The 53,191-nt window shown below is 66.4% G+C and carries 63 protein-coding genes (1 of these 63 cut by a window edge); 39 read left to right on the top strand and 24 right to left on the bottom strand.

The features are described 5' to 3' along the window. Positions 1-5 carry the 5' portion of a cupin domain-containing protein gene (locus D6860_RS13990; RefSeq protein ID WP_017468349.1) on the bottom strand. It extends 418 nt beyond the left edge of the window, so only the first 5 of its 423 coding nucleotides appear in the window; it begins with the start codon at positions 3-5; its stop codon lies beyond the left edge, outside the window. A gap of 102 nt (positions 6-107) precedes the next feature. Here D6860_RS13990 and D6860_RS13985 point away from each other — a divergent pair, with 102 nt between their 5' ends. Beyond that, on the top strand, positions 108-1,046 hold the full coding sequence (locus tag D6860_RS13985) for a LysR substrate-binding domain-containing protein (protein ID WP_076622735.1): 939 nt from the start codon (positions 108-110) through the stop codon (positions 1,044-1,046). Positions 1,047-1,062: 16 nt separating this feature from the next. Here the strand turns inward: D6860_RS13985 and D6860_RS13980 are convergent, their stop codons facing one another. Together D6860_RS13980 and D6860_RS13975 are read right to left on the bottom strand one after the other, a co-directional pair. Further along, positions 1,063-2,595 (bottom strand): cryptochrome/photolyase family protein, encoded by a 1,533-nt coding sequence (locus D6860_RS13980; RefSeq protein WP_076622736.1) that lies wholly within the window; start codon positions 2,593-2,595, stop codon positions 1,063-1,065. Further along, entirely contained in the window at positions 2,592-2,744 is a 153-nt protein-coding gene (locus D6860_RS13975) for a DUF2256 domain-containing protein (RefSeq protein WP_017468991.1), read from the bottom strand. Before D6860_RS13975 ends, D6860_RS13980 begins: the two co-directional genes overlap by 4 nt. A 174-nt stretch (positions 2,745-2,918) precedes the next feature. Here D6860_RS13975 and D6860_RS13970 point away from each other — a divergent pair, with 174 nt between their 5' ends. After that, on the top strand, positions 2,919-3,320 hold the full coding sequence (locus D6860_RS13970; protein WP_017468992.1) for a DUF2177 family protein: 402 nt from the start codon (positions 2,919-2,921) through the stop codon (positions 3,318-3,320). Positions 3,321-3,349: 29 nt separating this feature from the next. Here the strand turns inward: D6860_RS13970 and D6860_RS13965 are convergent, their stop codons facing one another. From D6860_RS13965 to D6860_RS13945, 5 genes are read right to left on the bottom strand one after another with little or no spacing between them, the layout of a single operon-like run. Next, on the bottom strand, positions 3,350-4,048 hold the full coding sequence (locus D6860_RS13965; RefSeq protein WP_076622737.1) for a hypothetical protein: 699 nt from the start codon (positions 4,046-4,048) through the stop codon (positions 3,350-3,352). Beyond that, positions 4,045-4,782 carry an SDR family NAD(P)-dependent oxidoreductase gene (locus D6860_RS13960; RefSeq protein WP_093412202.1) on the bottom strand — a complete coding sequence of 246 codons (738 nt, stop codon included), beginning with the start codon at positions 4,780-4,782 and terminating at the stop codon, positions 4,045-4,047. The genes D6860_RS13965 and D6860_RS13960 overlap by 4 nt, the downstream gene beginning before the upstream one ends. Beyond that, positions 4,775-5,947, bottom strand: coding sequence for an SAM-dependent methyltransferase (locus tag D6860_RS13955; protein ID WP_017468084.1), 1,173 nt, complete (start codon positions 5,945-5,947; stop codon positions 4,775-4,777). The genes D6860_RS13960 and D6860_RS13955 overlap by 8 nt, the downstream gene beginning before the upstream one ends. Further along, positions 5,940-6,728: a DUF1365 domain-containing protein gene (locus D6860_RS13950; RefSeq protein ID WP_076622739.1), complete on the bottom strand. Its 789-nt coding sequence runs from the start codon at positions 6,726-6,728 to the stop codon at positions 5,940-5,942. The genes D6860_RS13955 and D6860_RS13950 overlap by 8 nt, the downstream gene beginning before the upstream one ends. Further along, complete coding sequence (locus D6860_RS13945) at positions 6,725-8,041, bottom strand: NAD(P)/FAD-dependent oxidoreductase (RefSeq protein ID WP_076622740.1); 1,317 nt, start codon at positions 8,039-8,041, stop codon at positions 6,725-6,727. Before D6860_RS13945 ends, D6860_RS13950 begins: the two co-directional genes overlap by 4 nt. Before the next feature lie 100 nt (positions 8,042-8,141). Between D6860_RS13945 and D6860_RS13940 the strand changes: the two genes are divergently transcribed. The 12 genes from D6860_RS13940 (at position 8,142) to D6860_RS13885 (ending at position 16,985) form a co-directional block, all read left to right on the top strand. Then, positions 8,142-8,693, top strand: coding sequence for a sigma-70 family RNA polymerase sigma factor (locus tag D6860_RS13940; protein ID WP_076622741.1), 552 nt, complete (start codon positions 8,142-8,144; stop codon positions 8,691-8,693). Next, complete coding sequence (locus D6860_RS13935; RefSeq protein ID WP_076622742.1) at positions 8,690-9,358, top strand: anti-sigma factor; 669 nt, start codon at positions 8,690-8,692, stop codon at positions 9,356-9,358. Before D6860_RS13940 ends, D6860_RS13935 begins: the two co-directional genes overlap by 4 nt. A gap of 105 nt (positions 9,359-9,463) precedes the next feature. Further along, positions 9,464-10,891 (top strand): F0F1 ATP synthase subunit beta, encoded by a 1,428-nt coding sequence (gene atpD / locus D6860_RS13930; protein WP_076622743.1) that lies wholly within the window; start codon positions 9,464-9,466, stop codon positions 10,889-10,891. After that, positions 10,888-11,355 (top strand): F0F1 ATP synthase subunit epsilon, encoded by a 468-nt coding sequence (locus D6860_RS13925; RefSeq protein ID WP_076622744.1) that lies wholly within the window; start codon positions 10,888-10,890, stop codon positions 11,353-11,355. Before atpD ends, D6860_RS13925 begins: the two co-directional genes overlap by 4 nt. Continuing rightward, a complete protein-coding gene (locus D6860_RS13920; RefSeq protein ID WP_076622745.1) occupies positions 11,352-11,660 on the top strand; it encodes an AtpZ/AtpI family protein in 309 nt (102 codons plus the stop codon). Before D6860_RS13925 ends, D6860_RS13920 begins: the two co-directional genes overlap by 4 nt. Next, positions 11,657-11,923: an N-ATPase subunit AtpR gene (locus D6860_RS13915; protein ID WP_206512202.1), complete on the top strand. Its 267-nt coding sequence runs from the start codon at positions 11,657-11,659 to the stop codon at positions 11,921-11,923. Before D6860_RS13920 ends, D6860_RS13915 begins: the two co-directional genes overlap by 4 nt. Then, positions 11,920-12,621: a F0F1 ATP synthase subunit A gene (locus tag D6860_RS13910; RefSeq protein ID WP_206512201.1), complete on the top strand. Its 702-nt coding sequence runs from the start codon at positions 11,920-11,922 to the stop codon at positions 12,619-12,621. Before D6860_RS13915 ends, D6860_RS13910 begins: the two co-directional genes overlap by 4 nt. Beyond that, a complete protein-coding gene (locus D6860_RS13905) occupies positions 12,618-12,866 on the top strand; it encodes a F0F1 ATP synthase subunit C (protein WP_076622748.1) in 249 nt (82 codons plus the stop codon). Before D6860_RS13910 ends, D6860_RS13905 begins: the two co-directional genes overlap by 4 nt. 19 nt (positions 12,867-12,885) lie before the next feature. Continuing rightward, positions 12,886-13,620, top strand: coding sequence for a F0F1 ATP synthase subunit delta (locus tag D6860_RS13900; protein WP_076622749.1), 735 nt, complete (start codon positions 12,886-12,888; stop codon positions 13,618-13,620). After that, entirely contained in the window at positions 13,613-15,154 is a 1,542-nt protein-coding gene (locus D6860_RS13895; protein ID WP_076622750.1) for a F0F1 ATP synthase subunit alpha, read from the top strand. Before D6860_RS13900 ends, D6860_RS13895 begins: the two co-directional genes overlap by 8 nt. Continuing rightward, entirely contained in the window at positions 15,151-16,014 is an 864-nt protein-coding gene (locus tag D6860_RS13890; RefSeq protein WP_076622751.1) for a F0F1 ATP synthase subunit gamma, read from the top strand. The genes D6860_RS13895 and D6860_RS13890 overlap by 4 nt, the downstream gene beginning before the upstream one ends. Then, complete coding sequence (locus D6860_RS13885; RefSeq protein WP_076622752.1) at positions 16,011-16,985, top strand: LOG family protein; 975 nt, start codon at positions 16,011-16,013, stop codon at positions 16,983-16,985. Before D6860_RS13890 ends, D6860_RS13885 begins: the two co-directional genes overlap by 4 nt. 32 nt (positions 16,986-17,017) lie before the next feature. Here D6860_RS13885 and D6860_RS13880 read toward each other — a convergent pair whose 3' ends face one another. The 4 genes from D6860_RS13880 to D6860_RS13865 are packed head-to-tail and all read right to left on the bottom strand — an operon-like array spanning position 17,018 to position 18,938. Then, on the bottom strand, positions 17,018-17,377 hold the full coding sequence (locus D6860_RS13880; protein WP_017467183.1) for a DoxX family protein: 360 nt from the start codon (positions 17,375-17,377) through the stop codon (positions 17,018-17,020). 39 nt (positions 17,378-17,416) lie between these two features. Beyond that, entirely contained in the window at positions 17,417-17,935 is a 519-nt protein-coding gene (locus tag D6860_RS13875; RefSeq protein WP_076622753.1) for a flavin reductase family protein, read from the bottom strand. Continuing rightward, positions 17,932-18,276, bottom strand: a complete 345-nt coding sequence (fdxA, locus tag D6860_RS13870; RefSeq protein WP_017467182.1) for a ferredoxin FdxA — start codon at positions 18,274-18,276, stop codon at positions 17,932-17,934. Before fdxA ends, D6860_RS13875 begins: the two co-directional genes overlap by 4 nt. Positions 18,277-18,335: 59 nt before the next feature. Beyond that, the gene (locus D6860_RS13865) at positions 18,336-18,938 is read right to left on the bottom strand and encodes a superoxide dismutase (protein ID WP_017467181.1); all 603 of its coding nucleotides are present in this window, start codon (positions 18,936-18,938) and stop codon (positions 18,336-18,338) included. 104 nt (positions 18,939-19,042) lie between these two features. Between D6860_RS13865 and D6860_RS13860 the strand changes: the two genes are divergently transcribed. Together D6860_RS13860 and D6860_RS13855 are read left to right on the top strand one after the other, a co-directional pair. Next, a complete protein-coding gene (locus D6860_RS13860; RefSeq protein WP_229743333.1) occupies positions 19,043-19,690 on the top strand; it encodes a helix-turn-helix transcriptional regulator in 648 nt (215 codons plus the stop codon). After that, positions 19,690-20,151 (top strand): group III truncated hemoglobin, encoded by a 462-nt coding sequence (locus D6860_RS13855; protein ID WP_076622755.1) that lies wholly within the window; start codon positions 19,690-19,692, stop codon positions 20,149-20,151. The genes D6860_RS13860 and D6860_RS13855 overlap by 1 nt, the downstream gene beginning before the upstream one ends. 106 nt (positions 20,152-20,257) lie before the next feature. Here the strand turns inward: D6860_RS13855 and D6860_RS13850 are convergent, their stop codons facing one another. Beyond that, positions 20,258-21,346, bottom strand: coding sequence for an alpha/beta hydrolase (locus tag D6860_RS13850; protein ID WP_076622756.1), 1,089 nt, complete (start codon positions 21,344-21,346; stop codon positions 20,258-20,260). 230 nt (positions 21,347-21,576) lie between these two features. Between D6860_RS13850 and D6860_RS13845 the strand changes: the two genes are divergently transcribed. From D6860_RS13845 to D6860_RS13820, 6 genes are all read left to right on the top strand, one after another. Beyond that, a complete protein-coding gene (locus tag D6860_RS13845) occupies positions 21,577-22,761 on the top strand; it encodes an MFS transporter (RefSeq protein WP_017467563.1) in 1,185 nt (394 codons plus the stop codon). Positions 22,762-22,765: 4 nt separating this feature from the next. Continuing rightward, the gene (locus D6860_RS13840; protein WP_076622757.1) at positions 22,766-23,203 is read left to right on the top strand and encodes a cyclophilin-like fold protein; all 438 of its coding nucleotides are present in this window, start codon (positions 22,766-22,768) and stop codon (positions 23,201-23,203) included. 301 nt (positions 23,204-23,504) lie between these two features. Next, positions 23,505-24,410 (top strand): LysR family transcriptional regulator, encoded by a 906-nt coding sequence (locus D6860_RS13835; RefSeq protein ID WP_157895868.1) that lies wholly within the window; start codon positions 23,505-23,507, stop codon positions 24,408-24,410. Between the two features lie 475 nt (positions 24,411-24,885). Further along, positions 24,886-25,323: a c-type cytochrome gene (locus D6860_RS13830; protein WP_076622758.1), complete on the top strand. Its 438-nt coding sequence runs from the start codon at positions 24,886-24,888 to the stop codon at positions 25,321-25,323. Position 25,324: 1 nt separating this feature from the next. Next, complete coding sequence (locus D6860_RS13825) at positions 25,325-26,710, top strand: multicopper oxidase family protein (RefSeq protein ID WP_076622759.1); 1,386 nt, start codon at positions 25,325-25,327, stop codon at positions 26,708-26,710. Positions 26,711-26,820: 110 nt separating this feature from the next. Then, the gene (locus tag D6860_RS13820) at positions 26,821-27,192 is read left to right on the top strand and encodes a c-type cytochrome (RefSeq protein ID WP_017469419.1); all 372 of its coding nucleotides are present in this window, start codon (positions 26,821-26,823) and stop codon (positions 27,190-27,192) included. Between the two features lie 90 nt (positions 27,193-27,282). On the opposite strand, the gene D6860_RS13815 is transcribed toward D6860_RS13820, so the two are convergent. Next, on the bottom strand, positions 27,283-28,047 hold the full coding sequence (locus tag D6860_RS13815; protein ID WP_076622760.1) for a glutaredoxin family protein: 765 nt from the start codon (positions 28,045-28,047) through the stop codon (positions 27,283-27,285). Between the two features lie 157 nt (positions 28,048-28,204). Between D6860_RS13815 and D6860_RS13810 the strand changes: the two genes are divergently transcribed. Beyond that, entirely contained in the window at positions 28,205-28,939 is a 735-nt protein-coding gene (locus D6860_RS13810) for a DUF4396 domain-containing protein (RefSeq protein ID WP_017469635.1), read from the top strand. A 79-nt stretch (positions 28,940-29,018) separates the two neighbouring features. After that, a complete protein-coding gene (locus D6860_RS13805) occupies positions 29,019-29,216 on the top strand; it encodes a heavy-metal-associated domain-containing protein (protein WP_076622761.1) in 198 nt (65 codons plus the stop codon). Positions 29,217-29,279: 63 nt separating this feature from the next. Here D6860_RS13805 and D6860_RS13800 read toward each other — a convergent pair whose 3' ends face one another. After that, positions 29,280-29,594, bottom strand: coding sequence for an SHOCT domain-containing protein (locus D6860_RS13800; RefSeq protein ID WP_076622762.1), 315 nt, complete (start codon positions 29,592-29,594; stop codon positions 29,280-29,282). A gap of 176 nt (positions 29,595-29,770) precedes the next feature. On the opposite strand from D6860_RS13800, the gene D6860_RS13795 reads away from it, so the two are divergent. The 12 genes from D6860_RS13795 to D6860_RS13740 all read left to right on the top strand — a co-directional run bounded on the left by D6860_RS13795 (position 29,771) and on the right by D6860_RS13740 (position 43,014). Continuing rightward, positions 29,771-31,156, top strand: a complete 1,386-nt coding sequence (locus D6860_RS13795) for an MBL fold metallo-hydrolase (RefSeq protein ID WP_017467666.1) — start codon at positions 29,771-29,773, stop codon at positions 31,154-31,156. A 247-nt stretch (positions 31,157-31,403) separates the two neighbouring features. Then, positions 31,404-32,066, top strand: coding sequence for a TetR/AcrR family transcriptional regulator (locus tag D6860_RS13790; protein WP_076622763.1), 663 nt, complete (start codon positions 31,404-31,406; stop codon positions 32,064-32,066). A 151-nt stretch (positions 32,067-32,217) separates the two neighbouring features. Continuing rightward, positions 32,218-33,192, top strand: coding sequence for an NAD-dependent epimerase/dehydratase family protein (locus D6860_RS13785; protein ID WP_083697761.1), 975 nt, complete (start codon positions 32,218-32,220; stop codon positions 33,190-33,192). Between the two features lie 65 nt (positions 33,193-33,257). Beyond that, a complete protein-coding gene (locus D6860_RS13780; protein ID WP_076622764.1) occupies positions 33,258-34,250 on the top strand; it encodes an ABC transporter substrate-binding protein in 993 nt (330 codons plus the stop codon). An 85-nt stretch (positions 34,251-34,335) separates the two neighbouring features. After that, positions 34,336-35,112 carry an ABC transporter permease gene (locus D6860_RS13775; protein WP_076622765.1) on the top strand — a complete coding sequence of 259 codons (777 nt, stop codon included), beginning with the start codon at positions 34,336-34,338 and terminating at the stop codon, positions 35,110-35,112. Continuing rightward, positions 35,112-35,879: an ABC transporter ATP-binding protein gene (locus D6860_RS13770; RefSeq protein ID WP_076622766.1), complete on the top strand. Its 768-nt coding sequence runs from the start codon at positions 35,112-35,114 to the stop codon at positions 35,877-35,879. Before D6860_RS13775 ends, D6860_RS13770 begins: the two co-directional genes overlap by 1 nt. 15 nt (positions 35,880-35,894) lie before the next feature. Continuing rightward, on the top strand, positions 35,895-36,539 hold the full coding sequence (locus D6860_RS13765; RefSeq protein ID WP_017467255.1) for a DUF4286 family protein: 645 nt from the start codon (positions 35,895-35,897) through the stop codon (positions 36,537-36,539). Further along, positions 36,536-37,387 (top strand): fumarylacetoacetate hydrolase family protein, encoded by an 852-nt coding sequence (locus D6860_RS13760; RefSeq protein ID WP_076622767.1) that lies wholly within the window; start codon positions 36,536-36,538, stop codon positions 37,385-37,387. The genes D6860_RS13765 and D6860_RS13760 overlap by 4 nt, the downstream gene beginning before the upstream one ends. Next, a complete protein-coding gene (locus D6860_RS13755) occupies positions 37,384-39,000 on the top strand; it encodes a GMC family oxidoreductase (protein WP_076622768.1) in 1,617 nt (538 codons plus the stop codon). The genes D6860_RS13760 and D6860_RS13755 overlap by 4 nt, the downstream gene beginning before the upstream one ends. 735 nt (positions 39,001-39,735) lie before the next feature. Next, a complete protein-coding gene (nirK, locus tag D6860_RS13750) occupies positions 39,736-40,884 on the top strand; it encodes a copper-containing nitrite reductase (protein WP_076622769.1) in 1,149 nt (382 codons plus the stop codon). Between the two features lie 24 nt (positions 40,885-40,908). After that, positions 40,909-41,790 carry an SUMF1/EgtB/PvdO family nonheme iron enzyme gene (locus D6860_RS13745; RefSeq protein ID WP_229743334.1) on the top strand — a complete coding sequence of 294 codons (882 nt, stop codon included), beginning with the start codon at positions 40,909-40,911 and terminating at the stop codon, positions 41,788-41,790. 84 nt (positions 41,791-41,874) lie between these two features. After that, the gene (locus D6860_RS13740; RefSeq protein WP_017467387.1) at positions 41,875-43,014 is read left to right on the top strand and encodes an HPP family protein; all 1,140 of its coding nucleotides are present in this window, start codon (positions 41,875-41,877) and stop codon (positions 43,012-43,014) included. Between the two features lie 207 nt (positions 43,015-43,221). On the opposite strand, the gene hemN is transcribed toward D6860_RS13740, so the two are convergent. The 8 genes from hemN to D6860_RS13705 are packed head-to-tail and all read right to left on the bottom strand — an operon-like array spanning position 43,222 to position 50,202. Continuing rightward, positions 43,222-44,577, bottom strand: a complete 1,356-nt coding sequence (gene hemN / locus D6860_RS13735) for an oxygen-independent coproporphyrinogen III oxidase (RefSeq protein ID WP_076622770.1) — start codon at positions 44,575-44,577, stop codon at positions 43,222-43,224. 50 nt (positions 44,578-44,627) lie between these two features. Then, the gene (locus tag D6860_RS13730; RefSeq protein WP_017467714.1) at positions 44,628-45,320 is read right to left on the bottom strand and encodes an NnrU family protein; all 693 of its coding nucleotides are present in this window, start codon (positions 45,318-45,320) and stop codon (positions 44,628-44,630) included. Then, on the bottom strand, positions 45,320-45,535 hold the full coding sequence (locus D6860_RS13725) for a hypothetical protein (RefSeq protein ID WP_017467715.1): 216 nt from the start codon (positions 45,533-45,535) through the stop codon (positions 45,320-45,322). The genes D6860_RS13730 and D6860_RS13725 overlap by 1 nt, the downstream gene beginning before the upstream one ends. After that, the gene (locus tag D6860_RS25270) at positions 45,532-45,705 is read right to left on the bottom strand and encodes a hypothetical protein (RefSeq protein WP_017467716.1); all 174 of its coding nucleotides are present in this window, start codon (positions 45,703-45,705) and stop codon (positions 45,532-45,534) included. Before D6860_RS25270 ends, D6860_RS13725 begins: the two co-directional genes overlap by 4 nt. A 1-nt stretch (position 45,706) precedes the next feature. Beyond that, positions 45,707-47,581 carry a nitric oxide reductase activation protein NorD gene (locus tag D6860_RS13720; protein WP_076622771.1) on the bottom strand — a complete coding sequence of 625 codons (1,875 nt, stop codon included), beginning with the start codon at positions 47,579-47,581 and terminating at the stop codon, positions 45,707-45,709. A 4-nt stretch (positions 47,582-47,585) separates the two neighbouring features. Then, complete coding sequence (locus D6860_RS13715; protein WP_017469506.1) at positions 47,586-48,380, bottom strand: CbbQ/NirQ/NorQ/GpvN family protein; 795 nt, start codon at positions 48,378-48,380, stop codon at positions 47,586-47,588. A gap of 4 nt (positions 48,381-48,384) precedes the next feature. Further along, positions 48,385-49,728 carry a cbb3-type cytochrome c oxidase subunit I gene (locus D6860_RS13710; RefSeq protein WP_076622772.1) on the bottom strand — a complete coding sequence of 448 codons (1,344 nt, stop codon included), beginning with the start codon at positions 49,726-49,728 and terminating at the stop codon, positions 48,385-48,387. A gap of 21 nt (positions 49,729-49,749) precedes the next feature. Then, complete coding sequence (locus tag D6860_RS13705) at positions 49,750-50,202, bottom strand: c-type cytochrome (protein WP_076622773.1); 453 nt, start codon at positions 50,200-50,202, stop codon at positions 49,750-49,752. A 125-nt stretch (positions 50,203-50,327) separates the two neighbouring features. Here D6860_RS13705 and D6860_RS13700 point away from each other — a divergent pair, with 125 nt between their 5' ends. Then, the gene (locus D6860_RS13700) at positions 50,328-50,537 is read left to right on the top strand and encodes a DUF1858 domain-containing protein (protein WP_017467643.1); all 210 of its coding nucleotides are present in this window, start codon (positions 50,328-50,330) and stop codon (positions 50,535-50,537) included. A 54-nt stretch (positions 50,538-50,591) separates the two neighbouring features. Here the strand turns inward: D6860_RS13700 and D6860_RS13695 are convergent, their stop codons facing one another. Further along, on the bottom strand, positions 50,592-51,287 hold the full coding sequence (locus tag D6860_RS13695; RefSeq protein ID WP_017467644.1) for a Crp/Fnr family transcriptional regulator: 696 nt from the start codon (positions 51,285-51,287) through the stop codon (positions 50,592-50,594). Between the two features lie 99 nt (positions 51,288-51,386). Here D6860_RS13695 and D6860_RS13690 point away from each other — a divergent pair, with 99 nt between their 5' ends. Further along, positions 51,387-51,815 carry a pseudoazurin gene (locus tag D6860_RS13690; RefSeq protein ID WP_076622774.1) on the top strand — a complete coding sequence of 143 codons (429 nt, stop codon included), beginning with the start codon at positions 51,387-51,389 and terminating at the stop codon, positions 51,813-51,815. Between the two features lie 78 nt (positions 51,816-51,893). Next, positions 51,894-53,105 carry an NnrS family protein gene (locus tag D6860_RS13685; protein WP_076622775.1) on the top strand — a complete coding sequence of 404 codons (1,212 nt, stop codon included), beginning with the start codon at positions 51,894-51,896 and terminating at the stop codon, positions 53,103-53,105. Positions 53,106-53,191 lie beyond the last annotated feature (86 nt).

The raw sequence follows: 53,191 nt of genomic DNA, 5'->3' as shown, positions 1-53,191 counted from the left end.
GTCATCAGAATGCCTCCGGTTTTGAAATTTGGTGAACTCAGCGTAGAGTGAGGTGAAGAGGCCCGACAAACGAAAGGATTTCGCCCCCGGCTGAGCGATTTTCACCCATGGCGCACCGCAAGCTTCCCCCCTTCCCGGCCCTGCGCGCCTTCGAGGCGGCGGCCCGGCTCGGCAGCTTCAAGCAGGCCGCCGAAGAGCTCTGCGTGACGCCTTCGGCGATCAGCCACCAGGTCCGGACGCTCGAGGCCTGGCTCGACCGGGCGCTCTTCCTGCGCGGGGTCCGACAGGTGGAAATGACCGAGCAGGGCCGTAGCTATCTCGCACAGCTGACGCCGATCCTCGACATGCTCGACGCCTCGACCCGGGCTGTGTCCGGCCAGAGCTTCTCGGGCAAGCTGCGGCTGAAGATGACGGAGGGCTTCTCGAAGCGCTGGCTGATCCCGCGGCTGCCGCGCTTCCTCGCCGCCTATCCCGATGTCGACGTGAGCATCGAGACCGGGCTGCCGCCGATTGATTTCCGCAACGGGGCGCTGGACCTGATCGTCCACTGGGGCGATGACCCCGTGCCGGGCGTGATCGTCGAGCCCTTCATGTCCTCGACCCGTGTGCCGGTGTGCAGCGCGGCTTTCCTGCAGGCGAACCCCGACCTGCGCAGCCCCGAGGACCTGCTGCGCAAGACGCTGATCCGCGACGAGGTGGCGGACGGCTGGCGGGAGTGGTTCGCCCTCATCGACCGCGCGCCCGACTGTCCCGCCAGCGGCCCCATCTTCGCCCATTGCGAACTGACGATGAGCGCGGCCGAGAACGACCTCGGGGTGGCGCTGGGATACAAGGCGATGATCACCACCTCGCTCGATGCGGGGGATCTCGTCGCGCCCTTCGCCCTCGAATCGCCGACACGGACGATCTACTCGGTCGCCTACGAGGAAGCCCGCAGCACCGAACCGGTCATCGTGGCCTTCCGCGACTGGCTGTTCGAGACCTCGCTGCGGGAGAGCGACGTGGCGGACACTTTCGATCCCGTGATGCAGCGCGCCGCGCAATGAGCTGGGCGCGCGCCGTTCAGTCCCAGGCCTCGCCGTCGAGGAACGCGCGGGCCGAGCGTGTGATCTCGTCGCGTTCGGCGCCGCTCTTCTTGCGCAGGCTGCCGTAGATCAGCCCCATCCGCTGGTTGTTGCCGAGCTTATCCTCGTTCTCGATCAGGAAGTTCCAGTAGAGGTAGTTGAACGGACAGGCTTCGCGGCCGGTCTTCTGCTTCAGCGAGTAGTCGCAATTCTTGCAGTAGTCCGACATGCGATTGATGTAGGCGCCCGACGCGGCATAGGGCTTGGAGCCCAGCCGCCCGCCGTCGGCGTGCATCACCATGCCGTGCACGTTGGGCAACTCGACCCAGTCGAAGGCATCGGCGTAGACCTCGAGATACCATTTCTCGATCTGGCGCGGCTCCACCCCGGCCAGGAGCGCGAAGTTGCCGGTGACCATCAGCCGCTGGATGTGGTGGGCATAGGCGTTGCGCCGCGTGGCACCGATGCATTCGGCCATGCAGCGCATGTCGGTCTCGGCCCCCCAGTACATCGCGGGCAGGTCGCGCCTGGCATTCAGGTAGTTGCCCTCGACATACCCCGGCATCTCGGTCCAGTAGATGCCGCGCACGAACTCGCGCCAGCCGAGGATCTGGCGGATGAAGCCCTCGACCGCGTTCAGCGGCGCGGCGCCATCCTTCCAGGCCTGCTCGGCCTTGTCGCAGACCTCGTCGGGGGTCAGCAGGCCGATGTTGAGATAGGGCGACACGAGCGCGTGGTAGAGGTAGTCCTCGCCGGTTTTCATCGCGTCCTGGTAGTCACCGAAATTCGGCAGGATGTCGTTGATGAAATGCCGCAGCGCACGCAGCGCCTCTTCGCGGGTGACCGCCCATCCGAAGCCTTCGAGGTCGCCGAAATGGTCACTGAAACGCCCGGCCACGAGGTCGAGCACCGCCTGCGTGGTCTCGTCGGGGCGGAAGCGCATCCGGTGCGGCGGCTCAAGCCCCTTGGGCAGCGACTTGCGGTTGTCCTGATCGAAGTTCCAGGCACCGCCCGCCGGGTCGTCGCCCTCCATCAGCAGGCCGGTGCGGCGGCGCATCTCGCGGTAGAAATACTCCATCCGCCCGGTCTTGTTGTCCTCGACGTAGCCGGCGAACTCGCCGCGGGTGCAGTAGAAACGGTCGTCGGTGAGGATCTCCACCGGCAGGTCGAGGTCGCTTTCCCAGTCGCCCATCATCTCCCAGACGCGCCATTCGCCCGGCTCGGTGGCGACCACGCGCCCGGGCTTGTGGCGCTTCACCGCGCGGGCCAGTTCGCCCGAGAAGCTGTGGGTATTGTCGGGATCGTCGAGCGTCACGTAGTCGACGGTCACGCCCCTATCGCGCAACTCCTCGGCGAAATGACGCATCGCCGAGAGGATCAGCGCGATCTTCTGGGGGTGGTGCGCGACATAGGTGGTCTCGTCGCCGACCTCGACCATCAGGACGACATCATTCTCGGGATCGAGATCGGCCAGCGAGGACAGCCCGCGCGACAGCTGGTCGCCGAGGACGAAGCGCAGCGCAGCGGTCATGTCCGTGCCCTCGCTTCGCTGCGGCAGCGGTCCGAGCAGTATTTCACCGCGTCCCAATCGCGTGCCCACTTCCGGCGCCAGGTGAAGGGCCGTCCGCAGACGGCGCAGGTCTTGACCGGCAGATCTGCCTTGCGGCGCATCTTCGCCATCAGCTCAGCGCCGCGCGCGTGCCGCCGCCCTCGATCGGAACACCTGACATGTCACACTCCCCTTGCACACCCGATGCGCCGGACCACCTGCCGCGCATCGCCTCAACTCGCCGTCATGGTGAAACTTTCGGGCGAAACGCTCCGTTTCTCGGGGAAACGCAGGAGCGACCCCACATGCAACTTCTTACCCTTTACGCCTCGACGCTGTTGATCTTCCTCGTGGTCGACGCCGTCGGCATCTCGACGCTGATCAAGCCGATCTTCGAGCGCCACGTCGGTGACATGCTCGCCGACCCGCTGCGCATGGGACCGGCGGCAGCCTTCTACGCCTTCTACATCGTCGGGCTGCTGTATTTCGTCTCGGTGCCGGCCCTGAACGCCGACAAACCCGGGCAGGCCCTGCTGGCCGGCGCGCTGCTGGGCCTGATGTGCTACGGCACCTACGAGTTCACGAACCTCGCCACGCTGCGCGGCTGGTCGTGGAACCAGGTGGTGGCCGACTCGCTCTGGGGCGCGGCGCTGACCGGCGGCTCGGCCTGGGCGGGCGTGATGATCACCCGCTGGGTCCACGGCTGAAACCTCGGGCTCTGCGCGCGGGCCTGCCGTCATGCGGGCCTGCGCACCAGAGACAGCGCCGTGAGCTTCAGGATCGCGACACCCGACAAGCCCACAACCGCCGCGTTCAGCGGCTCGAGCCCCGCAACGATCACGCCCATGTAGGCCCAGCACAGGCTGAAGAGATAGCTTGGCGCCGCCGGGCAGACCCAGATCACCGCGACTCCGACGAGGCTCAGCACCACGAGGATGGCAAGCGCCGCGATCTGCGGCGACAGCACGCCATATCCGCTGAGCACCGCCCCCATGGCGACCCCGGCGGCGGCCGAGACCCAGCCGGCATACAGTCCGACAGGCCCCCAGGCGGCGATTTCGCGCGGGGCCCGCAGCAGCGCCTCGGTCGCGGCGGCGGCCATGAAGATGATCATCACCGTGGCGATCAGCGGCTCCACGTTGGCGACCGCAATCCAGAGCGTTCCGATGGCCAGGCTTACCGTCAGCGGGAGCCGCATTGCCTGCCATTGCGGGTCGGTGCGTCGGCGCCAGAGCCCCCAGCCCGCGCTTGCGATGAGACCGAGAAAGATCGGCCCCCAGATCGAGAAGGCCCAGCCCACCGGCTGCACCGGCCAGCGCGACTGCACGATGGGGAACTGGGTGGGCGAAAAGCCCGGAAAGCCGCCGCTTGCGGCGGGCGAGAGCGCGAAGGCGAGGCTGAGAAGAAGAACGAGGGGCGCAAGCGCGCGGTTCATTGAACGAGTCTCCGGGTCAGCCGCAGCGACAACCCGTAAGGTAGCATCCGCAGCAATTTCAACGACAGGGTGAGGCGTCGCGGAAAATGCACCTCGAAACGGTTTCCATCAAGACCCTTGATGATGCGCCGGACGGCCTCGTCCGGTTGCAAAACGGCGGGCATCTTGAAGTCGTTCTTCTCGGTTAGCCGGGTGTCGACGAACCCGGGGCTGATCATCCGGACCCTGACCCTCGGCGCGAGCTCGGCGCGCAGCGTCTCGGCAAGGTTGATGACCCCCGCCTTGGAGGCCGAGTAGATCTGCCCTTGCGGCAGGCCGAAATAGCCAGCCACCGAACCGGTCAGCACGAGCTCTCCCCCGTCGCGCAGCAGCGGCTCGGCGGTGCGGGCGAAGTTGAAGCTTCCTGTGAGGTTCACCGTGACGATCTTCGCGGCGAACTCCGGGTCGATGTCCATGACCTTGCCGGGATCGTAGAGCGCCGCGAGGGTGATCGCCCGGTCGAGCAGCCCACCCTCGGCGATGCGGTCGGCGGCGGTCTGCAGGCTCTCGCGGTCCGAGACATCGGCGACAACGACCTCGGCGCCGCCGATCTCGTCGGCCAGCTTGTGCAGTGGCTCCTCGGAGCGCGCCGAAAGCACCAGCCGGGCGCCGCGCTTCGCGTAGCCGCGGGCCAGTGCCGCGCCGATACCGTCAGAGGCACCGACGATCCAGATACGCGGGGCGGGCTCAGGCATGGGCAAGCCGGAACTGGCTGACATCGGTGCGACCGACCTCGAAAGCGGCGATGCAGGCGGCGAGGTAGAAGCGCCAGACCCGGATGAAGCCGTCGTCGAACCCGAGGCTCTTCACCTCGGGCAGCTTCGCGTCGAAGCGGCTCAGCCAGTCACGCAGCGTGCGGGCATAGTCCTGCCCGAACGCGTGCGCATCCTCGACCCGCAGGCCCGCTTCCGCGGCCACCTCGCGGAACGCCGGCGGCGAAGGCAGCATTCCCCCCGGGAAGATGAAGCTGCGGATCATGTCGCCGCCGGCGCGGTAGCGATCGAAGTAGCGGTCGGCGACGGTGATCGTCTGCACCATGGCACGGCCCCGGTCGGCCAGCACGTGCTTGATCTTCTCGAAATAGGTAGGCCAGTAGCGCTCGCCCACCGCCTCGAACATCTCGATCGAGACCACGTGGTCGAACTTGCCGTATTCGTCGCGATAGTCCTGCAGCACGATCTCGGCCTCGCGGCCCAGCCGGTCACGGGCGAACTGCGCCTGCTCGTGCGACAGCGTCAGTCCCTTGGGGGCGAAATCGCCGCGCTGCAGGGCGCGTTCGGCGAACCCGCCCCAGCCGCAGCCGATCTCGAGCAGGTTGCCCGAAGACGCCTCGAGACCGTCGAGAATGCGGTCGTACTTCCGCTGCTGCGCCGGCACGAGCGGATCGGCAGCCTGCGCATCGCCGGGCGCGAAGATCGCCGAGGAATAGGTCATCGTCTCGTCGAGCCACAGCTTGTAGAAGTCGTTGCCGAGGTCGTAATGCGCCGAGATGTTGCGCCGCGAGCCGCGCTTGGTGTTGCGGTTGAACACGTAGAGCGCGCGGACCAGCAGCGACTGCCACGCCCGCCCGTAGAGAAAGGGCTCGAGCGCCTCCTCGTTCTTCAGTCCGAAATTCAGGAAGGCCGGAAGATCACGGGTGTCGCACCAGCCGTCGCGGTAGGCCTCCGTCAGGCCGATGTCACCGCGCGCGGCGGCGGCCGGCACTGTGCGCCAGTCGGTGATAGTGAAATCCGCCGCCGGGCCCGGCTGGCGGCCCTCGAAGTGGCGGACCTTCCCGTCCGGCGTGGTGAGCACGAGACTGCCGTGCTCGATCTTGTCGAGGCAGTTCAGCAATCGGCTTTCGATCTGACGTTCAAACATCGCGGGGCACCCTGTCCTTGGCCTCGGAGTTTCTCCGGGTAAGTTGTTTGGGTTTTGAGATATACCGGACGCCGCGCAGAACAAGCTTGGCCGCCTGCCAGTGGATCAGCGCGATGACCTTCTGCGCCTGGAACGGGTGGCGCAGCTGCGCGCGGCGCAGCGCGGCGGCGCTCATCGCCCGGGCCGGGCCTGCCATCGAGGTCCGCAGCCGCACCTCTCCACCCTCGCCGATCCAGTCGACCCATGCGCCGAAGCGGTCGGGGCCGGGATCGAAGCGGAAGACGTAGGCACCCTCGCGCGGCAGGAAGGGCGAGACGTGAAAGATCTTCTCGCCCGCGATCCGGTCGCTGCGCGCAATCGGTCGGTTGTCGGGATGCCTGCACAGGTAGAAGTGGCGCTCGCCGAAGGTGTTCGAAACCTCTGCCAGCACGGCGCGCAGGCCCTCCGCGTCGCGGGCGAGCCAGAAGCTTACCGGGTTGAAACCGTAGCCCGGCGAACGGGTCATCGTCACTAGCGTGACATCGCAATGCCCAAGCCCGACCGGCTCGAACTCACCGCGGATGAAGGCGCCCAGCGGCGTGCCATCGCGCGCGCCGTGATCGCGCAGGCGGATCGACCAGATCCCGCGCGCGTCCGGGCGCAGCGGCAGTTGGCTGGCATCAAAGGCATCGACCGGCAGCGCGACATAGGTCGCCCGGTAGCGGAACTCTCGCTGCACGTCGCCCGACCGCGCATGCCAGATGCGGCAGTCGATCAGGGCGCCGTCCCAGAGATCGGTCATTCGGCAGCCTCCAGCCATGGTCCCGGGGCGGGCATCGCGGGGCGTTCGTCAGCCCAGGGGTCCGCGCCAAGCGGCCACTCGATCCCCATGGCCTGCGCCACCCGAAGCGCCGAGAGCACGCCGTCCTCGTGGAAGCCGTAGCGCGTCCAGGCGCCTGAGAAATACAGCCCGTCCCTACCCTGAATATGGGGCAGGCTGGCCTGCGCGTCGACGGTCATCGCGTCGAATTGCGGATGGTGCAGGATCGCCTCGTCGTGGATCTCGCGCGGCTCGTGCTCGGGATTGAGGGTCACGATCATCGGCCGGTCGGTGCCGAGCGGCTGCAGCCGGTTCATCCAGTAGGACAGGCTGATCGGCCGCTCGCTGAGCACCTGCCGCCCCTCGGTGACGTAGTTCCACGACGACCAGAGCGCCCGCTTGCGCGGCAGGAAGCCGGGGTCCGAATGCAGCACCATGCGGTTCGCCTCGGTCCGGAAGGTGCCGAGGATGGCCTGCTGTTGCGGGTCGGGCCGGTCGATCAGCGACAGTGCCTGCGGTGCGTGGGTGGCAAAGACGACCCGGTCGAAATGCTCGGGGCCGTCTTTCGTGACCACCTGCAGCCCGGTCGCGTCGCGCCTCACGGTCTGCACCGGACAGCCCAGGCGCAGCCTGGCCTGTGTCGCGCCGAGGATCGCCTCGACGTAGCGCGCCGAGCCGCCCCGGACGGTCAGCCAGTCGGGCTGATCGTCGACGGTCAGAAGCCCGTGGTTGTCGAAGAAGCGCACGAAGCTCGCGGCGGGAAAGTCGAGCATGTCGCGGGTCGGCGTCGACCAGATCGCACCCGAGATCGGCATCAGGAACCGGTCGCGGAACGCCGCGCCAAGCCCCATCTCGTAGAGCAGCTCGCCGATGCTCATGCCGGGGCGCACGGCTTCCGGCGCGCGCCGGAAGAACCTGAGAATGTCGCGGATCATCCGCCAGTGCGACGGGTCCAGAAGCCGGCGCTTCTGCAGGAACATGTCGCGCACCCGTGTCGTGCCGTATTCCAGCGCACCGCCGCCGAAGCTGGCCGAGAAGCTCATGTCGCTCGGCGCCAGCTCGACACCGAGGTGTTCGAGCAGCGGGATGAACAGCGGGTAGGTCTTGCGATTGCAGACGATGAACCCCGTATCGACCGCCACGCCGTCCACCTCGACGGTGCGCGCATGGCCACCCGGACGCGCCTCGGATTCGAAGAGGGTCACGTCCTGGTGCGGCGCCAGCAGCCAAGCCGTCGCCAATCCAGATATGCCGCTTCCGATGACGGCTGTTTTAACACCGGCGGTTGTTGTCACCCTGTCCTCGCTCTGCCATTCTCACGATTGAAGAGACGGAGCGCGCAGGAAAATAGTTTCACGTGACGCACAAAAGTTCTGCGGAGCGGCAAATCCCCTCATGATAGACCCGATCAACGACCTTTCGGACCTGCTGGCCCGTGTTGCGCTGCGCGACCGCGACGCGTTCCGCACGCTCTACGAAAAGGTCTCGCCACGGCTCTTCGCGATCTGCCTCAAGTTGCTCAAGGACCGGCGCGAGGCCGAGGATGCGCTGCAGGAAGTCTTCGTCCGGATCTGGCACAACGCCGACCGCTTCACGCCGGACCGGGGCTCGGCGATGGCCTGGCTCAATGCCGTGACCCGCAACCATGCCATCGACCGGCTGCGTGCCACACGCAGCACGGGCGCGACGGCGGAACTGGACCATGCGGAGCGCCTTGCCGATCCCGGCCCCGACCCCGAGACGGCGGCGATCAGCCGCTCCGAGGGGCGACGGATCGACAACTGCATGGACCGGCTCGTACCCGAGCGGGCCGAGGCCGTGCGCCGCGCCTATATCGAGGGCGAAAGCTACCTCGAGCTCTCGGAACGCTATTCCGTGCCGCTCAACACCATGCGCACGTGGCTGCGCCGCAGCCTGCTGCAACTCCGGAAATGCCTGACGTCATGACCGATCTTACAGAAGACGACATCGCCCTTGCGGGCGAATACGTGCTGGGCACGCTCGCGCATGAGCAGCGCCAGGACGCCGCCCGGCGCCTCGTGACCGATCCAGCCTTCGCGCGCGAGGTCGAGGCCTGGGAAACCCGGCTCGATCCGATGCTCGCCGACCTCGCGCCGTTGTCCCCGCCTGCCGCGCTCTGGAAGCGCATCGACGCCCAGCTCTTCGCCCCGAGCCGCGCTGCCTCGCCGTGGCGCTGGCTCGCGGCGGCCTCGGCCTTTTCCACGGCGATCCTCGCGGCAGTCCTGTGGTTCGGTCAGCCGGTCTCGGGCCCGCCGGGCCCGCTCTGGGTGTCCAACATGGTGTCGGACAGCGGCGAGGTCCGTCTCACCGCGCTCTACGACGCCGGGCGCGGCGAGATGCGGGTCTCGATGGAGGGTGCGCCGCCCCCGGAGGGCCGCGACTTCGAGCTCTGGCTGATCCGCGACGGCGGCGACGCGGTCTCGCTCGGGCTGATGCCGCATGACGGTCAGGCCGCGATGCCGATCGACGAGGGGCTGCGCGATCTCGTGGTGAACGCCACGCTCGCGATCACCGAGGAACCGCGCGGCGGTGCCCCGGCGGGCGTTGCCACCGGCCCGGTCGTGGCCGCCGCGCCGCTGCGCCGGATCTGACCCGTCACCATCCCGTGAGGCCCTGAAAGTTTGACATAGATCGTGTCGGGCCTGCCCGTGCGTCACTAGACTTCCCTCCTGCGCAAACCGCGATGGAGGTCGCAGATGGGCACGGAAGAGGACATCGCCGGCAGGATTGCCGCCGTGCGCGGCGCCGTGGTCGATGTCGACTTTCCCGATGGTCGCCTGCCCGCGATCAACGATGCGCTGCGGATCACGCTGCCGGAGGGACGGCAAGTACTGCTCGAGGTGCAGGCTCAGATCGACCACGGGACCGTCCGCACCATCGCGCTGCAATCGACCGCCGGCCTGCGGCGCGGCTGGCCGGTGGCGCCGCTGGGAGGCCCGCTCGACGTGCCCGTCGGTGAGGCCGTTCTCGGGCGCCTGCTCGACGTGACCGGCACCCCCGGCGACCGTCGCGATCCGCTGCCGGCCGACGTGGCGCGCGCGCCGATCCATCGCGCGCCGCCTCCGCTGCGGGCCCGGGGCGCCCAATCCGGGATCTTCCGCACCGGGATCAAGGTCATCGACCTGCTGACCCCGCTCGCGCAGGGCGGCAAGGCCGCGATGTTCGGCGGGGCCGGTGTCGGCAAGACGGTTCTGGTGATGGAGCTGATCCACGCCATGGTGGCGGGCTACGACGGCATATCGATCTTCTCGGGCGTGGGCGAACGCTCGCGCGAGGGCCACGAGATGCTGCTCGACATGACCAGGGCCGGCGTGCTCGACCGCACGGTGCTGGTCTACGGCCAGATGAACGAGCCTCCGGGCGCGCGCTGGCGGGTGCCGCTCACCGCGCTTACCATCGCCGAGCACTTCCGCGACGCCGAGAAGCGCAACGTGCTGCTGCTGATGGACAACATCTTCCGCTTCGTGCAGGCGGGCGCCGAGGTCTCGGGGCTGCTCGGCCGGCTTCCGAGCCGCGTGGGCTACCAGCCGACGCTCGCCACCGAAGTGGCGCAGCTGCAGGAGCGCATCGCCTCGGTCGGCAGCGCCTCGGTCACCGCGATCGAGGCGGTCTACGTGCCCGCCGACGATTTCACCGACCCCGCCGTCATGGCCATCGCGGGCCACGTCGACTCGATGGTCGTGCTGTCGCGCGCCATGGCCGCCGACGGGATGTATCCGGCCGTCGATCCCATCGCCTCGGCCTCGGTGCTGCTCGATCCGCTGATCCTCGGCGAGGAACACGTCGCCGTGGCCACCGAGGTGCGCCAGGCCATCGAACACTACCGCGAACTGCAGGACGTGATCTCGCTGCTGGGCATGGCGGAACTCGGCGCCGAGGATCGCCGCTTGGTCGAGCGCGCGCGGCGGCTGCAGCGCTTCCTGACCCAGCCCTTCACCGTCACCGAAGCCTTCACCGGCATTCCGGGCCGCTCGGTCGCGCTGCCCGACACGATAGCCGGCTGCCGCGCCATCCTCGACGGCGAGGCCGACGACTGGGACGAAAGCGCGCTCTACATGGTCGGCACCTTCGAGGAGGCCCGGAGCCGACACGAGGCTGCCCGCGCCGGGCAGAACGCGGCATGAGCGGCGCGCTGCATCTCACCCTCACGACGCCGATGGCGCTGCTCGTCGACGACGCCTCGGTGGCCAGCCTGCGGGCCGAGGACGAAAGCGGTGCCTTCGGCATCCTGCCCGGCCATACCGACCTGCTGACCGCGCTTCCGGCCTCGGTGCTGCGCTGGCGCGATGGCGACGGGGCACGCCACTACTGCGCGATCCGGGGCGGGCTGATGACCGTCACCGGCGGGGCCCGCGTCGCCATCGCCTGCCGCGACGGTATTCTCGGGGACGACCTGCCGACGCTCGAGGCCCGCGTCCGCGACCTTCGTGCCGCCGAACTCGAAGCCGAACGCAAGGGCCGGGTCGAGCAGACCCGGCTGCACACGCAGGCGGTGCGGCGGATGATGCGCTACATGCGCGCGGGCCATGCCGTCGCGATGGAGCACCCGCCCGGCGTGCCCGGCGGACCGAAGGGCGAAGCAGGATGACCGACAAGCGCCCCGCCCACGAACCGCCCCACGAGCGGGCCTCCGACGCGGTCGAGGATGCCGCCCGCCGCGCCGCCTCGCGCGAGCGCATGGGCGCGGACGCCCCCGAGCCCTCGCTCGGCACCCGGCTGGGACAGATCGGCATTCTCGGCTGGGCCATCGTGACGCCGATCCTGCTGGGGATCGTCGTGGGGAGGATCGCCGACCGGACGTTCGGCACCGGCGTGTTCTTCACCGCGCCGGCCATCTTCATCGGCGCGGGCATCGGAATGCACGCCGCCTGGAAATGGATGCACAGGCAATGACCATGACGCTTCTTTCCCTGCTCGGCCTTGCGGTCGGCCTTGTCGCCGGAACCCTGCATTTCCTGACGCTCAGGAGGGTGACGGCGCTGTATCTCGGCGGCGGCTCACCGGCGCGGGCCATCGCGCTGCAGCTCGCGCGGCTGGCGCTGCTGACGGCGGTGCTCGCCGGTCTCGCGTGGCTGGGCGCGGCGCCGCTGCTCGCCGGGGCGCTTGGCGTGGTCGCGGCCCGGCACCTCGTGCTGCGCCGCGGAAAGGAGGCATGATGGACAACCCGCTGTTCATGGAGCCGCTGTTCCACCTCGGGCCGGTGCCGATCACCATGCCCGTGGTCGTGACATGGGCCATCATGGCGGCACTCGCCGCGCTGTCCTTCGCCGCGACGCGCAGGCTGAGCCTGAAACCCGGCACCCTGCAGACCGTGCTCGAGCTCTTCGTGACCACCGTCGACGCGCAGGTGCGCGAGACGATGAACCGCGATCCCGCGCCCTTCCGGCCGCTCATCGGCACGATCTTCCTGTTCGTGCTGGTAGCGAACTGGTCCTCGCTCATCCCGGGCGTTGAGCCGCCGACCGCGCATCTCGAGACCGACGCCGCGCTCGCGCTCGTCGTCTTCGCCGCCACCATCGGCTACGGCATCGCCGGGCGTGGGCTGAAGGGCTATCTCGCCACCTTCGCCGAGCCCAGCTGGGTGATGATCCCGCTCAACATCGTCGAACAGATCACCCGCACCTTCTCGCTGGTGGTCCGGCTCTTCGGCAACGTCATGAGCGGCGTCTTCATCATCGGCATCGTGCTGTCGCTGGCCGGGCTCTTCGTGCCCATCCCGCTGATGGCGCTCGACCTGCTCACCGGTGCGGTGCAGGCCTACATCTTCGCGATCCTCGCCACCGTCTTCATCGGCGCTGCCGCCGGCGAAGCGTCCGAGCGCGATCCCCATACCTCCAAGGAGACACGGACATGAACGAAGCCCTCATCGAAACGGTCTCGATCCTCGCCGCCGCCATCGGCGTGAGTTTCGGGGCCATGGGGCCGGCCCTCGCCGAGGGCCGCGCCGTCGCCGCCGCGATGGACGCCATCGCCCGACAGCCCGAAGCCGCGGGCACCCTCAGCCGCACCCTGTTCGTGGGGCTCGCGATGATCGAGACCACCGCAATCTACACGCTGGTGATCGCGCTGCTGGTGCTCTTCGCCAACCCCTTCGTCTGACCGGCGGAAGGAGGTCGCGATGACCATCGACTGGTGGACCCTCGGGCTGCAGACCGTGAACGTGCTGATCCTGCTGTGGATGCTCGCGCGGTTCCTGTTCCGGCCGGTCGCGGGGATCATCGCCGAACGGCAAGCGGCCGCCCATGCCGCCCTCGACGAGGCGGACGCCGCGCGCCGCGAGGCCGCCACCGCCCGCGAGGCTGCGCAGGTCGAAGAGCAGACGCTGCGTGAGAGGCGCACCGCTCTGCTCGACAAGGCGCGCGAGGACGCCGGACGGGAAAAGACCCGGCTGGTCGAGGCCGCCCGCGCCGAGATCGACCAGATGCGCCGGGAGGCCCGCGCAGACCTTGCCCGCCAGCGCGAGGACCAGCGACAGCAGGTGGCGCAGGAGGCCGGGTCGCTCGCCATCGACATCGCGCAGCGGCTTCTCACGCGGCTGCCCGAGGACGCGCGCGTCGCGGGCTTTGTCGACGGACTTGCGGACGAGATCGGCACCCTGCCCGACGCCACCCGCGCGGCGATGCGCAACGACGGCCCGCTGCGCCTCCGCACGGCCCGCGCGCTGGACGAGGCCGAGACCGATGCGATCCGGGCGCGGCTCTCGGAGGTGCTCGGCGGCCCGGTGACGCTGGAGGTCTCGACGAGACCGGGGCTGCTTGCCGGGCTCGAACTGGAAGCCCCCTCGGCGCTCGTGCGCAACCACCTGAGGGCCGATCTCGACCGCATCGAAGCGGAGCTGACACGCCATGACTGAGACGCTTCTTCCAGACGACTGGCTCGACCGGAGCCGCGCGGCGGTGTCGCGCACACCGCTCGCCCCCGAGGCCCGCGCGCAAGGCCGCGTGACCTCGCTGGCAGACGGCATCGCCCGTGTCGCCGGGTTGCCCGAGGCGCCGCTCGGCGCGCTGTTGCAATTCGAGACCGGGGCACGCGGGTTCGCCCACAGCCTCGGCGCCGATGCCATCGACGCCGTGATGCTGGACGACGCCACACCGGTCGAGGTCGGCCATCGCGTCACCGACACCGGCGACGTGCTGCGCGTGCCCGTGGGTGAGGCCCTGCTCGGGCGCGTCGTCGATCCGCTCGGGCGCCCTCTCGATGGCGGCAGCGCGCCGGAACCGGAAGAGAGCTGGCCGGTCGAGCGCCCCGCCCCCGACATCATCGACCGCGCGCTGGTCTCGCAGCCGCTCGAGACCGGGGTGCTGGTGGTCGACAGCCTGTTTGCCCTTGGTCGAGGCCAGCGCGAGCTGATCGTCGGAGACCACGCGACTGGCAAGACCGCGCTCGCGGTCGATGCGATCATCAACCAGAAGACCTCCGACGTGATCTGCGTCTACGTCGCCATCGGCCAGCGCAGCGCCGCGGTCGAGCGGGTCGTGGCGGCCGTCCGCGAGCACGGCGCCCCCGAGCGCTGCATCTTCGTCGTCGGTGGCGCCGCGGCCTCGCCCGGGCTGCAGTGGATCGCCCCCTTTGCCGGGATGACCATGGCCGAGTATTTCCGCGATCGGGGGCAGGATGCGCTGATCGTCATCGACGACCTGACCCGCCACGCCGCGACACACCGCGAGCTGGCGCTGCTCACCCGCGAGCCGCCCGGCCGCGAGGCCTACCCCGGCGACATCTTCTACCTGCATGCCCGCCTGCTCGAACGTGCCGCGAAGCTGTCGGAGGAGCGCGGCGGCGGCTCGCTCACGGCGCTGCCCATCGCGCAGACCGACGCCGGCAACCTGTCGGCCTACATCCCGACCAACCTCATCTCGATCACCGACGGGCAGATCGTCTTCGACACGCATCTGTTTTCCGCCAACCAGCGCCCGGCGGTCGATGTCGGTCTCTCGGTCAGCCGCGTCGGCGGCAAGGCGCAGGCACCCGCGCTGCGCGCCGTCTCGGGCCGGGTGCGGCTTGACTACGCGCAGTTCCAGGAGCTCGAGATGTTCACCCGCTTCGGCGGCCTGTCGAACACGCGGGTCAAGGCGCAGATCGCGCGGGGCGAACGGATCCGGGCGCTGCTCTCGCAACCGCGCTACAGCGGCCTGAGGATGGCCGACCAGGTGGCGCTGCTCGCCGCGCTCGCCGACGGCGCGCTCGACCGGCTGTCGCCGGACCGGGTGCCAGCGTTGCGCGACCGCCTGCCGGGGTGGCTGGACGAGACCGCCGCGGCGGCGTTGTCCGAACTGACCCTCACCGACCCGTTATCCGACGATCTTCGCAAGCGCCTCGTCACGGCCGTGTCCGCGCTGGTCGATGATCTCGAAGGGGCCAGGGCCTCCGGAACCCCGGTGCGATGAGCGAGCATTTCGCCGATATCGAGGCCCGCATCGACGCGGTCCACAAGCTCGAGGCGGTCATCACCGCCATGCGTGGCATCGCGGCCTCGCGAGTGCAGGAGTCGCAGCATCACCTCGACAGCATCCGCACCTTTGCGGCCACCATCGGCGCTGCCATCGGGCAGGCGTTGGCTTTCCTGCCCCGCGTCGAGCCCGATGCCGGCGGGACCGAGGCCCCCTACCGCCACGCGGTGCTGGCCTTTGCCGCGGAACAGGGCTTTGCCGGGGCCTTCTCCGACAAGGTCTTCGACGCGCTTGCGCCGCTGGTCGAACCCGGATGCGAACTGCTGCTGATCGGGGATCGCGGCCTGTCCGCTGCCGACCGGCGCGGCCTGTCGGTCGCCTGGAGCGCCCCGATGATCTCCCACCCGGACCAGGCAACCGCGCTGGCTTCACGCCTGTCCGAGACCATCTTTCGCCGCGCGGCGGAAACGCCGCTGACGCGGGTCTCGCTGGTGCACGCGGTGCCCGGCGGCACTGGGCTCATGTCGGTCGTGGTCAAGGATCTCGTGCCCTTCGACTACGGGCGCTTTCCGCTGTCGCGCACGGCGGTGCCGCCGCTCATCACGCTGCCACCGGACCGGCTGCTCCGGCATCTCGTCGAGGAATACGTCTTCGCGGAACTCAGCGAAGCCATCGTCCTCTCCTTCGCCGCCGAGAACGAGGCGCGGATGCGCGCCATGATCCGCGCACAGGAAAACACCGGCGATACGCTCGACACGCTCACGGCCCTGTCGCGGCAGGTCCGGCAGCAGGACATCACCGAGGAGATCGTCGAGCTTGCCACCGCGAGCCTGACACAGGGAGGAAGCGACGCATGACCGACAGCATCGACGCCGAGGGGCCGCGCAAGCCGCAGCCTGCGGATGCGCTGCACCGCGAGGTCGACCTGCCCGGGTGCGAACCGAAGCCCGCCACCGAAGACACCCGCGCGCCCGCCCTGCTTCGCGAGATCATGGATCATCCGAACTACCGGCAGGCCGACGAGGACCCCGCCTTTCTGCACCGTGCCGACATGCGCGGCACCCGGCTGATGCTCGACTACCAGAAGGCCGAGGCGTTGCTCGCGGAACATGGCGTGGCGCACGCGATCGTGGTGTTCGGCAGCACCCGCATTCCCGAGCCCGAGGTCGCCGCCGAGAGGCTCGCCGCGCTCGAGGCCGAAGCCGCGCGTGCGCCCGACGACGCGGATTTGGCCCAGCGCCTGAGGATCGCCCGTCGCGTCCACGACAAGAGCCGCTTCTACGAGATCGCGCGGGATCTGGGCCGGCTCGTCGGTGAGGCCGAAGGCCCCCACGGAAACCGGCTGGTTGTCGTCACCGGCGGCGGGCCGGGCATGATGGAGGCCGCGAACCGGGGCGCCCACGAGGCCGGCGCCCGGACCGTCGGGCTGAACATCATGCTGCCCCAAGAGCAGTTTCCGAACCCCTACGTGACGCCGGGCCTGTGCTTCCGTTTCCACTACTTCGCCCTGCGCAAGCTGCACTTTCTATTGCACGCCCGCGCCCTCGTGGTCTTTCCCGGCGGCTTCGGCACGCTCGACGAGCTGTTCGAGACGCTGACCCTCATCCAGACGCGAAAGATCCGCCCGCTGCCAGTCGTGCTCGTGGGCGAGGCCTACTGGCGGCGGGTCTTCGATGTCGACTTCCTGCTCGACGAAGGCGTCATCGACCCGGAGGACCGGGAGCTTTTCTGGTATGCCGAGACGGCCGACGAGATATGGCAGGACATACGTCGCTGGTATGTCAGCGCGGGCCGGGACATCACCGCGCCCGGCCCGGACTGCGCCTGAGAGAGGAAGCGAGCCCTGGGCAGGCACGAGGGTCAGGGACGGGCCACGTTTCCTTGCCGGAGCAGCCAGCCCCCGCTCAATCCAAGGAGCGCGAGAACCACCAGCGGCGGGATCGCATGGCTGAATTCGCCGTGCAGCAACACGGTGAGGGCGGCGGCGCCCATGACGCCGGCGCCCAGGACATGGCCTGCAAGACGCGTCCGGGGGATCGCGATCAGCACGGCGGCCGTCCACTCCAGCGCGGCGGTCAGGTAGGGGAACCATCCCGGATAGCCCCAACGATCATAGTCGGCGCGGATCTCCGGGCTGGCAAAGATGTTCAGGGTTCCGCCAAGAAGGAAGAAGGCGGCAAGGGCGCCCGGAAGGACGTGGCGCCAGGGAAACGTGCTCATTTCGGGGTCTCCGGTAAGTCTCTGGGGCAGCTCGACCGCTCAGAGCGGATGGACCGAATGGAAGCGACGGTCGTGCCAGACGAGGGGGCTGCGCCCTTCCGCAAGGTCGATGTGCTCCGGGCGTCCGACGAAGAGAACGTGATCGCCCATGTCCACCTCACCGGCAAGAATGCAGTCCATCGCGGCCATCGCGCCGCGAAGCCGGGGGTGCCCCGATTGCCAGGGCTCCCACGTGCCATGCTCGAAGCGCCGCTCGCGCGGGCCCTTTCCGGCAAAGGCCTCGGCCACGGCACCCTGGTCTGACTGCAGCATGGCGAAGGAGAACCCGCGACGGGCCCGGATGAGCGCCGCGAGCCGCGCGCTGCTGTCGATCGACACGAGCAGCGACGGCGGATCGACGGCCAGCGACAGGGCCGCCGTGACGGTGCGCCCGACCCTCTCGTCGCCCTGCGCGGCCGAAACCACGCAGGTGGTCGCCGCAAGCGCGGCCATGGCCTCGCGGAAGAGCTGCCCTGTCTCGCTCGCCGTGTCCGGCGCGCTTCTGGTATCGGCAATCATGACGTTTCCTTCTGGCCGGGCTCGGGAGAAAAATGGGTCTGCAACTTGTTCTGCACGCCGTCCATCTCGTCGGCGTTCGCAGGCGGGACGCCTGCCGCCGTGATGACCGGCCACATCTCGGCATACTTGCGATTGAACGCGACCCAGCGTTCGCTGTCCGCGTCCGTGTCGGGCCGGATTGCATCGGCTGGACATTCCGGTTCGCAGACGCCGCAATCGATGCATTCGTCGGGGTGAATCACCAGCGTGTTCTCCCCTTCGTAAAAGCAGTCGACCGGGCAGACCTCGACGCAATCCATGTATTTGCAGGCGATGCAATTCTCGGTGACGACATATGTCATGGGGCGCTCGTGGCTTCGGAAGGGAGCCGTGCGCGACGGGCGCGCACGGCGAAAAGGGATCAGGACAGGTTGGATTCGGCGAACTCGTAGTTCGCGAGACGGTCCAGGAAGTTGTCCACGTAGTCGGGACGCCGGTTGCGGAAGTCGACGTAGTAGCTGTGCTCCCACACGTCGAGGCCGAGCAGGGCCGTGCCCTCGCCGGTGGCGAGCGGGTTCACGCCGTTGGGCGTCTTGGTCACGCCGAGGCTGCCGTCGGGCTTCTGGATCAGCCACGCCCAGCCCGAGCCGAACTGCCCGGTGGCCGCCGTCTTGAACGCCTGCTTGAACGCGTCGACCGAGCCGAAATCCGCGTTGAGCCGCGTTTCCAGCCCGCCGGGAAGGCGTCCGCCCTCGGGCGACAGGGCATTCCAAAAGTGGATGTGGTTCCAATGCTGCCCGGCCTGGTTGAAGATGCCCTCGCGGTCGGCGTCGCCGTAGGTCGCGGTGACGATCTCTTCCAGCGTCTTGCCCTGGAGATCGGCGTTCTTCTCGACGAAGCCGTTGAGCGCCGTGACATAGGCCTGGTGGTGCTTGTCGTGGTGCAGTTCGAGCGTTTCCTGGCTCATGCCACGATCGGCAAGCGCGGAGGGGGCGAAATTGAGAGAAGGCAGTTCGAAGGCCATGTCGGGGCTCCTGTGATGTGTGTGGTTGCGCCGCCTGTCGCGGCACATTAATAAAACAAGCAAGTGCTTTGAAAAATATCGGAGCGAATATGTCAAGAGATGACTTGGAAAAACAGGATTGGTCGCCGCGCTCCTCCGCCGAGCGTCTCCTCATGGCGCTCAAGATGCATGGCGCGCTGACCTCTGCGCAGCTCGGCACGCGGCTCGGCACGTCGGGAGAAGCAGCGCGCCAGCAGCTCGTGAAACTGGCGGAAGACGGGCTTGTCGCGGAAGAGCGCCGCTCGGCCGGACGCGGCCGCCCCGCGGTCTACTGGCACCTGACCGACAAGGCCCAGGCGCGGTTTCCCGACACCCACGCGGCGCTGACCGTCGACATCCTGCGCAGCATCTCGGGGGTGCTCGGGGACGACGCGCTCGAGAAGATCATCCGTGCGCGCGAGACCGAGACACAGGCCCTCTACGAAGAGGTCATGGCCGGATGCGACAGCCTTGGCGACAGGGTCGGGAAGCTCGCCGAACTGCGCAACGCCGAGGGTTACATGGCGGAGGCAGAGCAGGGACCCGACGGCGAACTGCGCCTTGTCGAGAACCATTGCCCGATCTGTGCTGCAGCCACGTTCTGCCAGGGCTTCTGCCGTGCGGAGCAGGCGGTCTTCGAGTCGGTTCTGGGCGAGGGCGTTTCGGTCGAACGGGTGGAACACATCGTCGGTGGCGGACGCCGCTGCACCTACGTCATCCGCGAGGCAACCTGATGGCCCCGCGTGCTCCGGCGCCTGTTCCGCGCTCTCCCGAAGCCGTGGCCGAGGGCCTCGACGAGGCCATGATCCGCGAGGTCGTGCACCATTTCTACGCCGCGGCGCGCGAAGACCCGGTGATCGGGCCGGTCTTCCGCGCCCGGGTGCCCGACGACCGCTGGCAGGCCCACCTCGACAGGATCGAGGACTTCTGGTGCTCGAGCCTGCTGGGGACGCGCACCTATGACGGGCGCCCCATGCCCAAGCATGTTGCCATCTCCGAGTTGAACGACGACCACTTCAGACGGTGGCTCGCGCTCTTCCGGCACACGGTAACCGAGCTGTGCCCGCCAAAGACCGCGCAGCTTTTCGTGGAGCGCTCGGAACGCATCGCCGAGGCCTTTCGCATCAACATCGGCATGGCGCGTGGCGAGGATCTGCTGTTCCGCGAAAAGCTCACGCGCGAGCCCTACCCCTGACACCGGCCTGCAGCCCATCGCGAGGGCGTACGCGGGCCAGGCCCCCGTCCGTGGTCACGCCGGACAGAAACTAAGGGGAGCCGGCCAAAAAGCCGGCTCCGTTTTCTCAGGCGAGGTTCTGGCTGAAGAACGCCTCGAGCTTGTCGAACGGGATGATGTCGACCTGATCGTAGAGATCCACGTGGTCGGCCCCGTCGATGATCATCAGCTCCTTCGGCTCGGCGGCAGCGGCGACCGCGTCCTCGGAGAAGTAGCGCGAATGCGCCTCGGAGCCTGCGATGACCAGCATCGGCCGCGGCGAGATCTCGTCGATGTAGGTCAGCAGCGGCATGTTCATGAACGAGAGCGGAGTCGTCACGGTCCAGCCGTCGTTCGAGTTCACCGACCGCGCGTGATACCCACGCTCCGGATCCTTGTAGTAGGCGTGGTACATCCGGATGACCGGATCGTCGATGCCGTCGAGACTGTCCGGCAGGCCCCCGGCGAGAGCGGGTGTCTCGCTCTGCGCGTCTTCCCAGCGTTGACGGCTCATCGCCTCAAGACCTGCGGCGCGCTGCTCGTCGGTAAGGCTGTCATAGTAGCCCTTCGCCATGACGCGCGACATGTCGTACATGCTGGTGGTCGCCACGGCCTTGACCCGCTTGTCGGCGGCCACCGCGTTCAGCGCCATGCCGCCGAAGCCGCAGATGCCGATGATGCCGAGCTTCTCGCGGTCCACGCTGTCATGCAGGCCGAGGAAATCGATGGCCGCCATGAAGTCCTCGGTATTGATGTCCGGCGAGGCCACCGAGCGCGGCTGCCCGCCACTTTCGCCGACGTAGGACGGATCAAAGGCCAGCGTGACAAAGCCGCGCTCGGCCATGGTTTGGGCGTAGAGCCCGGCGGCCTGCTCCTTGACCGCGCCGAAGGGGCCGGCGATGGCTAGGGCGGGCATCGGACCTTCGGGCCGTTCGGCGGGCATGTAGAGATCGCCGACCAGCGTGATGCCGTAGCGGTTGGTGAACTCGACCTTGGAATGCTCGACCGCGTCGCTTTGCGGGAAGGTCTTGTCCCATTCCGCGGTCTGGGCGCGCAGCGGAGCGCCGAAGGAGACCGCGGTCAGCGCAGCCGCGCTGACACCGGCCATCTTCAGAAGGTTGCGACGCCCCTCGTCGGCGACGTCTGTTGCGGGGCTGTTCTGCGTTGTCTCGGACATGTCGATACCCTGTGGTTGCTGTGACAGCTCCAACATGGGCAGGCTGGACCATGCGATTTAGACCATGAAAACCGCATGTCGACATGAGCAGCCCTCATCAATCGGGCGCCAGCCGAGGTCTTATTCATGTCGCACATGAGCGCATCCGAAATTTCCGCATAATCGGCGGCCAGGCGACCATGTAGGACCGACGGGACACCAAGCACCGGGGGCAGATCTTGTCGGAAACCATGATCGAACAGAACGAGACCTCGGACCAGGGTGCCTGGGGCGCGGTGCTGTCCATGTCGCTCTGCGTGGCGATGCTGATCGCCTCGGAATTCATGCCGGTCAGCCTGCTGACTCCCATGGCCGAGGGGCTGGGCGCCACGACGGGCCAGACCGGGCAGGCGATTTCCGTCAGCGGGCTGTTTGCCGTGGCGACGAGCCTGCTCATCACCACCGTGGCAGGGCGGGTGAACCGCAAGGTGGTACTGGTGGGACTGACAGCGCTGATGCTGCTGTCGCTCGTGCTGGTGGCGATCGCGCCGTCCTTCGCGGTGCTTATGGCAGGCCGGGCATTGCTCGGTGTCTGCGTCGGCGGGTTCTGGTCGCTCGCGACCTCGATCCTGATGCGGCTGGTGCCGAAACACGAGGTGCCACGAGCGCTTGGCCTGATGTATGGCGGACAGGCAATCGCGGCGGCCTTCGCCGCACCGCTGGGCAGCTACCTCGGTGACATCGTCGGCTGGCGAGGCGTCTTCTGGGCGCTGACGCCGGTGGTGGCGCTGAACCTGGTGTGGCACCTGGTGGCCCTGCCCTCTCTGCCGGTCGAGACGCGGGCCAGCTTCGGCACCTTCGGCACCCTGCTTCGGCGCCGGTATTTCCTGCGCGGACTGGTGGCGATCACCTTCACCTGGGGCTCGGCGTTCACCATGTTCACCTACCTGCGGCCGTTCCTCGAAGACGTCACCGGCGTTGGGGTCGATGCGTTGTCGGCGCTGCTTCTGGTGCTCGGAGGCTCCGGTTTCATCGGCTCGTCGCTGGCGGGGCGGATGGTCGGCGGCCGCATCGAACGAATGCTCTGTCTTCCGGCCCTCGTGATGGGGGCCTGCACCGCCGCGCTGCTGCTGATCGGCAATTCGGTGATCGCCACGGCAGCGCTCCTGGCGATCTGGGGCGCGATGAACACCGCCATGTCGGTGATCTGGATGAGCTGGATGTCCCGCAACGTCGACGATCTGCCCGAGGCGGCCGGCGGGCTGATGGTTGCAGTGATACAGGCGTCGATCCTGCTGGGCGGGGTGATCGGCGGGTTTCTTCTCGACCTTCTCTCGATCAGGGCCACCTTTGCCGGAGGCGTGGTCCTGGCCCTGGTCGCGCTGGCGCTGACCGGCGATGGCCGCCACCTGCTGAACCCGGACAAGGAGACCTGACCCCATGCCACGTCCCATCCTCCCGACCCGTCGCGCCGTTCTTGCCGGAGGCGCCGCCGCCCTGATCCTGCCGGCGACAGCCCGCGCACAATCCATGCGGATGCAGGTCAGCTTCGACGACCAGAGTGTGACCTACCGGCTGTTTGACAATCCGACGGTGCGCGATCTTGTTTCGATGCTGCCCGTCGAGCTCGAAATCCGCGACTTTTCGACCAACGAGAAGATCGTCCATATGCCGAGGCGGCTGGACGAAGGCGGGTTCGAGGCATTCGACGACGAGACCCCCGGCGATCTGTGCTATTTCCTCGGCTGGGGCAACCTTGCACTGTTTCACGACGACTACGTCTTCCGCGACGATCTGATCCGGCTGGGTCACATCGAGGGCGATGTGGCGCCCCTGCTGCACAAGGGCACCTACCCCGTGCGAATCCAGATACTCTGATCTCGGGGGGCGGCCACGGCCATCCTCCCGGCGACACACCCGAACGCCCGTGGCTGGAACTCCCGGTCCCCGACGTCCGGACCGTGGCGCCGCCCGCATACGGCTCCGGCCAGAGGGTCACGGCGTCATATGTCCCTTGTCCAGACGCCGGGCCCCCGCGTTGCGCTCGAAGCCGGTCGGCGATCCCGTGACGAAAATCCGCACCATTCACTCCTGGCTCTTGTCCCGCACGTGCGCCTTCGCGCCATCATTGATGGGCTGGACATGATAATGCACAGCCATAAATCGAGAGAAATCATGGATGGGGCTGCATGTGCCACGCGAGAACATCAACGACCTTCGTGCCTTCGTCGCGGTTGCGCAGGAGAGCAACTTCACCCGCGCGGCTGCACGGCTCGGCGTGTCGCAATCGGCGCTCAGTCACACGATCCGACAGCTCGAGGAACGACTGGGTGTGCGCCTTCTGACGCGGACGACGCGCGCCGTCGCGACGACCGAAGCCGGCCAGAGGCTGCTCGACGGCATCAGCCATCACGTCGAGCAGATCGACGCCCAGATCGATGCCTTGGGAACATTGCGCGAAATGCCCGCCGGCACGGTGCGCCTCGTCTCGTCCGAGCTGGGTATCTCGCAGGTGCTCTGGCCCAAGCTGCAACCGCTCCTGCGCGAGAACCCCGACATCAAGGTGGAAATCACGCTCGACAACGGGTTCAACGACATCGTGGCCGACGGGTTCGACGCGGGCGTGCGACGGGGCGAGCATCTTGCCAAGGACATGATCTCTGCCCGGATCGGCGAGCCCTTGCGCTACATCGTCGTGGCCACGCCCGCGTTCTTCGAGTCCCATGATCGGCCCACCCATCCGCGCGACCTTGCCGACCTGCCCTGCATCAATTTCCGCCTGCAATCGGCGGGCCGCAATTTCCAGTGGGAGTTCCGCGAGAACGGGCACGATCTCCGGGTGAAGGTCGACGGGCAGCTTGCCTTCAACAACATCTTCCTGGTTCTCGAGGCCGCACTCGCAGGCTTCGGCTGCGCCTACATGTCCTCTGACCTCGCGCAGCCGCATCTCGAGGCCGGCAGGCTCGTGCAGGTGCTCGACTCGTTCTGCCCGCATTTCGAACCGTTTCACCTCTATTACCCGAACCGCCGCCAGCCTTCGCCCGCCTTCCAGGCCGTGCTGGGTGCCCTGCGCAGCCGCGCCTGAGGCGCGACGCGACGCCCGCGGTTGACGGAACGAACCTCCGGGTGCGATACCATCGGCCCGGGAGGTATCGCGTTTGCGGCTGGTCAGTGTCCTTGCATTTCTATTCTGGTCGATGGCGGCGGTCCTGCCGGCCGAGGCCAGCGGTGCCATGGCGATGCAGCACGTCGACTGTTCCGATTGCGCGTCACAGGGCGATGAGGAAAGCCGCGCAGAGCACCGGCCAGCAGCCTGCGATCATGCGATTTCGTGTTGCGGCGCTGTCGCCACCGCATCACCCGCAGCACAGGAGACGACCATCGCGACGAACCGCGTCAGTCATTGTCTCGTATCGCTCATGGCGCTGTCCCACCTTGCTGCAAGCGAGCCTCCGCCTCCCCGGTCCTGACGCATTCCGAAAACGGCCGGGCGCCGCCCGGCTCTTCCGAAATTTCGGGTCGCCCCCCTTGGTATGGACGACCCTCGTCAGGACAATATCATGAAGAAATTCCTAATTCCGGGTCTCGGCATCGTCGTGGTCGCGGCGCTCGCCTATGTCACCCTGCGACCGCAGAGCGGCGAAGACAGGTCCGGGGCAAGCACCCCCGAAGAAGGCGCCGCGATCGTGTCGGTCTCGCTGCCGGACGAGCTTTCGTCGAACGCGTCTCTTGGCAAGAACGCCTACGACGCGGTTTGCGCCGACTGCCACGGCGAGAACGCGGCGGGCAAGGAGGGCTTCGGGCCGCCACTGGTCCACAAGATCTACGAGCCCTCGCACCATGGCGACATGGCCTTCCAGGTGGCCGCGGCGCAAGGCGTCCGGGCGCACCACTGGAAGTTCGGCAGCATGCCGCCGCAGCCGGACGTGACTCCGGGCGACGTCAAGGCGATCATCGCCTATGTTCGTGAATTGCAGCGTGCAAACGGGATCGAATGACATGACACTGTCGCTTTCACGCCGCGCCTTCTGCGCGGGTCTTGCCGGCGCGGCCTTCGCCCGGCCGGCCGCCGCGCAAGGGGGTGAGACGCTCACCGCCGGCGTCAGCTCGGTTCAGCTGGCGCCTCCGGGCTACGGCCAGACCGAGGTCTGGAGCTACGACGGAACACTGCCCGGTCCGGTGCTGCGCGCACGTCAGGGCGCGCGTATGACCCGGCGGCTGGTCAATGCGCTCGAGGTGCCGACATCGGTGCACTGGCACGGCATCCGCATCGACAATGCCATGGACGGCGTCGCCGGTCTGACGCAGGCACCGGTGCTGCCCGGGGACACCTTCGACTACGACTTCGCGCTGCCCGACGCGGGCACCTACTGGTATCACGCGCACACCAATTCGATGGAGCAGGTCGCCCGCGGCCTCTCCGGTGCGCTGATCGTCGACGAGCCGGCGCCGCCCGACGTGGACCGCGACGAGGTGCTGCTGCTCGACGACTGGCTGCTCGATCCCGAAACCGGCCTGTTCTTCGATGACTTCAGCAACCCGATGATGCGGAGCCATGCCGGGCGCATGGGCAATCTCCTGGGCGTCAACGGGCAGTATGCCATGCGTCTGCGCGCGCAGCAGAACGAACGGCTGCGGCTGCGGCTCATCAATGCTGCCAACGCCCGGATCTTCGTCCTGCGGTTGCAGGGCATGGCGGGGTGGCAGGTCGCGCTCGACGGGATGCCGCTGGCCGAGCCCGAGCCGGTGACCACCGAGATCGTGCTGGCGCCGGCCCAACGGGTCGATCTCATCGTCGACGTGACCGCCACCGAGGGCGAGCCGGCCGGCCTGCTGCACTACGCCGACGATGACAGCTGGCAGGCGCTGGTCGAAACGGAGGTCACGGGGCGCGGCGCCAGCCGCAGTCGAGAGGCGCCCACCGCGCTGCCGCCGAACCCGATGATGGAGGTGCCTGACGTCACTGCGGCCGAAACGCGCGAAATGCGGATGGAAGGCGGGGCGATGCGCGGCATGGCCTCGGGCCGGTTCGAGGGGGAGCAGCTGGGCTTCCGCGAGCTTGTCCAGCGCGGGCAGTTCTGGGCGCTGGCCGGTCAGGTGGATCTCGGCGAGGCACCCTTCGCCCGCTATGACCGGGACGAACCCGCGCGGATCGCCCTGGTCAACGACACCGTCTTTCCGCATGCGATGCACCTGCACGGGATGCACTTCCGAACGATCGGGGCGGATGGCGCGACCGGACCGATGCGCGACACCGTGCTCGTGATGCCGGAAGAGCGGGTAGAGATTGCGTTCCGCGCGCACAATCCGGGCAAGTGGCTGCTGCACTGCCACATGCTCGGACACGCGGCCTCGGGCATGACGAACTGGATCGAGGTCGCTTGAAACCAGCGCGGGCCGGATCAACTGGCCCGCCAACAGGAATGAGGCAGACACGAAGACACAAGGACTCCCGCTGCTTTTCGCGGTCACCATGGCCGGGGGCGTTTTCGCCCATGGCCATGGTGACCGACGAAACGGTCCTCGAACGAATGGACGGCATGAAGACGATGAGCGAGCAGCTCAAGGTTCTCGGCGCCATGGCCAAGGGAGAACGCAACTTCGACAGCGCCGCGGTGGAAACGGCGCTGGCCCGTCTGACCGAAGAGGCCGCAAGGATCCCCGCGCAGTTCGAGAAAGAGGTGATCGTTCCGAAGTCCGAGGCGCTTCCTGAAATCCGGGAGAACCGGGAGGATTTCACCGAGAAGGCTGAGACGCTCGAGACCCGGGCCGTAGCCATGAGCGTGTCGGAGGCCGCGGACCTCGGGCCTGCGCTGCGCAGGATCGGCGGCGCCTGCAAATCCTGCCACGGCGACTACCGCGAGTGAACGGACCCAGGCGAGGCGCTCCCTCCACAAGGAAGGAAGCGTATCGCCCGGCCACCGGCGGGACGACTCGCGCCGCCCTTTCTGCGTCTCTCAGACCGCCGCGAACAGGAACCGAGCGCCCATCCAGAGACCCATGGCGATCATCATCAGGTTCTCGGTGAGGGAGACGAAACCGAGCGGCACATTGCTGCCGCCGCCGACGCAGGCGCACTTGAGCTCGCGCTTGTCGATGTAGACCGCCTTGAACACCGAGACCGCGCCGATGGTCCCGATCACGAGAGCGACCGGTGCCGAAAGCCAGGTCAGCGCGCCGGCGATCATCAGAACCCCGGCAAAGGTCTCCGCGAACGGATAGATATACCCGTAGCGCACCCAACGCTTGGCGAGCAGGTCATAGTTGAGGAACATCGTCGAGAAGCTCTCGACGTCCTGCAGCTTCTGGATACCGAGCAGCGTCATCGAGATCGCGATGAACCACTCGACCACGCGGAAGGTGAGAAGCGTTCCGAAGGCCGCCCAGCTGACGGCGAGCGCCATCAGGAAGGCGACCGAGAAAATCGCGATGACCGGCGTGTAGGTGGTCTCGTCCTCGCCCTTGAGCGGTCGTCCGACATGTTCGCGCAGCGCGTCGTAGCCACCGATCCGCTGGCCGTCGATCCAGACTTGCGGCGTGGTCTTCACATCGTGCTTCTGCTTGAACTGCTCGGTCTGGTCGCGGCTTTCCAACAGGTGATCCTCGACCTCGTAGCCCTCGCGCTCGAGCAGGTCCTTCGTCTTCAGGCCAAAGGGGCACAGGTGGCCCGGCATCGCCATGCGGTAGAGCTCTGCCGTCTTTCCGGTTGCATCCAAGGGCATCTGTTCGGTCCTCCATCTCGCATGAAATCCAGCTTCAAAGGAGGAAACGACCTTCCAGCGGGGGAGGGTTCCTTCTCGAGGAAAGATACCTGTTCCGACCTTGGCACCCTCCTGTGGCAAGCCACCTCGTTAGGAAGTAAGCGAAAGGAGACCGCACATGGTACCGGACTGGCTCCACTGGATTTCCATTCTCTCGCTCATCGCCGGTGCCGTCTCGGCGATCATTGTGGCGATCGACGAAAAACGCGATCCCCAGCACATGTGGATCATGAACGTCGTCTGGCCGACCGTGGCGCTGTTTGCGCATATTCTGGCGCTCTGGGCCTATTTCAAATACGGAAAGCTCGCCGCCCACAGCCGTGCGCGTCCCGCCATGCAGCGCGGCGAGCCGATGCCGAACAAGGCCAAGACACCCTTTCCCGCGATGGTCGCCAAAGGCGCCGCGCATTGCGGGAGCGGCTGCACGATCGGGGACATCCTCGCGGAGTGGATCGCCTTCGGCATCCCCGCCATCGCGGTCTGGTTCGGCTGGCAGAGCATCTTCGCCGAGAAGATCTTTGCGGTCTGGGTCTTCGATTTCATCCTCGCCTTCGTGCTTGGCGTCGCGTTCCAGTATTTTACCATCAAGCCGATGCGCGACCTCTCTCCGACGCAAGGGTTCATACAGGCGGTAAAAGCCGACACGCTCTCGCTGACGGCGTGGCAGGTCGGCATGTATGGCTTCATGGCCATCGCGCACTTCTGGCTGTTCAAGCAGGTGCTGGGGGTGAAGCTCGAGGTGCCCACCCCCGAGTTCTGGTTCATGATGCAGATCGCGATGCTCTGCGGCTTCGTGACCTCCTACCCGGTGAACTGGTGGCTCATCCGGAAGGGCATCAAGGAAAAGATGTGAGAACGCGCGCGGATGGCCTTGACCCTCCAGCGCTGGAATCCCCCATCTTTCACCCAAGGCACAATGAAAGGAGGCCCGCATGAGCACCTACAAGGTCGAAGACATGAGCTGCGGTCACTGCGTCAGCACGATCGAAACTGCCGTTTCCAAGGCAGATCCCTCGGCACAAGCCACCTGTGACCTCTCGTCCAAGACGGTCGAGATCACTGGCGCAAAGGACGAGGCCGCCGTCGTGCAGGCGGTCCGCGAGGCCGGATACGAACCGTCCCCGGCCTGACCCACACCAACCATTCCGCCGGGGCGGGGGCCCCCTGCCCCGGCGACCGCCCCCTTCCCGGGGTCACCCGCCCAGAAGCTTCTTTCTCGTCGCGTATTCGTCCGGCTCTATCTCGCCACGGGCGAGACGCATGTCGAGCTCATCCAGAGCTCCGTGCCGCCCGCGACCGCCGCTATTGCCGCTGTCTGCGCCCTGATACTGCCGTGCGAACCAGACCACGCCGGCGACGACGAGCCCCAGAACGATCAGCCACAACACCGGCCCGAACAGCATGGTCAGGCCATGCCCGTAGCCGTAGCCCATCATGTGACCATAGGTTTCCGCATCGGCGATGGCCGGTGTCCCGATCATGATGATTGCAGTCGTGATTGCTTTCATTGCTCCCTCCCTGGCCAAGCCCGGATGCCTGACCATAGGACGCCGGGCACTCGTGCTCTTTGATCGTGAGCAATTCGACAATCACATTCGACTGTTGGAACATAAAGCCCGGCTCGGGCATTCCTCCCGCAACGTGGCGACACAGGCGCCACAGTCACAGATCGGAGGAAACCCCAATGACCATGCGGTTCGAACAGATCCTTGCCGAGGGTATCGCGCAGTGTTCCTACCTGCTCGGAGATACCGGCAGCGGCACAGCGGCCGTCGTCGATCCCCGGCCCGATTGCGAAATCTACATCGAGCGCGCCAAGGCGCTTGGACTGACCATCACGCATGTTTTCGAAACGCATATCCATGCGGATTTTCTTTCGGGTGCCCGCGAACTGGTGGCGCGTCTCGACGGTGCCCCGGAGCTCTGCGTGAGCGTCGAGGGCGGTGCGGAATACGACTTTGCACATCGCGGCATTCGCGACGGAGACCGGTTCGACTTCGGCGCACTGACGCTGGAAGTGCGACACACGCCGGGACACACGCCCGAGCACGTATCCTTCCTGCTTTACGAGAACGGCAACGAGGACCCGTGGAGCGTACTCAGCGGCGACTCCTTCTTCGTTGACTCGGTGGGCCGGCCCGACCTGCTCGGCGACGACAAGACAGAAGAGCTGACCGAAGCGCTGTTCCGCACGACGCAGGACTTCTACATGAAGCTGCCGGACGGGGTGATCGTCTATCCCTGCCACGGCGCCGGGTCGGCCTGCGGACCTGACATCGGCGATCGCATGTCCACCACGATCGCCTACGAGAAAGCCCACAACAAGTACGTGCAGATCACCGATCTGGAGGATTTCAAGCAGGAGATGACCAACGATGCCCCGCCGGTACCGACGCATTACCCCCGCCTCAAGAAGGTGAATGCCGCCGGGCCGGACGTGATGCATGGCCTGCCGCGCTGCATCGGCAAGACACCCGACGCCTTCGAGGCCCTGCTGAACGACGGCGGGGTGCAGCTGGTCGACGTGAGGGACATGCTGGCCTTTGGCGGCGGTTTCATCTCCGGGGCGATCAACATTGGGCTCCAGCCCGAGCTTTCGGTCTGGGCCGGCTGGCTGCTCGACCCCGAGACGCCCATCGCGCTCGTGACCGAGAACGACGCACAGGCGGACGAGGCCGTGCAAATGCTCTGGCGCGTCGGCTTCACACACTTTGCCGGCTATCTTGCCGGGGGAATCGGCGCGTGGCGTCAAGGCGGGCGTCCGCTCGAGCACATCCACCAGATGACCGTGCATGAGCTCAGGAACGCCGACGTTCGCCCACTCGACGTGCGCAAGGACGAGGAATGGCAGGGCGGTCGGATCCCCGACGCGCATCACCTGTTCCTCGGCACACTCGACGACGGATTGGATGAGCTGCACCCCGAGACGCCCTATGCCACCTATTGCCAGAGCGGCTTCCGCGCCAGCATCGCGGCGAGCCTCCTGCACCGCAAGGGCTTCAAACAGGTCTGCAACGTGCCCGGCAGTTTCGGAGCATGGCAGGCCCAGGGTTTCGACATCGAAACCTGATCGCCCGGCCGCGTGATCGCCACCGGGCGGCACGCGATCCTGACGCGCATCGGGGGACTTCGGCCATTACGGCGCAAGTCCCCTGCATGCTTTCAGGCCACCGCCTTTTCGCGTGCCAAGGTTCGGTCTCGTTCAGACGCCGGAAAGCGAAGTCCCAGCTTCCTCACGACCTCCGGCCTGCATCGCTGCATTCTTGAGTTGCAGGTATTTCAGTAAATGCTTAATTACAGAGGCGGAGGTATCCGCCATGTCGAACACGAAACCAGCCGGCCCGAAAACGCGCAAAACCCGGAATTCCGAGCTTAGCAAGGCGGAGATCCTGCACGCGGCACAGGTCGAGTTTTCCAGTTGCGGCTTCGACGGTGCCCGCGTGAGCCGTATCGCTCAGGCTGCCGGTGTGAACATCAACCTTGTCTACCATTACTTCGGAAACAAGGAAGCGCTGTTCATCGCGGTGATGGAGGCGGCCTACATAACCATTCGGACCCACCACAAGTATCTCGAACTTCTGCGGCTCGACCCGGTGGATGCGATGACGGAACTGGTCCGTGCGACCTTCGACCTGTTCGCCGACAACCCGCACATCATCGGCCTGCTCAGCTCCGAAAACATGCACGGAGCCAAGCACATCCGGCAGTCCGACCAGATCCGAAACCTCTACAACCCGCTCCTCGAAACCATCCGAGAAACCCTGGACCGGGGCGAGAGCAAGGGCCTCTTCCGGTCGGGTATCGACGCGGTCGAGCTGTTCATCTCGATCAACGCCGAATGCTACTTCTACCTGAGCAACCAGCACACGCTTGGCTTCATCCTGCATCGGGACCTGACCAGCGCAGAGAGCCGCGCGCGCCGGAAGGACCACGTGGTCGACGTCATCCTCTCGTTCCTGCGAGCCCACGGCAACAGTTAAGCGGATTCTTAAAAAAGCTTTTGACAGGGCTCGGTCGGTTAATTAATTATAAACTTAGTTAGTTGATGGGAGGAGACCCAAGATGCTCGACGGAAACCGGTTTTCCAAGTTCCCCGAACGCATGGAAGAAGAGTAATTTCTTGAAGAATTCATGTCGCGCCCGCCGGAATGGCTGGCCGAGCGCCTCGGCGCGCTGGAAGGCGACATCATCGTCCTGGGCGTCGGCGGCAAGGTCGGACCCACGCTGGCCCGCATGGCCAAGCGGGCCGTGCCGGACAAGCGCGTCATCGGTGTCGCGCGCTTCTCGGACACGGACGTGCGCCGTCGTCTCGAGGACTGGGGCATCGAAACCGTGGCCTGCGACCTGCTCGACCGGGAAGCCGTCGAGCAGGTGCCTAAGGCGGCGAACGTCATCTACATGGCGGGCAAGAAGTTCGGCACCGACGAAGACCCCTCCTTTGCCTGGGCGATGAACACCCATGTGCCGGCGCTCGTGGCAGAAAGCTTTCGCGACTCGCGCATCGTCGCCTTCTCGACGCTTTGCGTCTATCCCTTCGCCCCCGTCGCCGAAGGCGGCTGGAGCGAGGAGGTCCAGCCCGGTCCGACCGGGGACTACGCGACAAGCTGCGTCGGACGCGAGCGGATCTTCACCCACTTCTCGCGCAAGTACGAGACTCCCGGCCGCCTGGCCCGGCTGAACTACGCCATCGACATGCGCTACGGCGTGCTGCACGACATCGCGACCTGGGTCCGCAACGGCACCCCCATCCCGGTTGGCACCGGCTATGCCTCGGTCATCTGGCAGGGGGACGCCATCGCCCAGATCCTCGGCGCGCTGGCCCACGCGACGGTGCCCTCGAGCCCGATCAACATCGGCGGCCCCGAGCACATGAGCGTCATCATGGCGGCGCGGGAATTCGGCCGTCGCTTCGGCAAGGAGCCGGTCTTCGAGGGAGAGGTCGAAGACCGGGGCTGGTATAACAACACGCTGACCGCGCAGAAGCTTTTCGGATACCCGTCGGTTCCCCTCGCGGTCATGATCGACTGGGTTGCGGACTGGATCGAGCGCGACATGCCGAGCCACGACAAGCCGACGCACTACGAGGAACGCGGCGGCCAGTTCTGAGAAGGACCGGTGCTGCGGGGCGGCCGGGACAAGAAACGGCCCCGCACTCTAGGGAGGAGAACAACATGACGAACTTCGGAAAGACGCTTGGCGGCGCCGTCGCCACCACGATCTGCCTCGCGTCGGCCGCCACGGCCGCGGAACGGGTGGATTTCATTCTCAACTGGACCGTCGCAGGCTCGCATGCGCCGATCTACTACGCACTGCAACAGGGATGGTTCGAGGAGGCGGGTGTCGATCTCAGGGTCGAGACCGGCAAGGGCTCCACCCTCGCTGCGCAGAAGGTCGGTGTCGGCGCATCCGACATGGGCATCGCCGATCTCGGCACCACCATCGTCGCGCGCGGCGCCGGCGCCGACCTGGTCGCGGTCATGAACATCTTCGCGAACTCGCCCTACCAGTTCTACTGGCTGAAGAGTTCGGGCATCGAGTCCCTGAGGGATTTCTCCGGCCGCAAGCTCGGCAATCCCCCGGGCGACGCGGCGCGGGCGATGTGGCCTGCGGTCGCCGCTGCCGAGGGACTGGAACCCGACGCGGTCGACTGGGTCAACATCGCGCCGAACGCGAAGGTAAGCGCCCTGAAGTCCGGCGCCATCGACGGCACGAGCTTCTTCGCCAACTTCCACTACGTCATGCAGGACGCCTTCGGCGACGATCTTGCCCATGTCGCGCTGCGCGACGTCGGGCTCAACCCCTACGGCAACTCCGTCGTGGCCAATGGAGACTGGCTCGAGGCGAACCCCGAGCTTGCGGACGCCACCGTGAAGACGCTGCAGCGGGCCTATCGCTACTGCGTCGATCACAGCGAGGAATGCGTCAGCGTCCTGCCCGACTATGCCTCGGGCGTCGATCCCGACCAGGAAATCCGCAACTGGAGCGCTGTCGTCGAGCTGATGACCGACGAAACCAGCCGCAGCAAGGGGCTGGGCTGGTTCGATCCCGACCGCATCGTGTCGGACATCGCACTGGTGGAGAAGTACTTCGACGTGGCGTCGCCCATCGAAGCCGAAAATCTCTACACGAACGAGCTCCTGGACCCGTCGGTCACCATGCCCTGAGACGCGCGCGGCGCCTGTCGTCTCGCGACTGGCGCCGCCGTTCTCGGGCGACGGAGCGACAGCCTCAGTCTCAATAGGACCATCCATGTCTGACACACCCAATTCAACGGGCGGCCGCCTGCTCGACAAGTATGCCGGTCCGCTGGTGGCACATCTTCTGCTCATCGGCCTCTGGCAGGTGGTCGCAAGCCTGCCGTCCATGCCCACCTACATCCTGCCATCGCCGCTCGAGACGCTTGCGACGCTGGGAGACGAGGGCAACGACTGGATCGCCAACACCGCCGTCACCGCCACCGAGATCGTCGGCGGTTTCGTCATCGCAGTGATCGTCGGCGTCGCCATCGCGCTGATCTTCTCGTGGAGCCGCCGCACGCTCGAGTGGGGCATGCCGCTGCTGGTGACGCTCAACATGATCCCCAAGGTGGCACTCGGACCGATCATCATCGTCTGGATGTCCTACGGGATCAGCACGAATACCGTGATCGCCTTCACCATCTGCTTCTTTCCGATCGTCATCACCACGTCGCGCGGCCTGTCCGAGGTCGAACCCGAGATGCTCTATCTCGCGCGCTCGCTGCGGGCTTCGAAGTGGCAGATCTTCACCAAGATCCAGTTTCCCGGCGCCCTCCCCTATGTCTTCTCGGGAATGAAGGTCGCCGCCGTTCTCGCGGTCGCCGGCGCCATCGTGGGCGAATTCATCGGCTCGGAGCGCGGGCTCGGCTACCTGATGCTCCAGGTCCAGATCAATCTCGATACCGCCACGATGTTCATGTGCGTGCTGCTGATCTCGCTGATCGGGATGCTGCTCTACGGCGCGGTGGACCTGCTCGAACGCCTCACCCTCGGCAAGGGAGACTCCTGATGAGCAATCAAGCCTTCATCGAACTCGAGAATGTCCAGAAGGTCTACGGCCAGGGCGGCAAGAACCCCTACATGGCCCTGTCCGACGTCACCCTGTCGATCAACGAGGGAGAGCTTGTCTCGATCGTCGGCCCGTCCGGCTGCGGCAAGTCGACCCTGCTGATGATCCTGTCGGGCCTGACCTCGCACGAGGGCGGCACCGTCCGCGTCGGCAACGAGACGACCAGCTTCGACGCCACCCGCGACGTGGGCATGGTCTTTCAGCAGGCCCTGCTCCTGAACTGGCGCACCATCCTCGACAACGTGCTGCTTCCGGCCGAGATCCTGCAGATGCCGATGAAACCGGCACGCGAGCGCGCCCGCGAGCTGCTCGACCTGGTCGGCCTGTCCGGGCATGAAAACAAGTATCCCAAGCAGCTCTCGGGCGGCCAGAGGCAACGCGTGGCCATCGCCCGGGCGCTCATCCACGACCCCAAGCTCATCATGATGGACGAGCCCTTCGGCGCGCTCGACGCGCTCACGCGCGAGAAGATGAACCTCGAACTGCTCCGGATCTGGGAAGCCAGCGGCAAGACCATCCTGTTCGTCACGCATGGCATCTCCGAGGCGGTGCTGCTCGGTTCGCGGATCGCCGTCATGACCTCGGGTCCGGCACGGATGGCGGCGGCAATCGACGTCGACCTGCCCTACCCCCGCACGCTCGACATGAAGACACACGAGGCCTTCGGGGCCTACACGCGGCAGGTCTACGGCCTGCTGGGAATGTAAGGGAAGGAGCCCGACATGACCGGAACCGGTCTCATGGCCTTCTGGGCCGATATCGACGCGGATTACCTGCAGCGGTACCAGGAATGGCACAACTGCGAACACATCCCCGAGCGAGTCTCGATCCCGGGATTCCGCGAGGGTCGTCGCTATCGGCTGCGCGGCCGCGACGGCGCCTTCCTGATGATGTACGAGACGGAGGCACCGGAAACGCTGTCGTCGGACGCCTACCTTGCCGCGCTCAACGCGCCGACGGTCTGGACGCGCGAGGCCCTGACCCATTTCCGCGATCCGGTGCGCAACATCTACCGGCTTCAGGACAGCAGCGGTGCGCCCGGCCCCTTCGCGGCACCCTGGATCGCGAGCCTGCGGTTCAACGCGGCGGAGCTGCCCGAGCGCTGGCTCTCCGGCCTGCGCGCGGCGCCCGATGTCACCCGCCTGCGTCTCTACGCGGTCGACGAGGACATCTCGAACATCATGACCTCCGAGCGCAGCGTCTACGGCGGCGGCCCGGGCGAGCAGCAATACCTGCTGCTCGTCGAAACCGCGAGCCCCGAGGCGGCGCAGGCCGCCTTCACCGACCTGCCCGACAGCTGCACCGACGCCTTCGCCGACGAGGGCTGGCTGGAAATCTCACACGAATGGAAAGGAACGACGACATGAAGCTGGTGCGATACGGCCAACCCGGACAGGAACGCCCGGGCCTGATCGACAACGACGGCGGCCTGCGGGACCTCTCGGGCGAGATCGCCGACGTCACCGGCAGCACGCTCGACCCCGCCACGCTGGCACGGCTCTCGGCGCTCGACCCCGCCAGCCTGCCGGTCGTGGAGGGCAAGCCCCGCATCGGCCCATGCGTCGGCGGGGTTGGCAAGCTCATCGGCATCGGGCTCAACTACTCGGACCACGCCGCTGAATCCGGCATGGAGGTCCCCGGCGAGCCCATCGTCTTCATGAAGGCGACCAGCGCGATCTCGGGGCCCTACGATGACGTCGAGCTGCCCGCGGGCGCCGACAAGGTCGACTGGGAGGTCGAGCTGGCCTTTGTCATCGGCACCCGGGCCAAGAACGTGAGCAAGGCCGACGCGCTGTCGCATGTCGCCGGTTACCTGATCGTCAACGACGTCTCGGAGCGCGCCTGGCAGGCCGAACGCCAGGGCCAGTGGACCAAGGGCAAGAGCCACGACACCTTTGCCCCGATGGGCCCGTGGATGGTCACCGCCGACGAGATCCCCGATCCGCACGACCTCGGCATGCGCCTCGACGTCAGCGGCACCCGCCGTCAGGATGGCTCGACCCGCACGCTGATCTTCGGCATCGACCACCTCGTGAGCTACCTGAGCACCTTCATGACGCTCGAACCCGGCGACGTGGTGACCACCGGAACCCCGCCGGGCGTGGGGCTGGGCATGAAGCCTCAACTCTACCTCAAGGAAGGGGACGTCATGCGGCTCGAGATCGACGGGCTCGGCGTCCAGCAGCAGACCTGCGTGCGCGGAGGAACGTCGTGACGGTCAGGGCCGACATCGCGGAATACGACTTCATCGTCATCGGCGCGGGCTCCGCGGGCTGCGTGCTCGCGAACCGGCTCAGCGCCGACCCGCGCAACCGGGTGCTGCTGCTCGAGGCGGGCGGCAGCGACAACCGCTTCTGGGTCCACGTGCCGATGGGCTATCTCTACGCCATGGGCAATCCGAACATGGACTGGTGCTATCGGACCGAGGCCGAAGACGGGCTGGGCGGGCGCTCGCTCGCCTACCCGAGGGGCAAGCTGCTGGGCGGCTGCTCCTCGATCAACGGCATGATCTACATGCGCGGCCAGGCACGCGACTACGATCTCTGGCGGCAGGCGGGCAATCCCGGCTGGGGCTGGGACGACGTGCTGCCCTACTTCCGCAAGTCCGAGGATCACTGGGGCGGGGAAAATGCCTTTCACGGCAAGGGCGGCGAGCTGCGGGTCGAGCAGCAGCGCCTGAACTGGCCGATCCTCGACGACGTGGCGGCGGCCGCGGCCGAGATCGACATCCACCCGACCGACGACTTCAACGACGGCGACAACGAGGGTGTCGGCTATTTCCCCGTGACCCAGCGGAGCGGACTGCGCTGGAACGCCCGCAAGGCGTTTCTCGATCCGGCCAGGCGGCGCGGCAACCTGCACGTGCTGACCGGTGCCCAGGTCGACCGCCTGACCTTCGAGGGCCGCCGCGTCACCGGGGTGTCCTACCGGGTCGGCGACCGGCCCCGCCACGCACGTGCCAACCGCGAGGTCGTGCTTTCCGCCGGCGCCATCGGGACACCGCAGATCCTCGAGCTGTCGGGCGTCGGAAACCCCGAAGCCCTGGCCCGGCACGGCATCGAGACCCGCCACGCGCTGCCCGGCGTGGGAGAGAACCTGCAGGACCACCTGCAGCTGCGCACGGTCTGGAAGATCACCGGCGGCAGGACCCTGAACGATCGCGTGGCGACGATGGTGGGCAAGGCGTCCATCGCGCTCGAATATATCGCTCGCCGCTCGGGTCCGATGTCGATGGCCCCGAGCCAGCTCGGCATCTTCTGTCGCTCCGACCCGCGCCACGAGACCGCCAACGTCGAGTTCCACGTCCAGCCGCTGTCGCTCGACAGCTTCGGATCGCCCCTGCACCGCTATTCCGGCATGACCGTGTCGGTCTGCAACCTGCGCCCCGAAAGCCGCGGCAGCGTGCACCTGCGCCCCGGCGACCCGGAGGGCGCCCCCGAGATCCGGCCGCGCTATCTCGACACCGAGCAGGACCGCACCGTCGCAGTCGAAAGCATCGGCATCGCACGAGAGCTCATGCAGACAAGCGGCATGGAACGCTACGCTCCGGAAGAGATCCTGCCCGGCCCGGCCATTCAGGATCATGCCGCTCTCGTCGAAGCGGCCTGCCAGGTCGGGACGACGATCTTTCATCCTGTCGGCACCGCGAAGATGGGACAGGACAGCATGGCGGTCGTCGATCCCGAACTTCGCGTGCATGGCCTCAGGGGCCTGCGGATCGCGGACGCGTCGATCATGCCCACCATCGTTTCCGGCAACACCCATGCCCCCGCGACGATGATCGCGGAAAAGGCCGCCGACATGATGCTGGCAACGATGCCGGCCTGAGGCCGGGCGCGCGACAAACGGGTCCGCGAAGATCACCGCGAGATGCGGGAGCGCAGATCATGGACCGGGGCGCCCGCCCTCGGGAGGAGCGCGGCAGGCTACGGAACAATGGTCTGGCGCCGTCGACGCTTTCATCGCGAACAAGGTCGATGACTGCCGCCTGATGGCTTCTGTTGACGATCCGAACCCCGCCACAGGGTTTCCGCGCCGAGGCCGTTCCGTCCTTGGCGATCGCACATTCCCGAGCCGCCCGTTCGTCCACTCCGAGACATTCCGGCCCACGCCTGCCAGACCGGGGCTGTTCCGCACGGAGCCGTGCGCGCGCCTGCATCCATTACCGCACGGACATAGGCGCATGCCACCGCAGAGCCCTTCTGCGGCTCTCCGACAAGCATGAGCCAGATCGCACGGGAACGACCTGAAAGCCCCCGGTCCCTCACCTGCCCCGCATGCGACCTGTCCTGCTGATGGCGCCTGCGCCGTCCGGCAGCCGAGCCTGAAAACGCAAGGTCAGCGATCGGCGAAAGGCTTCAGGTGGTCGCTCGCCATGATTTCCGTGGCCCTTTTTCCAAGGATCGCGCAGAGGAACTGACGCCCCGGCTTCGCCATGCGTGGCGTTATGTGAACCGTCCGGTCTTCGCTTTCATGCTGCAAGTTTGTCATTCCGCAAAGTTCGAAAAGCCCGGCGTGGATAGGTTTGGCTCAAACAGCACTCATATCTGGAAGGAATAGGACATGTTGACCAGAAGAGCCGCTCTGATGGGGGCCGCAGGCATCGCGGCGCTACCCGTGCTCGCCAAGGCTGCGAAGGCAGAGGAGATCATGGATACCTCCCACGCCGCGCCGGTTGATCTTTCGAGCCTGAAGCGCATCAAGCGCAAGCTTGTCCGTCCGCCGATGGTGCACGAACACGAGCAGGTGGCCCCCGCCGAACCTCGCATCGTCGAATTCGAGATGCAGATCGTCGAGAAGGAGATCGAGGTCGACGATGGCGCCCATCTTCAGGCCATGACCTTCAACGGCTCGATCCCCGGTCCGATGATGGTGGTGCACGAGGGCGATTACGTGGAACTGACGCTGTTCAACTCGCCCGAGAACCTCATGCAGCACAACATCGACTTCCACGCGGCCACCGGCGCGCTTGGCGGCGGCTCGCTGACGCTCGTGAACCCGGGCGAGAAGACCAAGCTGCGGTTCAAGGCGACACGGCCCGGCACCTTCGTCTATCACTGTGCCCCGGGCGGCCCCATGATCCCCTGGCACGTCGTCAGCGGCATGGCCGGCTGCATCATGGTCCTGCCGCGCGACGGCCTGAAGGATCCGGAAGGCAACCCGGTCCGCTATGACCGTGTCTTCTATATCGGTGAGAACGACTTCTACATTCCGAAGGACGAAAACGGAGACTACAAGCGGTTCGCGGACGTCGGCGAAAGCTACCCCGACACGCTCGAGGTGATGAACGGCCTGATCCCGAGCCACGTCGTGTTCAACGGGAAGGTCGGAGCCCTGACCGGTGACAACGCGCTGCATGCCTCTCAGGGCGAAAAGGTCCTGTTCGTGCACAGCCAGGCCAACAGGGACACGCGGCCCCACCTGATCGGCGGGCACGGAGATCTCGTCTGGGAGCGCGGAAAGTTCAACAACCCGCCGCAGCGCGATCTGGAAACATGGTTCATCGCGGGCGGTTCCGCAGGAGCGATGCTCTACGAGTTCCTCCAGCCGGGCGTCTATGCCTACGTGAACCACAACCTGATCGAGGCCGTGAATCTTGGCGCCACAGCGCACGTCGTCGTCGAAGGCGACTGGAACAACGACCTGATGGAGCAGGTCCAGGCTCCGGTGGAGTATGACGCGGCCTACGAAGGCAAGACCGCTCTGCCATAAAAGGCGGGCGGCTCGAGGTGACTGGTGACCGGGGCGGCCAAGCCTGCTTGGCCCCCCATTTTTCGATGGGAGCCACTTATGATTGGGATCAGGGGCATCCTCGCGCTGGCCGGAGCGGCCGTCGTTATCGGTCTCGGGACTGTCGCATGGCGATCCGGCATCCCCGAGGGGACTTCTGCGGCCCATCGGTCCGACGAAAGTGATCTTCCCGAACTGATCAACATCCCCGACGGAGAGGTCTCTTACAGGCCGGTTGGAAATTTCAGCCGGGCCGGCAAGACGGCGACGCCGGCGCTCAGGCGCATTTCGGTCCCTGCCTTCCAGATCATGAAGTACCAGGTCTCGCGAGGCGACTACGCCGCCTGTGTCGCGGATGGCGCCTGCGTCGATGTCGGGACCGGCACCGGCAGTGTCGCCCAGACCAATGTCAACTGGACGGACGCAACCACCTATGCCGCCTGGTATTCGGAGCTGACAGGCGACACATGGCGTTTGCCTGCCGCGCCGGAATGGCAACGGGCCGCGGCGGAGCGGCAGGGTGACGCGGCCCCCGATGAGGGCGATCTCGATCCCGGAGAACGCATGCTTTCCCAATATGAGCGCGGCGCCATCCTGCGCGGCGGCTCCGATCCGACACTCCGGCCGCGCGGCGGCTTCGGAGAGAACAGCCTTGGGCTGGCCGACGTGGGCGGGAACGTCTGGGAGTGGACGAACGGGTGCCTGGAGAATGGAGAGATCGCCGAGGACGGAACGATCTCGGCCCGGAAGCCCTATTGCGGTGTTCGTATCGCCGGCGGAAGCCATCAGGCCGCGGTGATCGACTTCGTCCGCGATGCCAGCGTCGGCGGCTGTGCCGTCGGGTTGCCCCCGGATCATCTCGGCTTCCGTCTTGTCAGGGAGCGCTAGCGCGCAATTGCGCCCGGAGATTGGTTGAAAGTCAGACACAACGCTGAAAAGTTGTGCGCCAAGAGAAGGGGGCGCAGCTCGGACATGCTCGGATCTTTCGGCCCCGCCGTGGCCCAGGTTCACCTCAAAGACGCGTTTCGTGCAGGTTTGGGTGCGTTCGTGGGCATCGGCCTGACCGGGCTGTTCCTTCTGTCCCCCCGCATCGAACTCGACTGGGGGCTCTATCTGGTCGCACCGTTCGGCGCCACTTCGGTCCTGTTGTTTGCCGTTCCGAACTCTCCTCTCGCCCAGCCGTGGTCGGCCATCGTCGGCAACATGGTTGCTGCACTTGTGGCGGTAGCCGTCTGCATGCTGGTCGATGAGCCGCTGTTGCGGGTTGCCTTGAGCGTTGGCATGGCAATCTGCGTGACGATGATGCTCCGGGCACTTCACCCGCCGGCCGGGGCCGTGGCGATGACAGCCGCGCTTTCTCCGGGTGTGACGGATGCGCTCGGGTTCTGGTTTGCGATCGTGCCGATCGGCTTGGGGACACTGGCGCTTGTGCTGGTTGCGATGGTCTATGCCCGCCTGACGGGGCGGCGGTACCCGTTCCGGCATTTCGAAGAGTCGGCAGGGCGCGGCACCGGAGCCGTCTCGCCGAGCGAGCGGATCGGGCTTTCAGAAGCCGAGCTCAGCGAGATCCTCGACAGGTACCGTCATTCCTTCAATCTCGGCGTCGAAGACCTGGCGCGCTTGATCGGTGCAGCCGAGATGCAGGCGGCTTCGCATGAGACCGGCCCCATGACAGCCTCGCAGATCATGTCCCGGGAACTGGTTCTGGTGTCACCCGAAACCGACCTTGTGCAGGTTGCAGATCTTTTTCGGCGCCACAAGTTCACCTCGCTTCCGGTCGTTGGTCCTGACAACCGGTTCCTGGGTATCATCTTCCAGATCCACCTCATAACCAGGGCCCGGGAAGACGCCCTGCGTCTCGACCGGGGGTTTGTTCCCGCTTTCAGACGACTTCTGGACGGTGGCCGGGATCGCGCCGTGCAGGCTGCTGAGATCATGAGCGTGGCGGGTCCGCGAGCAACGACGAACACGCCCGTCAGCGCGTTGCTTCCGATGATGGCCGACGGAGATATCGATGCGGTTCCCGTCATCGAGCATGGCATCATCACGGGTATCGTCACGCGGACCGACCTGATCTCGGCCCTCGCACGATCCGCGGTCAGAAGCAGGTGACCCGGTTGCCACCTGCGCTGCCGGCCTCCGCTTTTCCGTCCTCGTGCATGAACGGCCCATGGCCGCCGGTAGCTATTGCCGCCCCATCAGGTGCTGCCTTCAGCCTTCGGCTGGGGGCGGCCCGCCCACCCGGCGCGCGGTCTTCGGTGGCCTGGCCAGAGGGAGGCGTCACTCACCTGAAGCGTGGTCGGCCCCCCTGCCCTTTGCTCACGAGGCTTGACTGTATCGAACAGCGTCCTGGGTATACGCGTCGAACGCGCTTGCAATGATGCGCGTGAGAGGCTGACCCGAAGGCCGAATTTCCAGCGCCTCCTCCGTGACATCCACGAAGTCACCGAACTGCGCGGCGACCTGGGCAATCAAGAGGTCGAGGGATCTTGACGTGTCGCCAAAGGCCGCCCGCAAGGCACTGCGGTCCATGCGAAAATCGCACATGATCATCTCGATCGCTCGGGCGCGCAGAAGGTCTTCGCGGGTCATGACATGGCCGCGGGAACCTGCGAGTTCTCCAGCCTCGATGCGCTGGACGTAGGCTGCCGTGGCAGGGGCATTCTGGACATAGCCGGTCGGCAGACGCGAGATCGAAGAGGCGCCAATACCGATCAGGGTGGGACAGGTATCGTCCGTGTATCCTTGGAAATTCCGGCGCAGATGTCCGGTAGCGGCAGCCCGTGCCAGCCCGTCCGCCGACCGCGCGAAATGGTCGATCCCGATGGCCGTGAAACCCGCTCCCGTGAACCGGGACGCGGCATGGCTGGCAAGCTCGTAGCGCTCGACCTCTTGCGGGAGTGCTGTTTCGTCGATGAGTTTCTGGCGCTTCGAGACCCATGGCACATGGGCATAGCCGAAAAGCGCAACACGGTCGGGCGAGAGGTCCAGCACCTTGCTGACGGTGTCGTCCAGTCGCGCGATGTCCTGGTGCGGCAGGCCATAGACCAGGTCGGCGTTGAGCGACGTGATTCCCGCCGCCCGCAGATCGTCGACGCAGGCTTTCGTGACGTCGAACGGCTGCATGCGGCCGATGGCGTCCTGCACCTTCGGATCGAAGTCCTGGATGCCGATACTGGCACGGTTCATGCCTTCTTGGGCAAGGGCCGCGATCTTGTCGCGGTCAACCATGGTCGGGTCGATCTCCACCGAGAATTCATGGGTCTCGGTCGGAGGGATCACCGCCCGGACGGCCTGCGCCAAGCGGTGGATGAGGTGTGGCGGCAGGATGGTCGGAGTGCCGCCGCCCCAGTGCATCCGTCCCATCCGCAGACCATCCGGCAGCGTGTCCTTGAGGATTGCCAGTTCCCGCTCGAGCGTGCCGATGTAGCTTTCGACGGGCGAGAGCGTCTTCGTGCCCTGGGTCCGGCAGGCGCAGAACCAGCACAGCCGCTCACAGAAGGGAATGTGCAGGTAGACGGAGACTGGTTCGGACGCGTCCAGCGCGGCAAGGGATTGCGCCTGCTGCGTGGCGCCGACATCGGTCGAGAATACCGGAGCCGTGGGATACGAGGTGTAGCGGGGCACCCGGGCGTTGAAGAGGCCGAGGGATGTGAGGCGGTCGATCTGTTTCATGCGCCCGGTATGTGCCTTTTCAGACCGGGAGACTTTGCGCCGGATCAATCTCAGATCGGAAAGGGCGAGACCCCGATCACGAGCCCGTGCAGGTGCAGCAGCGCCACCCAGAGCAGCAGCCCCAGGGCCGCACGCAGCACCGTCGACCGGAGATTGGTTCGCAGCCAGTGCTGGTCGAACAGGGCGGTCGGACGCAGGATGGAGGTCGCGGCGAAGAAGGCAGCGGATCGGTCGCCCAACTCCTTTCTCGCCTTCGCATCGAAGGCGGGGATGGCGGCAAGCGCCATGACCGCGAAGCTGCCGAACAGGATGACATGAGCGATGTCACCATTCGGCACGAGGTGTCCGATGGCCCAGAGGGCGAGTGCCACGAAGAGTGGATGACGCGAGACGGCAGCAAATCCTGGTGCGGCGGGATCGAACCGGGCGTTGCGCCGTCCACCGAGAGTGAAGGGGTTCGGCAGACCCGCCCCGCAGGTCACGAGCACAAGCGACAGTGGCATCAGAAGGTTCGGCACCCATCTGGTCCAGGGCATCTGGGGCCAGAGCTCGACATGGGGCGCCCGGCCCGCAGCCGCAATCACCCAGACCAGCAGGCCCACCGACAGCACCCCGTAGGCGGAGAAATAGGTTCGCCTCCCGACTGCCGCGATCAGCCGGTCACGCAGCCCACCGATGCGCGGGAGGAAATGGCTGGCGACGAAAACAGCCAGCGCAACGGCGTATTCTGTCCACTCGGTCATCAGTTCTCCGCCTTCTCCATCAACCGGACGATGTGACACGCAAAGGCGTAGGTCGCGGGCAGGCCGATGACCAGCCCCCCGGCGGCGGCCTGCCATGGGGTCAGCACCGGCCAGCCGAGCCAGGATCCGATCAGCGAGGCGAAGAAAAGGTTTACCCCCATCGCACCGGCGCCGAACGGGTAGAGGGCGGCGAGAAGCTTCGGAGAAGGTCTCATCGCCGGCTTACCATCCATTGCACGGCGCCCAGCGCGACGATCAGCGCGACGGAGCCGACAAGGAACCAGAATTCGGCAGCGGCGGTCTGGGGTTGGGGAATCGGGCGGTCGAAGGCCTCGGCGATGGCGGTGCCGGGCAGGGCCACGGCGATTGCGACGATGCGTTTCATCTCAGCTCTCCATTGTCAGGGTTTGATAGATATCGGGCAAGGCACGGGGCAGACGCTCGGGATGCGGCAGCAGGGTAAACCCCGCACGCCCGAAGATGCGGGCGAACCAGTCCTGCCCGTCCTGGTCGACGATGACGCCATGCACCGCCTGCCCGAGGGCCCGGGCTTCGCGGACGGCCATGCGGCTGTCTTCGATACCGTGCTGGCCCTCGTAGTGATCGAGGTCGTTCGGCTTTCCGTCGGTCAGCACCAGCAACAGGCGGCGGGTGGCTCCCTCCTCGGCCAGCTGGGCCGACACATGGCGGATGGCCGCGCCGAGACGGGTGTAATGGCCCGGGGTCAGCCCGCCGATCCGCGCCGTGACTTCGCCCGACATGGTCTCGTCGAAGGTCTTGGCCCGGTGCAGGAAGACCCGGTCGCGGCGCAGCGAGGAGAACCCCCAGATGCCCAACCGATCTCCGGCGGTGTCGATGCCTTCGGCCAGGGACGACAGGGCCTCGCGCGCGACCTCGATGACCGAGGTGTCGCCGATGGCGGCCTCGGTCGAGCGGGAACAATCCATCAGGATCGCGACCGAGAGATCGCGCGCGGTGGGGCGGCCTGCCTGCCAGATGCGGTCCGACCCCTCATGGCCGCTGGCGATGTCGGTGCGCGAGGTGACAAGCGCGTCGAGATCCAGATCCTCGCCGTCGATCTGACGTGGCAGGACAACACGGCGCGGATGCAGGGGGGCGAACTGGCGCTTCACCCTGGCGACGAGTCGCGGGTCCGGGGCGTATTCGGTGCGCGGTCTGGCCGGTGCCTCGAGCACGCGGGTGTGGCCGGGCATGTAGTCTCCGGTGCGGCGGTTCCATTCGGGGTAGGTGAACTTGCCCGCCAGCATCTCGTGATCGGCGTCCTGGGGCGACAGGTCCAGCGACAGTCGGAGCCGGGTGGCGGCCCGCTTCATGTTCTCCGAGAAGGTGAGATGGTCCTGATCCTCGGCGGCCTTGGCGGCATTGTCCTGATCGTCGTCATCCACCATGCGATTGATGTTCAGGCTTTCGGCCCAGGACATGATCGTCTCGAACCGGTGGATGATGAAACCGTCGTTGCGGTTGGCCTGGTCGCGCTCCTCTCGTCGGGCTTCCTTGCGGCTCGGCACCGCGAGAACAGGCGCCTGATCCGCGTCTTCCGTAGCATCAGACGCGCCCTTGCCGGTCGTGCGGGGCCGGAACCGAAGCCAGATCGGCACCGGAGCATAGCTGCGGTAGCCGCGCGGAGCCGGGGCGGCGATCTTCTCGATGCCGCCGCGCTGGCAGCCGATCTGGTCAAGGATCATCCGCTCGACCGAGGCCTCGTGCCGGGGAAGCGCGCTGCGTTGGCGCAGGGCGCAGGTTTCCCGGCAAAGAGCGCGATAGCTGTCCTGAAGGCCCGGGCAGGCGCGAAAGGCACGGTCCATCGCGGCCTCGTTCGCAGCGATCTGGGCAAGATCGTTGAGATAGGGATCCTCCGAGGCGGCGGGCACCCCGGAAAAGGCGGCGATGGCGGCAAGCCAGAGGTAGGCGGCACGATTCAGTTCGCGCGTGGAAAAGTCATCCATCACCGGCGGGAGGCGCAGGCGCTCGCCGTCGAAATCGGCCAGATGCACCATCTCGCGCGGGGTGCCGACCCGGCGGAACAGGCCGGGGCGGTGCTCGGAGGAGGCAAGCGGAGAGGCCACGATCTCGATCCCAGCCGGACCACCTAGCGCGCGGAAGAGCGCCGCGAGGCTCGGGCGCATGGTGTCGAAATGCGCGGCCCGGCCCGCATCCGCGGCGGCCTTCCGGGTGGCCAGATCGTGCCAGAGGTTGCCGACGGTTTCCTCCGGCTCCATGAGGTCGGTCACGTGGATCATGGCATCACCCGAAAACGGCGCCCGCGATGTCGCGCAGGGCCTGTTGCACGTCCGGCTCGTCGCTGAGCGGCTCGATGATGGCGGCCTGAAGCGCCCGATCCACAGGCATCCCCTTGGCGATCATCGTCGCGGCATAGATCAGAAGGCGGGTCGATACCCCTTCCTCGAGGTCCATGCCCGAGAGGTTGCGGATACCCCCGGCCAGACGGACCAGCGCTTTTGCCCGGTCCTCGTCCAGCCCGCTTTCTCGCATCACCACCGGCACCTCGACCCCGGGCGCCGGAAAGTCGAATCCGATGGAGACGAACCGCTGGCGGGTCGACGGTTTCAGCTTCTTCAGCACGTTCTGGTAGCCGGGGTTGTAGCTGGCCACGAGCATGAAGCTCCGGGGCGCGTCCAGTTCCTCGCCCGTCCTGTCGATGACGAGACGGCGGCGGTCATCGGTCAGCGGGTGCAGCACGACGGTGACATCCTTGCGGGCCTCGACCACCTCGTCGAGGTAGCAGATCCCGCCATCGCGCACCGCGCGGGTGAGCGGGCCGTCGACCCAGACGGTCTCGCCGCCCTTCAGCAGGTAGCGCCCGATCAGATCCGCCGCCGAAAGGTCGTCGTGGCAGGCCACCGTATGCAGCGGCAGGTCGAGCCGGGCTGCCATATGCTCGACGAAGCGCGTCTTGCCGCAGCCGGTCGGCCCCTTCAGAAGAAGGGGCAGAGCGTTGGCATGGGCGGTTTCGAACACCGTGCATTCGTCCGCGACGGGTTGGTAGAACGGCAGATCGAGGTTGGTCAGGTCTTTCATCGGATCATTCTCCCGGTACGGCCACGGGGCCGGGTTTGACCACTTCGCGGCGCACCACGAGCATGGAGTAGATGAACAGGACTGCGCCGAGGACCACGGCAATGCCCGAGCCGAAGCGCATCAGGTAGAACAGGCCGAGCTGGTCCTGCACGTCCATGTAGTAGTCGCCGACGATCCGCTGCATGTGCGTCTGGATCGTGCCCGCGAAGGTCAGCGTGAAGGTCATGAAGGCCATCCCGCCGGTCATCAGCCAGAAGCTCGCCATGTTGAGCACCTGGTTGTAGGGCGCCCGGTTCCGCAGCAGCGGCATGGCATAGCTGAACATCGCGAGGTTGAGGGCGACATAGGCGCCGTAGAAGGCAAGGTGCCCGTGGGCCGCGGTGATCTGGGTGCCGTGGGTGTAGAAGTTCACCCCGTGCAGCGTGTGCAGGAAGCCCCAGACGCCCGCACCGAAGAAGGCGACGGTGGACGATCCCAGCGACCACAGAAGCGCGGCCTTGTTGGGGTGGTTCTTGCGGCCCTTCCAGACCATGACGAAGGCAAAGGACATCATCGCGAAGAACGGCACCACCTCGAAGGTCGAGAAGACCGAACCGATCCACTGCCAGTAACCGGGCGTGCCGATCCAGTAGAAGTGGTGACCGGTGCCGAGGATGCCCGAGAACAGGGCCGTGGCGACGATGACATAGAGCCATTTCTCGATCACCTCGCGGTCGACGCCGGTGAGTTTCAGCATCAGGAAGCCGAGGATCGCGGCCATGACGAGCTCCCAGGTCGCCTCGACCCAGAGGTGCACGACCATCCACCAGTACATCTTGTCGAGCGACAGGTTGTCGGGGTTGATGAAGGCGAAGACCCAGAGCAGGCAGAGCAGCCAGAGGCCCATCATGAGGATGTTGGTGATCGCCGTCTTGCGCCCGGCAAGGAAGGTCAGCGAGACGTTCACGAGGAAGATCACTGCCGCGACGAGGATGCCGAATTTGACCCAGAGCGGCTGTTCGAGGAACTCGCGCCCGCCGTGGATACCCACGAGGTAGGAGCCGACCGCGCCCAGCGTGCCGATCACGAGGATCGCCAGCTGGATATAGGCCAGTTTGACCGAGAAGATCTCGCGTTCGCTCTCCTCGGGGACAAGGTAGTAGGCCGCGCCGAAGAAACCCAGCAGCAGCCAGACGATCAGCGCGTTGGTATGGATCATGCGCACGATGTTGAAAGGCAGCGCCTCGGACAGCGTATTGGGCGACACGTAGATCCAGCCCAGCAGCAGCCCGCCCAGCACCTGGATGCCGAACAGCGCCATCGCCGCGAGGAAATAGGCGTAAGCCACCTTTTGCGATTGGTATTTCATGTGTCTGTCTCCTGAAGGGGCTCAGCCGGCGTCGTTCGGCGGCCAGTTCTGGGTGTCGGTCTGATCGGCCCAGCGGAGGAACTCGGCGAGCGCGCGCATCTCCTCGTCGGTGATCTCGAAATGCGGCATCTGGCGGCGGCCCTCTATGCCCGAGGGCTGTGCCTGCATCCATCCGTCCAGGATCTCGTAGGCAAGCTCGGGGTCCTCCTGTGCGCCCCAGCGGGTCATCACGTTGCCGAGCTCGGGGGCGAAATAGGCGCCTTCGCCATGCAGCGTGTGGCAGTTGATGCAGGAGTGGCGTTCCCAGACGTGCTTGCCCAGCCGAACCTCCTCGGTGAGGGGCATCCCGGCCGTGGCCTTGTCCACGATGTGACGGTGGCTTTGCGCCGTCAGGGCCACGAACACGACGACGAAGAAGATGGATCCCCCGTAGAACACGTTCCTGGCCCGCGATTTGGTGAGTAGTTCTGACATGTCGCGGTCCCGACAAATTGTTGCGGATACCGGCTGTCTAGGAGGGCGGGCGTTGTCGCTTTTTGCGCAAACGCAAAGAACGCGACGAAAGATGTGCGAAGCATGCGCGTATGAAAGGAGCCGCCATGCGCAAGCTCGATTTCGAAGACCCCGACCTGCCGCTCTCGGAACTCTTCGCCACGTGGCCCCAGACTGCGGCCGCTTTCATGGCACGGCGGATGCTCTGCCCGGGCTGTCCGATCGCGCCATTTCACGCAATCACGGATGCATGCCTGGAATACGGGCTCGACGAGGATGCGTTTCGCGCAGAGCTGGCTGAACTGATCCGAAAGTGACCCGGGCGCTGTTTCCAGGTTTCCGGATCAGGACTTCGCTCGGGTAAGGCCCCGTCAGCTTTGCATGCCGCTCAGGATGACCAGCTTGTGCGGATCGGTGACGACGATGTGCTTTCGCGTCGACTGGACGATGCCGTCCTTCTGCCAGGCAGACAGCAGCCGGCTGACGGTGTGCAGGGTCGTGCCCGTCATTTCCGAAATGTTCTGACGGGTCACCGGAAAGGCGATCTCGATCCCCTTGGCTGTCTTGCGTCCGCTTTGATTGACCATGCGCAACAGGGCGCAGGCGACACGCTTCTCGACCGCCTGCGTTGCCATTTCCGTCAGGGTTTCCTGTATCTGACCAAGCCGCTGGCCGAGCGTCTTGTAACTTTCGGTCGCGAAGCCGGGATAGTTTGCGACGAACTCCGGCCACAGGCTGACCGGCCAGGACAAGGCAAGCGACTCGGCGGCAGCGATGGCGCTCGCCGGGTAGGTGTCGCGCTGAAGCGCCGGCGCGATACCGAATAGCTGACCGGGCGAGATGTGCAGCACGATGATCTGGTCACCGCCGGGCGTGCTCCGGACCACGCGCAGGTATCCATCCAGCAGCAGGTAGAACCTGTCGGCATCATGTCCTTCGCGAAAGATGGCCGTGCCGATCTCGTGGCGGCGCGACACCGCGCGATCGAGGGTCTCGCGAATCTGCTTCCGCTCCAGCAGGGAGAAGGGCGGGAGGTCGGCAAGGAGGCTTTCATCGAGCTTCGGCACGTTTCCTGTCCGGAGTTTGTTTCAGAGCAACGTTAAGCTGCGCTCCTTAACGCATATCGGGTTCATGCAAAGCAACCGGACAAATGAAAGGACTTTCCGATGCTGATGAAACTGATGATGACCGCCGCCGTCGCCCTTGCCGCCAGTGCCGCCGGCGCCGAGACCTTCGAGGTTCACATGATGAACAAGGGCGAAGCCGGGGCCATGGTCTTCGAACCGGCCTACGTGAAGGCCCAGCCCGGCGACGTGGTGAAGTTCATTCCGACCGACAGGGGCCACAATGTCGAAGATATCGACGGGATGCTTCCCGAAGGCGTCGAGGGCTTCAAGACGAAGTTCAACGAGGAATTCGACCTGACCGTCAAGGAAGAAGGCGTCTACGGAATCAAGTGCACGCCGCACTATGCCATGGGGATGGTCGCCCTGATCCAGGTCGGTGACGCGGTGAACCTCGAAGCGGCCGAGGCCGTGAAGCAGAAGGGCAAGGCCAAGACCCGCATGGCGGACCTGATCGCCCAGGTCGACTGACGCATCGTCCCGCGCCAGGCGGCCGAACCGGGCGGTGCCATCGGCGCCGCCTGATCTCTTTCCAGGGGGGTATGATCAATGCAAACGCGCAATACCTATCGAGGCCCGGCGTTCCTGAGCCATGGCTTCCGCCCTTTCTTTCTGTTCGCGGGACTCTTCGCCTTCGCGGTGATCCCGTTCTGGCGGCTGGTCTGGCGCGGAGATGTCGGCGTCGGCGGCCACTTCTCGCCGGTCGACTGGCACATCCACGAGATGATTTTCGGCTACGGCTCGGCGGTCGTCGCAGGCTTCCTGTTCACCGCCGTCCCGAACTGGACCGGGCGGATGCCGACACGGGGCTGGCCGCTTGCGGTCCTGCTTGTGACATGGCTTGCGGGACGGGCCGCCGTCGCAGGCCTTGTCCCCGTCGGTCCAGTCATGGCGGCAAGCATCGATCAGCTGTTCCTGCTTGCGGTCGCCACGATGATCGCACGCGAGATCATCGCAGGGCGCAACTGGAGGAACCTGAAGGTCCTTCTGCCCGTGTCGTTGTTCTGGGGGGCAAACCTGCTGTTTCATGTCGAAGCGCTGACCCAGGGCGTTTCCGACATCGGGCGACGGCTTGGCATCGCCATCCTGATCTTCCTCATCATGCTGATCGGCGGCCGGATCGTCCCGAGCTTCACGCGCAACTGGCTTGCTCAGCGCGGCAGCGCGCGGTTGCCGGTTGCGTTTGACCGTTTCGACGGGGCGTCTATCCTCACCGGCGCTGTCGCACTGATCAGCTGGAGCATTGCGCCGCTACACCTCGTGACCGGCTGCCTTGGCGCCGTGGCGGCGATGCTTCACCTGATCCGCCTGTTTCGCTGGCGGGGGCAGGACACCTGGCGGTCGCCGCTCCTCCTGATGCTTCATGTCGCCTACCTGATGGTGCCTCTCGGGCTCGCCTCCATCGCGACAGGGGCCGCGGGTATCGCCCCCCCGGCGGTCAGCGCCCATGTGCTCGGGATCGGAGCCGTTGCAGGGATGACATTGGCGGTCACGATGCGCGCAACCATGGGGCACACGGGCCGCCCGCTGGTCGCCGGTTCCGCGCTGACCTGGTCCTTTGCCATGATCTGCGCTGCCACCGCCGCCCGCGTGGCAGGGCAGCACGTGGTGCTCGGGGCTTTCGACGGGATCGACCTGTCGGCCGCGCTCTGGACCGCCGCGTTCGGCATCTACCTCTGGCGCCTGGCACCTTGGCTCGTGGGGCCGAGGGCCGCCCGGAAAATGGCGTCACCCCGGACAGAAAGATCAACGGCGACATGAAGGAAATCGACCCGCATCACCGGCTCGCGTCCCTGATAACCTGCTCCCCTGAAAAGTCCGCGGTTTGAAGTTAGCCTGTTCTCCAC

Source organism: Salipiger sp. D13, from assembly GCF_003703915.1.
Lineage (GTDB): Bacteria > Pseudomonadota > Alphaproteobacteria > Rhodobacterales > Rhodobacteraceae > Salipiger > Salipiger profundus.
This window is presented reverse-complemented; position numbering and strand designations above follow the sequence as displayed.

Excerpts from the sequence above, each read along its gene's own strand:
- D6860_RS13985 (WP_076622735.1), top strand. The coding sequence starts at position 108 with ATGGCGCACCGCAAGCTTCCCCCCTTCCCGGCCCTGCGCGCCTTCGAG.
- D6860_RS13980 (WP_076622736.1), bottom strand. The coding sequence starts at position 2,595 with ATGACCGCTGCGCTGCGCTTCGTCCTCGGCGACCAGCTGTCGCGCGGG.
- D6860_RS13975 (WP_017468991.1), bottom strand. The coding sequence starts at position 2,744 with ATGGCGAAGATGCGCCGCAAGGCAGATCTGCCGGTCAAGACCTGCGCC.
- D6860_RS13970 (WP_017468992.1), top strand. The coding sequence starts at position 2,919 with ATGCAACTTCTTACCCTTTACGCCTCGACGCTGTTGATCTTCCTCGTG.
- D6860_RS13965 (WP_076622737.1), bottom strand. The coding sequence starts at position 4,048 with ATGAACCGCGCGCTTGCGCCCCTCGTTCTTCTTCTCAGCCTCGCCTTC.
- D6860_RS13960 (WP_093412202.1), bottom strand. The coding sequence starts at position 4,782 with ATGCCTGAGCCCGCCCCGCGTATCTGGATCGTCGGTGCCTCTGACGGT.
- D6860_RS13955 (WP_017468084.1), bottom strand. The coding sequence starts at position 5,947 with ATGTTTGAACGTCAGATCGAAAGCCGATTGCTGAACTGCCTCGACAAG.
- D6860_RS13950 (WP_076622739.1), bottom strand. The coding sequence starts at position 6,728 with ATGACCGATCTCTGGGACGGCGCCCTGATCGACTGCCGCATCTGGCAT.
- D6860_RS13940 (WP_076622741.1), top strand. The coding sequence starts at position 8,142 with ATGATAGACCCGATCAACGACCTTTCGGACCTGCTGGCCCGTGTTGCG.
- D6860_RS13935 (WP_076622742.1), top strand. The coding sequence starts at position 8,690 with ATGACCGATCTTACAGAAGACGACATCGCCCTTGCGGGCGAATACGTG.
- atpD (WP_076622743.1), top strand. The coding sequence starts at position 9,464 with ATGGGCACGGAAGAGGACATCGCCGGCAGGATTGCCGCCGTGCGCGGC.
- D6860_RS13925 (WP_076622744.1), top strand. The coding sequence starts at position 10,888 with ATGAGCGGCGCGCTGCATCTCACCCTCACGACGCCGATGGCGCTGCTC.
- D6860_RS13920 (WP_076622745.1), top strand. The coding sequence starts at position 11,352 with ATGACCGACAAGCGCCCCGCCCACGAACCGCCCCACGAGCGGGCCTCC.
- D6860_RS13915 (WP_206512202.1), top strand. The coding sequence starts at position 11,657 with ATGACCATGACGCTTCTTTCCCTGCTCGGCCTTGCGGTCGGCCTTGTC.
- D6860_RS13910 (WP_206512201.1), top strand. The coding sequence starts at position 11,920 with ATGATGGACAACCCGCTGTTCATGGAGCCGCTGTTCCACCTCGGGCCG.
- D6860_RS13905 (WP_076622748.1), top strand. The coding sequence starts at position 12,618 with ATGAACGAAGCCCTCATCGAAACGGTCTCGATCCTCGCCGCCGCCATC.
- D6860_RS13900 (WP_076622749.1), top strand. The coding sequence starts at position 12,886 with ATGACCATCGACTGGTGGACCCTCGGGCTGCAGACCGTGAACGTGCTG.
- D6860_RS13895 (WP_076622750.1), top strand. The coding sequence starts at position 13,613 with ATGACTGAGACGCTTCTTCCAGACGACTGGCTCGACCGGAGCCGCGCG.
- D6860_RS13890 (WP_076622751.1), top strand. The coding sequence starts at position 15,151 with ATGAGCGAGCATTTCGCCGATATCGAGGCCCGCATCGACGCGGTCCAC.
- D6860_RS13885 (WP_076622752.1), top strand. The coding sequence starts at position 16,011 with ATGACCGACAGCATCGACGCCGAGGGGCCGCGCAAGCCGCAGCCTGCG.
- D6860_RS13880 (WP_017467183.1), bottom strand. The coding sequence starts at position 17,377 with ATGAGCACGTTTCCCTGGCGCCACGTCCTTCCGGGCGCCCTTGCCGCC.
- D6860_RS13875 (WP_076622753.1), bottom strand. The coding sequence starts at position 17,935 with ATGATTGCCGATACCAGAAGCGCGCCGGACACGGCGAGCGAGACAGGG.
- fdxA (WP_017467182.1), bottom strand. The coding sequence starts at position 18,276 with ATGACATATGTCGTCACCGAGAATTGCATCGCCTGCAAATACATGGAT.
- D6860_RS13865 (WP_017467181.1), bottom strand. The coding sequence starts at position 18,938 with ATGGCCTTCGAACTGCCTTCTCTCAATTTCGCCCCCTCCGCGCTTGCC.
- D6860_RS13855 (WP_076622755.1), top strand. The coding sequence starts at position 19,690 with ATGGCCCCGCGTGCTCCGGCGCCTGTTCCGCGCTCTCCCGAAGCCGTG.
- D6860_RS13850 (WP_076622756.1), bottom strand. The coding sequence starts at position 21,346 with ATGTCCGAGACAACGCAGAACAGCCCCGCAACAGACGTCGCCGACGAG.
- D6860_RS13845 (WP_017467563.1), top strand. The coding sequence starts at position 21,577 with ATGATCGAACAGAACGAGACCTCGGACCAGGGTGCCTGGGGCGCGGTG.
- D6860_RS13840 (WP_076622757.1), top strand. The coding sequence starts at position 22,766 with ATGCCACGTCCCATCCTCCCGACCCGTCGCGCCGTTCTTGCCGGAGGC.
- D6860_RS13835 (WP_157895868.1), top strand. The coding sequence starts at position 23,505 with ATGGGGCTGCATGTGCCACGCGAGAACATCAACGACCTTCGTGCCTTC.
- D6860_RS13830 (WP_076622758.1), top strand. The coding sequence starts at position 24,886 with ATGAAGAAATTCCTAATTCCGGGTCTCGGCATCGTCGTGGTCGCGGCG.
- D6860_RS13825 (WP_076622759.1), top strand. The coding sequence starts at position 25,325 with ATGACACTGTCGCTTTCACGCCGCGCCTTCTGCGCGGGTCTTGCCGGC.
- D6860_RS13820 (WP_017469419.1), top strand. The coding sequence starts at position 26,821 with ATGGCCATGGTGACCGACGAAACGGTCCTCGAACGAATGGACGGCATG.
- D6860_RS13815 (WP_076622760.1), bottom strand. The coding sequence starts at position 28,047 with ATGCCCTTGGATGCAACCGGAAAGACGGCAGAGCTCTACCGCATGGCG.
- D6860_RS13810 (WP_017469635.1), top strand. The coding sequence starts at position 28,205 with ATGGTACCGGACTGGCTCCACTGGATTTCCATTCTCTCGCTCATCGCC.
- D6860_RS13805 (WP_076622761.1), top strand. The coding sequence starts at position 29,019 with ATGAGCACCTACAAGGTCGAAGACATGAGCTGCGGTCACTGCGTCAGC.
- D6860_RS13800 (WP_076622762.1), bottom strand. The coding sequence starts at position 29,594 with ATGAAAGCAATCACGACTGCAATCATCATGATCGGGACACCGGCCATC.
- D6860_RS13795 (WP_017467666.1), top strand. The coding sequence starts at position 29,771 with ATGACCATGCGGTTCGAACAGATCCTTGCCGAGGGTATCGCGCAGTGT.
- D6860_RS13790 (WP_076622763.1), top strand. The coding sequence starts at position 31,404 with ATGTCGAACACGAAACCAGCCGGCCCGAAAACGCGCAAAACCCGGAAT.
- D6860_RS13785 (WP_083697761.1), top strand. The coding sequence starts at position 32,218 with ATGTCGCGCCCGCCGGAATGGCTGGCCGAGCGCCTCGGCGCGCTGGAA.
- D6860_RS13780 (WP_076622764.1), top strand. The coding sequence starts at position 33,258 with ATGACGAACTTCGGAAAGACGCTTGGCGGCGCCGTCGCCACCACGATC.
- D6860_RS13775 (WP_076622765.1), top strand. The coding sequence starts at position 34,336 with ATGTCTGACACACCCAATTCAACGGGCGGCCGCCTGCTCGACAAGTAT.
- D6860_RS13770 (WP_076622766.1), top strand. The coding sequence starts at position 35,112 with ATGAGCAATCAAGCCTTCATCGAACTCGAGAATGTCCAGAAGGTCTAC.
- D6860_RS13765 (WP_017467255.1), top strand. The coding sequence starts at position 35,895 with ATGACCGGAACCGGTCTCATGGCCTTCTGGGCCGATATCGACGCGGAT.
- D6860_RS13760 (WP_076622767.1), top strand. The coding sequence starts at position 36,536 with ATGAAGCTGGTGCGATACGGCCAACCCGGACAGGAACGCCCGGGCCTG.
- nirK (WP_076622769.1), top strand. The coding sequence starts at position 39,736 with ATGTTGACCAGAAGAGCCGCTCTGATGGGGGCCGCAGGCATCGCGGCG.
- D6860_RS13740 (WP_017467387.1), top strand. The coding sequence starts at position 41,875 with ATGCTCGGATCTTTCGGCCCCGCCGTGGCCCAGGTTCACCTCAAAGAC.
- hemN (WP_076622770.1), bottom strand. The coding sequence starts at position 44,577 with ATGAAACAGATCGACCGCCTCACATCCCTCGGCCTCTTCAACGCCCGG.
- D6860_RS13730 (WP_017467714.1), bottom strand. The coding sequence starts at position 45,320 with ATGACCGAGTGGACAGAATACGCCGTTGCGCTGGCTGTTTTCGTCGCC.
- D6860_RS13725 (WP_017467715.1), bottom strand. The coding sequence starts at position 45,535 with ATGAGACCTTCTCCGAAGCTTCTCGCCGCCCTCTACCCGTTCGGCGCC.
- D6860_RS25270 (WP_017467716.1), bottom strand. The coding sequence starts at position 45,705 with ATGAAACGCATCGTCGCAATCGCCGTGGCCCTGCCCGGCACCGCCATC.
- D6860_RS13720 (WP_076622771.1), bottom strand. The coding sequence starts at position 47,581 with ATGATCCACGTGACCGACCTCATGGAGCCGGAGGAAACCGTCGGCAAC.
- D6860_RS13715 (WP_017469506.1), bottom strand. The coding sequence starts at position 48,380 with ATGAAAGACCTGACCAACCTCGATCTGCCGTTCTACCAACCCGTCGCG.
- D6860_RS13710 (WP_076622772.1), bottom strand. The coding sequence starts at position 49,728 with ATGAAATACCAATCGCAAAAGGTGGCTTACGCCTATTTCCTCGCGGCG.
- D6860_RS13705 (WP_076622773.1), bottom strand. The coding sequence starts at position 50,202 with ATGTCAGAACTACTCACCAAATCGCGGGCCAGGAACGTGTTCTACGGG.
- D6860_RS13700 (WP_017467643.1), top strand. The coding sequence starts at position 50,328 with ATGCGCAAGCTCGATTTCGAAGACCCCGACCTGCCGCTCTCGGAACTC.
- D6860_RS13690 (WP_076622774.1), top strand. The coding sequence starts at position 51,387 with ATGCTGATGAAACTGATGATGACCGCCGCCGTCGCCCTTGCCGCCAGT.
- D6860_RS13685 (WP_076622775.1), top strand. The coding sequence starts at position 51,894 with ATGCAAACGCGCAATACCTATCGAGGCCCGGCGTTCCTGAGCCATGGC.